This window comes from Williamsia sp. D3 (genome assembly GCF_000506245.1).
In the GTDB taxonomy this organism is placed as follows: Bacteria; Actinomycetota; Actinomycetes; order Mycobacteriales; family Mycobacteriaceae; genus Williamsia; species Williamsia muralis.
On record NZ_AYTE01000031.1, the window covers coordinates 230,132 to 287,802 of the forward strand.

Here is a 57,671-nt window from a genome sequence, read left to right on the forward strand (position 1 = left end):
TCCACTTGCAACCCCGGCGTACGCCAGGGCGGTCGTAGGTGGAAGTCTAACAGCCATGACGGAAAACGTGAATTCCGAGCCCGAGGTACGCGACCTGGCCGAGGTTCCGGCCATCGAGGTGATCACGCGTGCTGCGGTGATGTTGATGAGTGCGGCGGCGGAAAAGCTGGGGTTGTCCGAGAGCGACCCGTCGACCAGTCCGCACTTCGACCTCGACGAGGCGCGGAAACTGATCGGTGCACTGGCCGGACTCGTACAGTCGTCGGTTGCCGATCTCGGTATCCATGCCGCTCCCCTGCGCGACGGGCTCAAGAGTCTGCAGCTCGCCTTCCGCGAGGCCAGCGCGCATCCCGATGAACCGGGGAAAGGCCCGGGCGAGAAGCAGACCGGACCCGTCACCGACTAGCCCGAAGTGTGCCCCGGTGGTCGGGGCGACCTGGTGTTCACCGCCATGAGGGCACACTTTCGGGTTCGGCGGGTCAGTGGGTGACGGCTCCGACGGACGCCGAACGGACCAGCTTGGCGTACTTGGAGAGCACACCCCGCTGGTACTTGTGGTCGAGAGGCTGCCAGTCCTGTTTGCGTGACTCCAGCTCGTCGTCGTCGACGAGGAGATCCAATGTCCGCGCAGCGATGTCCACGCGAATGCGGTCGCCGTCGCGGATGAAGGCCACCGGGCCCCCGTCTGATGCCTCGGGCGCGAGGTGCCCGATGCACAGGCCGGTGGTTCCGCCGGAGAATCGACCGTCGGTCAGCAGCAGTACGTCCTTACCGAGGCCGGCCCCCTTGATGGCGCCGGTGATCGCGAGCATCTCGCGCATGCCCGGTCCGCCCTTAGGACCTTCGTATCGGATGACCACCACGTCACCGGCTTTGATGACGCCGTCGGCGAGGGCGGCCAGCGCACCCTGCTCGCGCTCGAACACTCGCGCCGGACCCTCGAAGGTGTCGGCGTCGAATCCCGCGGACTTCACCACCGCGCCCTCGGGGGCGAGTGAGCCGTGAAGCACCGTGATCCCGCCGGTCTTGTGGATGGGGTTGCTCAGCGTGCGGATGACGTCGCCGTCGAGTGGCGCGATGTCCATCGCAGCGAGGTTCTCCGACAACGTCTTTCCGGTGACGGTCAGTGCATCCCCGTTGAGGAGGCCGGCGTCGAGCAGAGCCTTCATGACCACCGGGATACCGCCGTGACGGTCGAAGTCGTTCATCACGAACCGGCCGAAGGGTTTGAGGTCGCCCAGGTGGGGGGTGCGGTCGCCGATGCGGTTGAAGTCGTCGAGATCGAGATCAACATCCGCTTCACTGGCAATGGCCAGCAGGTGCAGGACTGCATTGGTGGAACCGCCGAGGGCCATGGTGACCGTGATGGCGTTCTCCAGCGCGGGCTTGGTGATGATGTCGCGGGCGGTGATGCCGAGACGGATCAGGTTGACCACGGCCTCGCCGGAGCGGTGCGCGAAGGCATCACGCCTGCGGTCCGCTGCGGGCGGTGACGCCGATCCCGGGAGGCTCATACCCATCGCCTCGGCGATCGACGCCATCGTGTTCGCCGTGTACATACCTCCGCAGGCACCCTCACCGGGACAGATGGCGCGCTCGATGCGGCCGAGATCGTCCTCGGACATCTTCCCGGCCCGACATGCCCCGACGGCCTCGAAAGCGTCGATCAGTGTGACGTCACGTTCGCTGCCGTCGCTGAGCTTGACCCAGCCAGGCGCGATGGTGCCGGCATAGAGGAACACCGAGGCGAGGTCGAGGCGCGCCGCGGCCATCATCATCCCGGGCAGAGATTTGTCACACCCGGCGAGCAGGACCGACCCGTCGAGCCGTTCGGCCTGCATCACGGTTTCCACCGAATCGGCGATCACCTCACGCGACACCAACGAGAAGTGCATGCCCTCGTGTCCCATGGAGATCCCGTCCGACACCGAGATGGTGCCGAACTGCAGTGGATAACCACCGCCGGCGTGCACGCCCTCCTTGGCCGCCTGCGCGAGCCGATCGAGCGAGAGGTTGCACGGTGTGATCTCGTTCCACGAGCTCCCGATGCCGATCTGGGCCTTACCCCAGTCCTCGTCGCCCATTCCGACCGCCCGCAACATCCCGCGGCTGGGTGCCGCCGAGATCCCGTCGGTGACGGTGCGACTGCGCGGCTTCATGTCAACCATGGTGCTGACTCCTACTCGGTGGATGGGACAGCCGGTCGGCCGCGATCAACTCGCTGCGACCTCTTGCTTACGACCAGTCTGCTTCGCCGCAGCTTTGCGTGCGGGCGTTTTGCGCTTGGGCTTGGCCGGGACAGATGCGACCGTCTGCGGTTTGAGCATCTCCGCGAGGAACTTTCCGGTGTGGCTCTCCGGCACCGCTGCGACATCTTCGGGCGTACCTTCCGCCACGACCGTGCCGCCACCGGAACCACCTTCCGGTCCCATGTCGATGACCCAGTCCGCGGTCTTGATGACGTCGAGATTGTGCTCGATGACGATCACGGAGTTGCCCTTGTCGACGAGCCCGTTGATCACCTTGAGCAGCTTGCGGATGTCCTCGAAGTGCAGGCCGGTGGTCGGCTCGTCCAGCACGTATGCCGTGCGTCCGGTCGACCGCTTCTGGAGCTCTGCGGCCAGCTTCACACGCTGCGCCTCGCCACCGGACAGTGTCGGGGCCGGCTGTCCGAGTCGGACGTAGCCCAAGCCGACGTCGTTCAGGGTCTTGAGGTATCGGTGGATCGAGGTGATGGCCTCGAAGAAATCGACGGCCTCCTCGATCGGCATGTCCAAGACCTCGGAGATGGTCTTGCCCTTGTAGTGGACTTCCAGCGTTTCGCGGTTGTACCGCGCACCGTGGCACACCTCGCAGGGGACGTACACGTCGGGCAGGAAGTTCATCTCGATCTTGATGGTGCCCTCGCCGGTACACGCCTCACAGCGACCGCCCTTGACGTTGAACGAGAATCGTCCCGGTTGGTAGCCACGGACCTTCGCCTCGGTGGTCGCGGCGAAGAGCGTACGGATCTTGTCGAACACACCGGTGTAGGTGGCCGGGTTCGACCGCGGGGTCCGACCGATCGGCGACTGGTCGACGCGCACCAGCTTGTCGAGATTGTCCATGCCGTTGATCCGCGTGTGCCTACCCGGTACCTGGCGAGCACCGTTGAGCTTGTTGGCCATCACCGTGGCCAGGATGTCGTTGACGAGCGTGGACTTGCCCGAACCCGAGACGCCGGTGACCGCGGTGAGCACACCGAGCGGGAACACCACGTCGATGTTGTCCAAGTTGTGCTCACGTGCGCCGACAACGGTCAGCTGTCGCTTGCGGTCGATCGGACGCCGGATCTCGGGGACCTCGAGGAACTCTCGACCGGACAGATATGCACCGGTCAGGGACTCGGTGTTGGTCAGCAGATCCTTGTAGCTGCCGCTGTGCACCACACGCCCACCATGCTCGCCGGCATACGGTCCGATGTCGACGATCCAGTCGGCCGAGCGGATGGTGTCCTCGTCGTGCTCGACGACGATGAGGGTGTTGCCCAGGTTGCGCAGCCGGGTGAGGGTGTCGATGAGACGACGGTTGTCGCGCTGGTGGAGACCGATCGATGGTTCATCGAGCACGTACAGCACGCCGGCCAGACCGGAGCCGATCTGGGTGGCCAGGCGGATGCGTTGCGCCTCGCCGCCGGAGAGCGATCCGGCAGCCCGTGACAACGACAGGTACTCGAGACCGACGTCGAGCAGGAACGTGATGCGGGATTGCACCTCTTTGAGCACACGTCCGGCGATGGCCTGCTCGCGCGAGCCCAGCTTGAGGTCGGACAGGTAGTCGGCGCACTCGGCGACCGACAACGCACACACGTCCGCGATCGACTTCTCACCGAAGCGCTGGTGGTCGAGGGTGACGGCGAGGATCTCGGGGCGCAGGCGGGCGCCACCGCACTCGGGACAGGGGATGTCACGCATGTATCCCTCGTACCGGTCCTTCATCTGCTCGGACTCGGTCTGTTCCATGCGCCGGTGCAGGAACGACATCACACCTTCGAACTCGGTGTAGTACGAGCGCGTACGTCCGTAGCGGTTGCGGAAACGGACGTGAACCTGGTGGTCGCTGCCGTTCAGGATCGCCTTACGCGCCTTGAGCGGGAGCTTCTTCCACGGCGTCTTGGTGTCGAACCCCATCTCGTCGCCGAGGCCTGAGAGCAACCGGAGGAAATAGTCCGCGTTGTGGCCGCCCGACCACGGCGCGATCGCACCGTCGGCAAGCGACAGGTCCGGGTCGGGCACGACGAGTTCCTCGTCCACCTCTTTGCGGATGCCGAGCCCGTCGCACTCCGGGCACGCACCGTACGGCGAGTTGAACGAAAAGGACCGCGGCTCGAGGTCGTCGATGGCGATCGGGTGGCCGTTGGGGCAGGCCATCCGCTCGGAGAAGCGCCGTTCCCGGTGGGGGTCGTTCTCCTCCAGGTCGACGAAGTCGAGCACGACCACACCGTCGGCCAGGCCCAATGCGGTCTCGACCGAGTCGGTGAGTCGCTGTTTGGCCGAGGACTTGACGGACAACCGGTCCACCACGACCTCGATGTCGTGCTTTTCCTGCTTCTTGAGCTTTGGCGGATCGGTGAGCGAGTACACCACGCCATCGATCCGGGCACGCGAAAAGCCTTGTGTCTGAAGGGTTCCGAACAGGTCGACGAATTCACCCTTGCGGGTGCGGACCACCGGCGCCAACACCTGGAAACGGATGCCCTGTTCCATCTCGAGCACCTGGTCGACGATTTGCTGAGGGGTCTGCTTCTCGATGGCCGAACCGCACTCGGGGCAGTGGGCCTTGCCCGCACGTGCGTAGAGCAGACGGAGGTAGTCGTAGACCTCGGTGATGGTGCCGACGGTGGAACGCGGGTTCCGGTTGGTGGACTTCTGGTCGATCGAGACCGCGGGTGACAGTCCCTCGATGAAGTCGACGTCGGGCTTGTCCATCTGACCGAGGAACTGACGCGCGTATGCCGACAACGACTCGACGTAGCGGCGCTGTCCTTCGGCGAAGATCGTGTCGAACGCCAGGCTCGATTTTCCCGAGCCGGACAGCCCCGTGAAGACGATCAAGCTGTCACGCGGGAGGTCGACGTCGATGCCGCGCAGGTTGTGTTCGCGGGCTCCGCGCACGATGAGGCGATCAGCCACAGTGGTCCTTTTCGGTGTCGAATCGGGGGTACCGACCGCATGCGGGTCGGAAGGTCGGTGTCAGCCAGGGGCGTACCCGGCAATGCTAGAGGCACCCACTGACAAGATACCGGCCTCAGCAAATCGCACCCCGGCCGAGCCGACTCTCAACCACCCATTTCGCCCCGCTGATCAGCGCTTATCGTGCGCGAGCCGGTCCGATGGCACCGACGGTTGGGTGATGGCAACCGCGGGCTTCCGAATGCCCAGGGACAGCAGCGCAGCGACGACGCAGAGGCCGGCCGCGACGTAAAACGCCATGTCGTAGCTGCCGTGCTGGTCGCGCAGATGGCCCGCGCCGAACGCCGCCACCGCAGCCCCCAGTTGATGCGCGGCGAACACCCAGCCGAACACCACCGGTGTGCGGTCCGCGAAGTGGGTTCGGCACAACGCGATGGTGGGCGGGACCGTCGCTACCCAGTCCAGACCGTAGAAGATGATGAACACCCATGTGCTCGGTTCGGCATGCGGAGACAGCAGCGCGGGCAGGGCGAGCAGTGACACTCCCCTTCCCACGTAATAAACGGCAAGCAGGATCCGAGCGTCCACACGGTCGGTGAGCCAGCCGGAGAAGATCGTGCCTGCGACGTCGAACACCCCGATGGTGGCGAGTAGACCTGCAGCGACCGTTGTCGGCATTCCATGGTCGTGCGCAGCCGGGATGAAGTGGGTGCCGATCAGTCCGTTTGTCGTCGCCCCACAGATCGCGAAACTCGCCGCGAGCAACCAGAACACCCGTGTACGCGCACCGATCACCAGCCCTTCCAGAGCCATGCGAAAACTGCCCGAGCGCGCGACGGGCGGTTGCGACGGCTGCTGCTCGATCGGCGCACCGTATGCGCTGATCCCCTTGTCGCTCGGATGGTTTCGCATGAAGACCACGATCAGCGGAACCACCGCCAAGGCAGCTGCCGCGACGATCAGGGCCGCCAACCGCCACCCGTGTCGAGTGGTGACCAGGGCCACCAGCGGGAGGAAGATCAGCTGCCCCGTGGCGCTCGCAGCCGTCAGGACCCCGGTCACCAATCCGCGGCGTTCGACGAACCAGCGGGTGGCGACCGTGGCCACGAACCCCATCGAGATCGACCCGGTGCCGATACCCACCAGAACGCCCCAGAGCAGCAGCAGCTGCCACCCGGCGGTCATGAAGACGCTGAGAGCCGTGCCCAGTGCGATCAGGGTGAGTGCGCCGGCGAGGATCGGACGCACTCCGAAACGGTCCATCAGTGCCGCCGAGAAAGGCGCGGTCAGACCGAACAATGTCATGTTGATCGACATCGCCAGACCCACCGTGCCGTGGGACCAGCCGAACTCCTGGTGCAACGGGTCCATCATCACGCTGGGAACCGACCGGAAACCGGCCGCTGCGAGAAGCGTCACGAAGCTGACGGCGGCCACTGTCCACGCCCAGTGCAGACGGGGGCCGGAGCGGACGCGCGGGGTCTCGGCGATGGTCACCGGACAACTCTCGCTGTCGCCGATCGGCGCCGCCATTGGCATAGATGACAACATCTGTAAAAATGCTGCCATGGCTTCTCGCATCCCGACCCCTCATCGAATCGCTGTCCTGATGCTCGAGCCGGTGATCGGGTTCGATGCGACGATTCCGCCGATGGTGTTCGGGCAGGCCGCCGACGATGCGGGAAATCCGCTGTACGACGTCGAGTTGATCGGCCTGTCGACCGAGCCCGTGCGGACCCTGTCCGGGTTCGCGATGGTGCCCACCCGTGGTCCTGAAGCTCTCGACTCGGCGGACACGGTCGTGATCCCCGGGACCAGGCTGCACGAGGTCCGATTCAACGGCACCTGCCCCGCCGATCTGCGTCAAGCGCTGGAGCGCGTACGGACGGGCACCCGAATCGTGTCGATCTGTACCGGCGCCTTCGCGCTCGCGGCAGCAGGGTTTCTCGACGGCCGACCGGCGACCACCCATTGGGACAAGGCCGACGACCTGCGCCGGCTCTACCCGGCGGTGCACCTCGACGAGGACGTTCTGTTCGTCGACGACGGGGACGTTCTCACCTCGGCGGGCCTGGCGGCAGGAATCGACCTCTGTCTGCACATGATTCGCCGCGACCATGGTGCGCGGGTCGCGAACCGGGTGGCCAAGTACTGCGTGGTGCCACCATGGCGCGATGGCGGCCAGGCCCAATACATCGACGCTGCAGTACCCGACGTCGGCGACGCTTCTACATCGGCGGTGCGGGAGTGGGCTCGCCACAACCTGACCGAGCCACTCACCGTTGCCCAGCTCGCCCGTCAGTCCAACATGAGTGTGCGTACCTTCAACCGGCGGTTCCGCGAAGAAACCGGTGACACGCCTGCGGTCTGGGTCCGTAAACAGCGTGTGCACCACGCCCGCGAACTACTCGAGTCCCGCGACCTTCCGGTCGACGAGGTGGCCAGACTGTCGGGTCTGGCCAACGGGGCCAATCTCCGTCACCACCTCCGCAACCATCTGGGGACGTCCCCGACCCGTTATCGCCGGACCTTCCAGGGCCAGTGACCAAGTAAGGTCTTGAGCCATGAGTGCAGCGGCCCCGATTTCCGACACATACACCGGCGACTTCAGTGAATCCGAAGTCCCTCAACGCAAATCGACGCCTCGGGCGACCATCGTCAAATTGTCGGTCGGTCCGATGGACAACAACGTCTACGTCATCACCTGCAAGCAAACCAGCAAGGCGCTGCTGATCGATGCTGCGAATGACGCGGACACGCTCGTCGAGCTGATCAGGAATCACGGCAACATCGAGCTGATCTTCACCACCCATTGGCACCCGGACCATTGGATCGCACTCGAAGAGGTGGTCAAGGCGACCGGTCTTCCCACCGCCGCAGGCCGAATCGACGCCGAGCCGATTCAGGTGAAGACAGACCGGTTGATCGACGAAGGCGACGTCATCGAGGTGGGCGAACTCCGCCTGGAGGCCATCCACCTGAAGGGTCACACCGACGGCTCCATCGCGCTGGTCCTCGAAGACGACATCACCCATCTGTTCACCGGCGATTCGCTCTTTCCGGGTGGTGTCGGAAAGACGCACCGCGACGGCGACTTCGAGATCCTGCTGAACGACGTGACGACCAAACTCTTCGACCGCTTCGACGACAGCTCTGTGGTCTACCCCGGGCACGGCCTCGACACCACCCTCGGAGCTGAGCGCCCTCATCTCGACGAGTGGCGCGAGCGCGGCTGGTGATCAGCTGAGCAGGGAGTCCCACCGGGCCTCTGTCATCGCCTCGTCGGGCACCCGGTCCGCGACGAGCCGGGCGAGCACACGCGCTTCCTCGACGGTGAGATAGCTAGGATTGGACATCATCGGCGCCCGCAGCTGCTCGCACCGGTCCAGCCCCGGGGTGGCCTGCATCAACCCACGCGGCACATGGTTGTCCGCACCGAGCCGTACGCCCATGTAGTGGACCTTTCGGGGTGCGGGGACGCCGATCGAGTTCGAGCCGGTCGAGTCCACAGGGTCATCACAGTTCTCGAACACCCAGCCCACTTCATAGACTCCGGGGTTCTTCGGACCGGTCACCCACAGGGCTATGAGGTCGCCGGGCGAGACCATCCGGCTCCTGCGGGACCGCGGACTCAGGCACCAGCTGTCTGCATGAACGTTTGGGACAGGTCCCTGGGCCTCATCATCTGCAGCGATGGCCGCGAAGTAGTCGGTCCCGGTCACCGGGTTGCACTTCACCACCCAGCAGCCGACATCCCCATGTTCGATGGGCACCACTCACCTCCGTTCGGTCGGCAGATGTCTACCCAATGCGAGGGACCATCACACGGGCCCTGGTTGATCTATAGGGTCAACAGAGTCCATCCGTTAAGCAGGTTCTGTCGGACCACCTGGCGAGAGGAAGGTTTCACGCATGACTTTCCCGGGGACAGGTCCATGTAACAAGTGTCTTGAGGAGGCCCTTCTATGCTCATCCGCCGCATTGCCCGTCCCATGCTCGCGACCGCGTTCATCGCAACTGGGATCGACGCGATCCGACGCCCGGAACAGCTAGCCGAAACCGCGCAGCCGTTCGTCGACAAAGCAAAAACCCAGCTCCCACCGCAGGCCGCCGACCTGATCCCGGCTGACGCGCAGGTGGTTGTCCGTATCAACGGCGCCATCCACATCATCGGTGGCCTGGCACTGGCGACCGGCAAATTCCCGCGGCTCGCCTCGCTGACCCTTGCCGGCGTCGTCATCCCCACCACGCTGGCCGGAAACGACTTCTGGAACGAGACCGACCCGCACGAGCGGGCCGAGCAGCAAGCGCATTTCATCAAGAACGTGGGACTGCTCGGCGGGCTGCTGATCGCAACCGTCGACACCGAAGGCAAGCCGTCGCTGGCATGGCGCGGACGCAAGGCCGCGGCGATCGCCAGTGACAAGGTCAGCGGAGTACTGCCAACCGCTGCTGCGAGCGCTTCGACCGCAGGCGTCCTGGCCGATCGTGCGTCGCACATCGCCGAGGTGGTCGGCGAGCGAACCGGCGATCTGGCCGAGGTGGCCTCCGACCGCGGTGGCAAGTTCGCCGAAGTCGCGTCGGAGCGGGCCGCCGAACTGGCACAGAAGGCGTCGCAACGGGCGGCCGTCCTGGCCGATGTCGCAGGCGAACGCGGCAGCGAGATCGTCGACGTCGCGTCCAAGCGTGGCGCAGTTCTCGCCGGAGTCGCCTCCGAGCGGGCCGGAGAGCTCGCGGCCAAGGCCACCACACAGAGCGCGAAGCTCGCCGAGGTCGCCACCGAGCGCACAGCGTCGCTCAGCAAGGCCGCTGCGAAGAAGCAGGCCAAGCTGAGCAAGCAGGCCGGCAAGAAGCAGGCGAAATTGGGTAAGACCGCCGCCAAGCAGCAGGCCAAGCTGGCCAAGCAGCAGACCAAGTTCGCCAAGCAGGCCCTCACCAACGGAGCCAAGGCAAAGAGCGCCGCTGCCGATCGTCGCGCCGAGCTCGCCGCGTCTGCATCACAGACGTTGACTGCCACCAATGGGTACGCAGAGAAGACGCTCGCGACCGCTCGTGACCGGGCACCCGAGCTTGCCGAATCGGCCCGCGTCTACGCCGCGCAGCTCGCCGAGCGTGCAGCCGACGAAGGCGTCAAGCTGTCAGCCCAGGCACGCAAGCAGGCAAAGAAAGCGCAGTAAGTTCGACAGTTCGACCGCTTGATTCCTGAGTACGCGGGCAGCAGCCCATAAAACGCAGTCAGTCCAGAAGACTGCGAGCTGCTGCCCGCGCACTCATCGGATCTGCCGTCTGCGAGACCGCATCTGCTGCTCGACGGCACTGATCCAGGGTCACCGTCGCCAGCTTGGCACCGACGCCCGCAACTGCCGACGCTGCCGCCGACAGCGATGTGATCCCGAAACCGACCAGCACGCAGGCGAGCAGCGGATCGGCCGCCGCTTCCCCACACACCCCCACCGGTTTGTTCACGGCGGCGCCGGCGACTGCCGTGCGCGCCAACAGTGCCAGGACAGCGGGCTGCCAGGGATCGGTGAGCTCGGCGAGATCGGCCGACATCCGGTCAGCTGCCATCGTGTACTGCGCGAGATCGTTGGTTCCCACCGACAGGAAGTCGACGTGGTCGAGGATCCGTTCGGCGAGCAACGCCGCTGCCGGGACCTCGATCATCACCCCGGGGACAAGCCCGCGTTCGCGGACCTTCGCGGCGAACGACTGAGCTTCAGCAGCCGTCGAGATCATGGGCGCCATCACCCACGGGCGTGAAACCCCTTCGGCCGCAGCAGCGATCGCGTCCAGTTGCCGATCGAGAATGCCACTGTCACGGGCTGCGATCCGGATGCCACGCACTCCCAGAGCCGGATTGGCCTCATGGGGGTGTTCGGCGAATCGCAATGGCTTGTCCGACCCGGCATCGAGTGTGCGAACGACGACCTTTGCGTCCGGGAAGGCATCGAGCACTTCGCGGTAGATGGCGGATTGCTCGGCGACCGTGGGTTCGGTCTCTCGATCGAGGAAGCACAGTTCGGTCCGGAACAACCCGATCCCACCTGCTGAGGTCTCCGCGGCCACCCGCGCCCCGGCGCCGTCTTGTACGTTCGCGAGGACGTCCACTCGATGACCGTCGGCTGTCGCCCCGGGCCCGGTCCACGCGGCAGTGCGCTCGGCAATCAACCGGTACTGCGCCACTGCTTCGGATGCCGCGGCCGCATCGGGTGTCACGGTGATCTCGCCTTCGGCGCCGTCGAGCAGGACCGAACTCCCTGCTGCGACCTCGTCGAGGCCGGTGACCGCCACGACGCAAGGGATGCCCAGCTGGCGCGCGATGATCGCGGTATGGCTGGTCGGGCCACCGAGCGAGGTCGCCAGCCCGATGACCATTGCCGGGTCGAGGCCCGCCGTATCTGCGGGCGCCAGGTCCTCCGCGAAAAGGATCGACGGAACGTCCGGTTCCGGAACCCCCGGCTCGGGAGCCCCGATCAGCTCGGCGAGCACGCGGTCACGGACATCGCGGAGATCGGTCACGCGCTCGGCCATCAGGCCGCCGAGTTTGGTGAACATGGCCACGAACTGTTCGGTGGCCGCGGCTGTCGCTGCAGTGGCGGAAGTGCCGGCCGCGATGAGCTTCTCGGCTGCACCCAGCCAGCCCCGGTCCGTTGCCATGGCCGCATTGGCGGCGAGCACTTCGGACGCCGCTCCGCTCGACACCGCGGCCCGTGCCTGCAGTCGCGACGCAACAGCCTTGGTGCCCTCGCGGAACGCCTGCAGCTCGCGGTCGCGGTCCGCCGGGTCGATCACGGTGTCGTCGAGCGGCGGCGCGACACGTGGACCCGGAACGATCACCGGACCCGCCACCACGCCTGGCACCACCGGCGTTCCGTGCAACACCCTTCGCGGGCTTTCGATCAGCGTTGACTTCGTCATCCGTCCTCCTCTGACAAGTCTGCGGGCTTTCGTGTCTACGTCACCAACCCGACTCGATGTGATTCAGATTACTCAGAATCCTTGACAAGGCAATACGATCGGGCATAAAACAACATAAAGCAACACCAACTAGCAACGTAACCCACATGGAGGGCAGATGTACGCAGAGGAGCGGCAGCAGGCCATGGCCGCGCTGATCGCGCAGAAAGGCCGCATGTCGGTCGCTGATCTGTCCGATCTGTACGGCGTGACAACCGAGACGGTGCGTCGCGATCTGGCGGCCCTCGACAGGCTCGGGGTGGTCCGACGGGTCCATGGTGGCGCAGTACCCGCATCCGCGCTCACAGCCATCGAGGTCGGTACGGCCGAACGCGAGCACAGTCGATCCGGAGAGAAGGACCGAATCGGCAAGGCGGCCGTGGACCAGCTACCCCCGGTCGGCGGCAGCATCCTGCTCGACGCCGGGACGACCACGGCCCGAGTTGCTGCTCACCTCCCCGCCGACATGGACCTCGTCATCGTCACCAACTCCATCCCGGTCGCGGCCCGAGTGGGAGGCCTCGGTGGGTCACGCCTGCATCTGCTCGGTGGACGTGTCCGCGGGATCACCCAGGCAGTGGTCGGCGACGACGCGCTGCGAACCCTGGCGTCGATGCGGATCGACGTCGCCTTCGTCGGGACCAACGGACTCAGTCTGCGCCACGGTCTGTCCACTCCCGACAGCGATGAGGCCGCGATCAAACGGGCGATGGTCACCAGCGCGCACCGTGTCGTGGTGGTTGCTGATTCGTCAAAGGTCGGCCGAGAAGACCTGATCAGTTTCGCCCCCATCGACAGGGTCGACGTCCTCATCACCGACAGCGCCCTGCGCGAGTCGGATCGCGCCGAACTGCTTGCACACGACGTCGAGGTGGTGACGGCATGATCGTCACCCTCACCGCGAATCCGAGCATCGACCGCACGATCAATCTGACCGGGCCACTCCAGCGCGGCGCAGTACATCGCGCATCGGCAGCGACCTCCCATCCCGGAGGCAAGGGCGTCAATGTCTCCCGCGTCGTCACGGCTGCAGGCAAGCGTTCGATCGCCGTGTTGCCCGGCAACCCCGGTGAGCCGATCCTGCTGGCATTGGACGAGGCAGGAATCGACCACCGCGGTATCTCGCACCCAGGAACAGCCCGGGTCAACCTCACGGTCACCGAACCCGACGGCACGACAACAAAGATCAACGAGCCAGGGGCAGCCTTGCCACCGGAAACGCTGGCAGTCCTGACGGCTTGCCTGCAGGATCTCGCCGGCTCGGCCGTGTGGGTCGTGTTGTCCGGGTCGCTACCCCCTGGTGTTCCTGCCGATTGGTACGCCGACCTCGTCACAGCGCTCCGCGTCGGGCCGACCCAGATCGCAGTGGACACCTCCGATGAACCGCTGCTCGCCCTCGCGGCCCGGTTCCCCTCGGCCGCACCGGATCTCATCAAACCGAACGCGACAGAACTCGGTCAGCTCACCGGGCTGGACGGCGCCGAGCTCGAACTCGCCGCCGAGCACGGGGACCCCTTGCCGACCGCCCGGGCCGCGAGATCGTTGATCGAGGCCGGCGGCCCGCGTGCCGTGCTGGCAACTCTGGGCGCCGCAGGAGCCGTTCTCGTCAACGACGAAGGCGCCTGGCATGCAACAACTCCCCCGATCGCGCCGCGCAGCACGGTCGGAGCCGGCGATTCGTCGCTGGCCGGATATCTACTCGCCGATCTGCAAAATGCCGGACCGGCCGACCGCCTCGCATGGGCGGTCTCGTATGGCAGCGCCGCAGCAGCGCTACCGGGAACGGCTTTGCCGAGTCCTCACCACACCCAGCCCGGCGCCGTGACCGTCACCGCGCTCAACCCGGTCATCGGCAACCACTGATCCCGGCTCCACCACCCCTAAGGAATAGTCATGTCCCACCCGACGATCCGAGCCGGTTCCGCACCGGCGATCATCAGCCCGGAACTGATCGCGCTCGACGCCGATCTGGGCACCACCAAAGATGCTGTCATCGACGCGCTGGCCCACCGGCTCGCAGCAGACGGCCGCACGTCCGACGTGGATGCGCTCAAAGCCGCTGCCCTGGCACGTGAATCCCAGTCGGCCACCGGCCTGCCGGGCGGCATCGCCATCCCACATTGCCGGGATGCGTCGATCGCGACCGCATCTCTCGGTTTCGCCCGCCTGTCGCCGAAAGTCGATTTCGGCGCGCCGGACGGCCCTGCCGACCTCGTGTTCCTGATCGCCGCTCCCGAAGGGGCCGGTTCCGAACACATGAAGCTGCTGTCCAGTCTTGCGCGCGCTTTGGTCAAGCCGACATTCGTGGCATCGCTGCGAGCAGCAGCCACCCCCACCGACGTGGTCGCTCTTGTCGAGGAGGTACTCGCGCCCGCCACACCACCGGGTCCGACGGCGCCGGCCGCCTCGACCCCAGCCGCTTCGGCGGCCACCACCGACCCTGCCGACACGACTCCGACCGACACCGACAGCTCCGACGTGCCGAACAAGACCCTCGTCGCGGTGACGGCGTGCCCGACCGGCATCGCGCACACCTATATGGCGGCCGACTCCCTGGTCGCCGCGGGCGAGCGGGCCGGCGTGACCGTGCATGTCGAAACGCAGGGTTCGAGTGGCAGCACGCCCCTTGCGGCCCAGATCATCGCCGATGCGGGAGCTGTCATCTTCGCCACGGACGTCGGCGTGAAAGGCCGTGAGCGATTCGCGGGCAAGCCGGTGGTGGCGTCCGGGGTGAAGCGGGCGATCAATGAGCCGGACGCCATGGTCACCGAGGCGCTGCGAGCCAGCCTCGATCCGTCCGCGGCCAAGGTGGCAGGTGACGCGGCCGCCGGCAACGACGGCGCATCCGCGACCACCGGTATCGGTTGGGGTACACGTCTGCGGCAGATCCTGCTGACCGGCGTGAGCTACATGATCCCGTTCGTCGCCGCCGGAGGTCTGCTCATCGCCCTAGGGTTTCTGCTGGCGGGCTACGAGATCACCGACACCGCCGAGAAGATCACCCTCGACAACTCCCTGACACAACTGCCTGATGGTGGACTGAAGACCTACCTCGGCGCAGTGCTCTTCCAACTCGGATCGCTCGCGTTCAGTTTTCTGGTCCCGGCGCTCGCCGGGTACATCGCCTTCGCGATAGCCGACAGGCCCGGACTGGCACCCGGCTTCACCGCCGGTGCGGTCGCAGTGTTCGTCGGTGCCGGTTTCATCGGTGGCCTCGTCGGTGGCCTGATCGCGGGCTTCGCCGCTCTGTGGATCGGCCGGATCGGGGTACCCCAGTGGGCTCGCGGGTTGATGCCCGTGGTGGTCATCCCGCTCTTCGCCTCTCTGATCGTCGGCGTCCTGATGTTCGTGGTGCTCGGCAAGCCCCTCGCAGCGATCACCGACGGGTTGACCGACTGGCTCAATGGGCTCTCCGGTTCCTCTGCCATCCTGCTCGGGATCATCCTCGGTCTGATGATGTGCTTCGATCTCGGCGGCCCGGTCAACAAGGCTGCGTATGCGTTCGCCGTGGCAGGCCTGTCGGTCACCGATGACGCGTCGCTCAAGATCATGGCCGCTGTGATGGCTGCCGGCATGGTGCCACCGCTGGCGATGGCATTGGCCTCGACGGTTCGGCCCGGCTTGTTCACCGAGGCAGAACGGGAGAACGGCAAGGCGGCATGGCTCTTGGGTGCCTCGTTCATCTCCGAGGGCGCAATCCCGTTTGCGGCAGCCGACCCGCTGCGTGTCATCCCCTCGATGATGGCCGGCGGAGCAGTCACCGGCGGACTGATCATGGCCACCGGTGCCACGTTGAGCGCGCCGCACGGCGGCATCTTCGTGTCGTTCGCGATCGGTGGAATTGGATGGTTCTTCCTGTCGCTGGCCATCGGCACCGCGGTCTCGGCCGCGTGCGTCGTCGGGGCCAAGCAGCTGATCAAGCCGCGTAAGCCACAGGCTGCGAAGTCGAAGGTTCTCGCGACCGCCTGATCCACCAGATATCAGAACTCACGAAACCAATTGTCAACAAAGGAGAAATCATGCCCAGCACCAACGTCCCAGTCGGTTCGTCAGTCGGCCTGCACGCCCGCCCCGCTGCGGTCATCGCCGAAGCAGTAGCCGAAGCCGGTGTCCCGGTGACTCTTTCGGTTGCGGGCGGCGAACCGGTGGATGCCGGATCGGCCCTGCTCATCATGACCCTCGGCGCCACCGCCGGCACCGAGGTCACCGTCGAGAGCGAAGACCAGGCTGCGCTGGACACCATTGCCAAACTGGTGGCGTCCGACCTCGACGCCTGATCGGCGGGCGGCGCACTCGACTCTCGGTTCGCCGCCCGAACGCCCGACCCGGTTGCGACGGCCGGTGCGGCCCCCTCGATGATGGACATCTGACGACGCGGTGGTCCGGGAACGATCTCCCGGGCCACCGCGTTATCCTTTGGCACTATTTTGCTCCACCACAACGAGGAGGATCGTGTTCGAGGCTGAACAGCGTCATCTCGACCGGGTGTACGGCCGATTGGACCGGATGCGCCGCAACACCCAGTCGCGGTTGGCGTCTGCCCTCCGCGATACCGGCGGAACGCCGCAGGCCCGGTCCGAGCGTGAGTCCTACGAGCGCCTCTACACCGATGATCTGACGAAGTTCGATGCCGCCGAACACAACCTCTACTTCGGTCGTCTCGATCTCGAGACCGGGGAGTTTCGCCGTATCGGCCGTATCGGCATCCTGGACGACGACGAGCAGGACAGCACCCTGCTACTCGACTGGCGCGCACCGATGAGCCGGCCGTTCTACCTGGCCACCCCAGCCTCTCCAGAGGGCGTGCAAGTCCGTCGCCACATCCGAACCCGCAACCGCAAGATCACCGCCGTCAACGACGAGCGGCTCGACATGACCGAACTCGAGGATGCCGACACCACCGGTCACGGCGACGTGGTGAACGAATCCGCCCTGATCAATGCCTTGAATGCCGCCCGCACCGGGCACATGACCGACATCGTCGAGACCATCCAGCGTGAGCAGGACGAGATCATCCGTGCCTCGCACCGCGGCGTCCTGGTGGTGCAGGGCGGTCCGGGAACCGGGAAGACGGCGGTGGCCCTGCACCGTGCGGCGTATCTGCTCTACACCTACCGCGACACCCTCGCGCGCAGCGGTGTGCTCATCGTGGGCCCCAACACCACCTTCTTGAACTACATCGGCCAGGTGCTCCCCTCCCTCGGCGAGAGCGGTGTATTGCTGTCCACCGTCGGCGACCTCTACCCGGGCGTACGGGCATCGTTGACGGACAACCCCGTCGCCACCACTCTCAAAGGCGACCTCGCGATCGTCGATGTACTGAGGCAGGCCGTACGTGATCGGCAGGAATTGCCGAAGTCGCCCATCGAGCTGAGGTTCGACGGCTACCCACTCACGATCAGCAGCAAGGTGATCCAGCGCGCCAGGGGCCGGGCACGATCGTCTCGGCGCCCACACAATCACGCTCGATCGGTCTTCCTGCGGTCGGCGTTCGACTCGCTGGCGCAGCAGCACGCCGAGCGGATCGGCGCAAGCCTGATCGACGGATCGCAGTTGCTGAGCAACATGGACATCGCCGACATCCGCGACGAGATGCGGGCCGATCCCGACATCAATGCCGCCCTGGCGCACTTCTGGCCGCAGCTCTCACCACAGGTGGTCCTGGCGGACCTGTTGACCTCACCCGAACGCATTGCCTCCGCGACCCCGACATGGTCCGACAACGAGCGTCAATCCATCCTGCGAACGCAGCGCGGCGGATTCAGCGCGGCCGACGCGCCGTTGCTCGACGAGCTCGCGGAGATCATCGGCGTCGACGACGACGGTGACGAAGAACGTGAGCGAGCCCAGTGGCGACAGAAACTGTCTGAGGCACAGGACGCCCTCGACATCCTGACCGGTTCGGCACCGCAAGACCTCGAAGACGAGCTGGACCCCGAGATCTTGATGGCCTACGACCTGATCGACGCCGAACAGCTCGCTGCGCGACAGACCACCAGGGTTGCCCTGACAACCGCCGAGCGCGCCTACAACGACCGGACGTGGGCCTTCGGTCACGTGATCGTCGACGAAGCCCAGGAACTGTCGGCAATGGCCTGGCGAATGATCATGCGCCGCATACCCAACCGCTGGATGACGGTCATCGGCGACACCGCGCAGACCGGAGATCCGGCGGGCACCACGTCATGGGACGAAGTCCTCAGTCCCTACGTGGCACGGCGCTGGCGTAAGTACGACCTGACGGTGAACTACCGGACGCCCAGCGAGATCATGGCGGTGGCTGCCCCGATCCTCGAACGCATCGACCCCGACATGGCCGCCCCGAACTCGATCCGGTCGAGCGGCAAGGCCCCGACGTTCGAGCGGACGTCGGTCGACGACCTTCCGGCCACCGCGGCCAAGTTGGCCACGGCATCACTCGACGGCATAGCAGCGATCATTGCGCCGGACGGACTGGTGGACCAGATCAGGGCGGTGACCGGAGAGATCGAGAACTCACCCGAACTGTCGGTACTGACCGTGGCGCAGTGCAAGGGATTGGAGTTCGACCGCACAGTGGTGGTCGAACCGGCCATGATCGTCGGCCAGTCGGCACGCGGGTGGGGCGACCTCTACGTGGCGCTGACCCGGGCAACTCAGCAGTTGGCGATTGTGCACAACGCCGAGTTGCCCGAACCGCTCCGGGCGCCTGCTCAGACCGTGTGAACGATCAGGACGTCACACTTCGACTTGCGCGCAACATCGGCGGGCACCGAACCCAGCAGCCGTCCTGCAATCGAGTTCAGACCCTTGTTACCGACGACAAGCAGATCGGCCTTGCTGTCGGCAACGAGGTTCAGCAATGCGTCGACAGGTGATCCGACCACGGGCCGGGTGGAGATGTTGCCGCCCCCGGCGTTGGCCGCACGCTCGCGCGCCGTTCGCAGGATCTCTTCGGTGGGCGCAGATCCGTGGACCTGGTACGCCTCTTCCTTGAGCACATCCGAGACTGCGGAAACGTCACGATCGTCGGTCGGAAAGTAGGCGCAAGCGATGATCAGTTGCGCTTTGTCACCACTGATCGCGCCTGCCCGCTCAACCGCCTTCATCGACGATTCAGAACCATCGGTTCCCACAACGACGGTCTGGTATGCGCTCATCCATCCTCCATCAATGTTCTGTGTAGATCACGGGCGCCGACGATTGTCCGTGCCCCTGCCACCCCGGGCGGCATCTTCCGTGGAGAGGGTATCCCGTAACGGCCGTGCGATTACGTGGTATCGGCCGACGGGACCGTCAGACGTACCGTTGACCAGGAAGAACAGCCCATCGTCATGACGATCACAGTCGGCCGGGTTCAGCGGATTCCGGCTGCATCCATGCCACGCAGCTCCTTCTTGAGGTCTGCGATCTCGTCTCGCAATCGGCCCGCGAGCTCGAACTGCAGATCCCGAGCCGCATTCATCATCTGGTCCGTGAGTGCAGCGATGAGGTCGGCAAGCTCGGCACGAGGCATGGCCGAGACGTCGCGCGAGTCGAGGACACCCGAAGACGACGACGACCGGCCGGGCTCGCCCTGGGCCCTGCGACCGCGACTCGAGTTGCGCCCCGACCCGCCGATCGCGACAGCGTTGTCCTCGGCTTCCTCGTACACCTGGTCGAGGATGTCGGCAATCTTCTTGCGCAGTGGCTGCGGGTCGACGCCCATCTTCTTGTTGTAGGCGATCTGCTTCTCGCGACGGCGGTCGGTTTCGTCGATGGCGTTGCGCATCGAGTCGGTGATCTTGTCGGCGTACATGTGAACTTCACCGGACACGTTTCGCGCCGCACGCCCGATCGTCTGGATGAGGCTGGTGGTGCTGCGCAGGAACCCCTCCTTGTCGGCGTCGAGGATGGCCACGAGCGACACCTCGGGAAGGTCGAGCCCCTCGCGGAGCAGGTTGATACCGACCAGGACGTCGTATTCACCGGTGCGCAGCTGCCGGAGGAGTTCCACACGGCGAAGGGTGTCGACCTCCGAGTGGAGATACCGCACCCGGATGCCCAGCTCCAGCAGGTAGTCGGTGAGGTCCTCGGACATCTTCTTGGTCAGTGTGGTCACCAAGACGCGTTCGTCCTTGTCGGTGCGCAGCTTGATCTCGTGCACCAGGTCGTCGATCTGGCCCTTGGTGGGTTTGACCACCACCTGCGGATCGACCAGGCCGGTAGGCCGGATCACCTGTTCGACGAACTCACCGTTTGCCTGGCCCAGCTCATACGGGCCGGGCGTGGCCGACAAGTACACCGTCTGCCCGATCCGGTCGACGAACTCGCTCCACGTGAGTGGCCGGTTGTCCACGGCTGATGGCAGACGGAAACCGAAGTCCACCAGGTTGCGTTTACGCGACATGTCCCCCTCGTACATGGCGCCGATCTGCGGAACCGTGACATGCGACTCGTCGATGACAAGCAAGAAGTCCTCGGGGAAGTAGTCGATGAGTGTTGCCGGTGCGGTACCCGGACCGCGACCGTCGATGTGCCGCGAGTAGTTCTCGATACCCGAACAGAACCCGACCTGCCGCATCATCTCGACGTCGTAGTTGGTGCGCATCCGCAGGCGCTGTGCCTCGAGCAGCTTGCCCTTGCCCTCGAGTTCGGCGAGCCGCTCCTCGAGTTCGGCCTCGATCGAGGCGATGGCCCGCTCCATCCGGTCGGGCCCCGCGACGTAGTGCGTGGCCGGGAAGATGCGGAGGTTCTTGACCTGACGCACCACGTCACCGGTCAAGGGGTGCAGGTAGTACAAGGCCTCGATCTCGTCGCCGAAGAACTCGATCCTCACCGCCAATTCCTCGTACGACGGGATGATCTCGACGGTGTCGCCGCGTACCCGGAAGCTGCCGCGGGTGAAACTCACGTCGTTGCGGGTGTACTGCACGTCGACGAGCAGGCGCAGCAACGCATCCCGGTCGACCTCCTGGCCGACGTCCAGATGAACCGAACGGTCGAGATACGACTGCGGGGTACCGAGACCGTAGATGCACGACACCGAGGCGACCACCACAACATCCCGCCGCGACAGCAGGTTGAACGTGGCCGAGTGCCGCAACCGTTCGACGTCGTCGTTGATCGAGCTGTCCTTCTCGATGTAGGTGTCGGTCTGAGCGATGTACGCCTCGGGCTGATAGTAGTCGTAGTACGAGACGAAGTACTCGACTGCGTTGTGCGGCAACATGTCTCGCAGCTCGTTGGCGAGCTGCGCGGCAAGCGTCTTGTTGGGTGCCATCACCAGGGTCGGGCGTTGTACCTTCTCGATCAGCCAGGCCGTGGTCGCGGATTTACCGGTACCGGTGGCACCGAGCAGCACCACGTCCTTCTCTCCAGCACGCAGACGCCGCTCGAGTTCTTTGATCGCGGTCGGCTGGTCACCGGCCGGCTTGTGGTCACTGACCACCTGAAAAGGTGCGTGTGACCGCTCGATCTCCCCTACCGGCCGGAATTCCGAGTGCGCAACGACCGGATGTTCTGCTGCAAAAGCCATGTATCCAGAGTAAACGCGACGTCCGACATGCGGCGCCCTCCGAATGCGCCGTGCGCGAACACAGGAGACGCACCGGCTCGGCGTCGATCTCGTCGCGCCGCGGTGGGTTAGCGTGCTGCATGGCCGCGTTGCATCCACCCAAACACGAGGTTTTCGACGTCGCGGCGGGCACGAACACCGATCCGAAGGGCTTCCGGCGCCAGGTGGACACCTACCGGACCACCGACTTCGGGCTCTACATGGACCGCCCTGCCGACCACGCCGAGTTCCACCGCCTGCAGTCCTGGTTGCTCCCAGGATTCGGTCTACGCGTCAGCATCTTCCACTACCGAGCCGGCTTCGAGCGTGACCAGCGGCTCTACATCGACGTCGGGATGTTCACCGGTCCCGACGCACACGGCCGCTGGCATTCCGAGGACTGGTACCTCGACCTGGTCGACCGCCCCGGACGGCCGCTCGAGCTCGAGGACGTCGACGAGCTGTTCGACGCGCACGCGGCGTGGCTGTTGCCGCACGACCGGGCCGAGGCAGCAGTGCGCATCGCTGCACGCACGATGGCTGGTGCCGCCGAGCACAACCACGACGTCGAGTCCTGGCTGGCAGCGCAAGGCGCCGAACTGAGCTGGGACTGACGCGGGAAGCCCGGGTCGTTCAGGTCGGGGCAATCAGCTCGGTGGCAGCTCAGCTCGGGGTGGTCAGACGGATGGTGACCGCGCGGCCGGGATCGGCGTTGGCGTGCAGTCCGGGCGTCAGCGCCGGGAAACCCCCGTCGGCGAGGGCATCGTCGAGATCGGCCGGATCGACATCCGGGGCGAGCTGCACTTCGAAGTCGAGAACGTCGGCGGCCCTTTCCCCGGCGGATGCCGTTGGTCCGACATGGCTGACGCCCACGATCTTCTCCGCACCCAGAAGACGTAACCGATTGCTCAACCGGGTGGCCTGGAGCGACCACTCCGGGCGGTGATCCACCAGGTTCTCCGGCCGCCGGGCGCACGTCCGGCTGCGCACGTTGCGTTCGTAGGGAACAAGTCTCTCGTCCCACAGATGGTGGGCCAAGGCCGCCAGATCGTCGGGGCCACCACTGTTGTCGAGCCAGACGTCGGCGACGGCGCGGCGGTCCGCCTCGGAGGCCTGCGCCTTGATCCGCGCCCGGGCATCGGCTTCGGGCACACCGCGCTGGCCGGTCAACCGCGCCACCCTGTCCTCTTCGTCAGCATGGACGATGACCACGAGATGGAAGAAGGGAGCGCTGCCGTTCTCGACCAGTAGGGGTATGTCCTGGACCACCACGCGTCATCCGGGGCAGCCTCGAGGAGCTCGAACGCGCGGGCACCGACCAAGGGATGCGTGATGGCGTTGAGCTTTTTGCGTTGCTCGTCATCGACAAAGGCCTTGGCGGCCAAGGCTGCCCGGTCAAGACTCCCGTCCGCCGCCAGGATGTCGTCTCCGAAGGCCGCGACCAGCTGGGCCAGTCCGTCGGTGCCGGGAGCCACCACCTCGCGCGCGATCACGTCGGCGTCGATGATGTATGCGCCGCGATCGACGAGAGTGCGCGCCACCGTTGACTTGCCGGCTCCGATACCGCCGGTCAGACCTACTCGAATCACGTGGTCAGTGTCACAGATCGGCGAGTGCGCGTGCGCAGCAGGGTTGCGATCTGTGGCGCCGGCGGATCGTGGTCGAGTCCGTCAGGTCCTTGTTCGACGAGCGTGTCACGTATCGGAGCCGAACCATCAAGCGGTAGCGGTCACGTCGATATCAGCCACTGACACCCGACAACTCGTTCGGGGTGTTGTCCAGCTGGGTCTCCGCGATCTTGGTTCCGTTGGTGAGGTCGACCGCCACCAGCTTGTTGGCACTCGGATCGGTCACGTAGGCCACCGAATCCATGACAAAGAGCGTCGGGCGCGGGTCTTGCCACTCGACAGGTTCGGTCCAGTCCCCCACGGCTTCGATCTTTCGCGTGACCGCGGCGGTCTGCGGGTCGATCACGTGGATGTCTCCGTCGGTTCCGAGCACGAGCGCCTCCCCGTTGGGGCCGCGACCCAGTGAACGGAAGCTGTAGCTGGTGCCGAGTTCCACCAATTTCAGCTCACCTGACTCGGTGTTGGCCAAGGTGACCCGAGTGGGCCGTTCGAGCTCGGCATCTTTGTCCACCTTGTAGTCACCCAGTACCACCGGTGACGATTCCGACCCAGCCTGATTTCCGATTCGGCCGTAGGGATCAGGGCTGGTGACCTTCCGAATGTCGTTGCCCCGCACGACAAGCAGGCCATCCTGGCATCCGAAAGCGAGTGTTCCGGCGGCGGCCATCGCCTCACCGTGGACGCCTGGGCACTGGTCGTTGGTGGCCAGCACCGCGTTGTCCGGTCCCAGGATCTGGATGCCGTTACGCGACTCCTCGGTGCCGACAGTGGTCACCAACGTGCCGTCTTCACGGGCGACCGCAACACCGTGATGCGGAGGAACCTGGTGCTTTTCCGACTCGGCGTTGCCGCGGGACAGCTCCGCGGGGGGTACGACGTCGATCTCGCCGGTACCGTCAGAGAACAAGGTGATCCGGCCATCGTGCGGCACCACGTGGCCCGGCTCTTCGCCGCCGAACTTCAGGTCCGTCATCGCCGGCGGAGCAGTGTAGTAATGGCCGTGGTCGCCGTGCTGGCGCGTCCACGTTCCCATGTCGAAGACGGTGAAACCGTCTGACTGCGAGACGAACAGGTGCCGTCCGTCATCGGCCGGGTTGAGGCGGATGAAACCTTCGGTCTCCACCTCACCCACCGGCTCGAGCGACTCGGCATCGAGTACCTCGATGCCGTTCTCGTGTGTGTATGCCAACCGAGGAGTGGCCGATTGTTGTTCGACGGCAGACGAGGCCGCCACCGAACTCTGGGTTGAAGTCGAATCACTGGAACCGCCATCACTTCCACATGCGGCAAGCAAGCCAACCACCGAGAGGAGCGACACGATCTGTGGAGCACGAGTAGATTTCACGATTTGATGATCCTTGGTAATGATAATCATTGTCAAAACGCGATACGTGCATGTGCAGACACAAAAAAGCCCCCGGCCAGAAAGGCCGGGGGCGTTCTTGTCAGTGCTCTATCAGGCGTTGCCGGACAGCTTCTCGCGCAGAGCAGCGAGCTGCTCGTCGCTGGCAAGCGATCCACCACTCTTCGGCGCCGACGACGACGAGGAGGACGTCGCGGATGCGGCGTCACCACCGACCTTGTCAGCGGAATCCGACGAGTAGTCGGTCGGAGCGTTGGCAGCGGCCTCGGCGGCAGCGGCGAACTTCTCCATCTGAGCGGTGTGCATCTTGTGACGACGCTCGGCCTCGGCGTAGCGCGACTCCCACGCTTCCCGCTGCTTCTCGAAACCTTCGAGCCATTCGTTGGTCTCGGAGTCGAAGCCCTCGGGGAAGATGTAGTTGCCCTGCTCGTCGTAGCTGTCGGCCATGCCGTACTTCGACGGGTCGAACTCTTCGGTGTAGTCCTCGTTGGCCTGCTTGAGGCTCAACGAGATCCGGCGACGTTCGAGGTCGATGTCGATGACCTTGACCATCGCGTCGTCGCCGACTGCGACAACCTGATCCGGCACCTCGACGTGGCGCTCGGCCAGCTCCGAGATGTGGACGAGGCCTTCGATGCCCTCTTCGACGCGCACGAACGCACCGAACGGAACCAGCTTGGTGACCTTACCCGGCACGATCTGCCCGATGGCATGCGTGCGGGCGAACTGACGCCACGGATCTTCCTGAGTTGCCTTGAGCGACAACGAGACACGCTCGCGGTCGAGATCGACGTCGAGAACCTCGACGGTGACCTCGTCGCCCACTGCGACAACCTCGGACGGATGATCGATGTGCTTCCAAGACAGCTCGGAGACGTGCACCAGGCCGTCGACGCCGCCGAGATCGACGAATGCGCCGAAGTTGACGATCGAGGACACGACGCCCTTGCGGACCTGGCCCTTCTGGAGCTGGTGCAGGAACTCGCTGCGCACCTCGGACTGCGTCTGCTCCAGCCACGCGCGGCGCGACAGGACGACGTTGTTCCGGTTCTTGTCCAGCTCGATGATCTTGGCTTCGATCTCCTTGCCGATGTACGGCTGCAGATCGCGCACGCGACGCATCTCCACCAGCGATGCGGGGAGGAATCCGCGCAGACCGATGTCCAGGATCAGGCCGCCCTTGACGACCTCGATGACGGTGCCCTTGACGGCCTCGTCCTTTTCCTTGAGCTCTTCGATGGTGCCCCACGCACGCTCGTACTGAGCGCGCTTCTTGGACAGGATCAACCGACCCTCTTTGTCCTCCTTGGTGAGGACGAGTGCTTCCACCTCATCGCCGACGCTGACAACCTCGCTGGGGTCGACGTCGTGCTTGATGGACAGTTCGCGGGACGGGATCACTCCCTCGGTCTTGTAACCGATGTCGAGCAGCACTTCGTCGCGGTCAACCTTGACGATGGTGCCCTCGACGATGTCGCCATCATTGAAGTACTTGATAGTGGCATCGATGGCGGCAAGAAAATCCTCAGCCGAGCCGATATCGTTAACGGCTACTTGTGGTGAGGTAATGGTCGTGGACGGCATATGTTAGATGGCTCCGGACAGGTTGGGTTGTAGGGACAGTAATGCGGGATCAACAGTGGCCACAGATGAGTGACCGGCATGAAGAACCACGCGGGCTCAGGCACGCGCGTGTCTGAGGATACGCCAGGCCCGCTGGGCTGGGCAAATACCCCGAAACCACAACACCTGATGCGCACCAGAATCGACTCGCGAACCAGCGTATCGGCGAATCGCCGCTGGTGGGACGCCGATGCGGAGAATTACCACGAGGAGCACGGGGCTTTCCTCGGTGCCGAAAGCGCCGACGGAGACTTCGTCTGGTGCCCCGAAGGGCTGCGCGAAGAGGACGTCCGACTGCTCGGGGAGGTCGCCGACCGTGACGTTCTCGAGGTGGGTTGTGGTTCCGCGCCGTGCAGTCGTTGGCTTGCCGCGCAGGGCGCGCGGGTGATCGGCCTGGACCTCTCCCGAGAGATGCTGCGGCGCGGGCAGGTGGCCATGGCCCGGGGCGGTCCACAGCCAGGGCTCGTCCAAGCCGGCGCCGAGCAGCTGCCGTTTGCCGACAACGTCTTCGACATCGTCTGCTCGGCGTTCGGCGCCGTCCCGTTCGTGGCCGATTCGGCCGGGGTGATGGCGGAGGTGGCGCGGGTGCTCAAACCGGGTGGCCGGTGGGTTTTCTCGGTCAACCACCCGATGCGGTGGGCCTTTCCGGACGACCCAGGGCCTGCCGGCCTGACCGTGATGCTCCCCTATTTCGACCGGACCCCGTATGTCGAGACCGAGAGCGATGGCACCGTCAGTTACGTCGAGCACCATCGGACGTTGGGCGACCGCATCCGGGAGATCCGCGACGCCGGCCTGCTTCTCGTCGATCTGATCGAGCCGGAGTGGCCGGAGGGTTTCGACCAGGAGTGGGGCCAGTGGAGTCCACTGCGCGGTCACTACTTCCCGGGCACCGCGATCTTCTGTTGCGACAAACCGGGTTAGAAGCGCTCCAGGACGGCGGCTGTGAACTCCTCGGTCGTGGCCGCCCCTCCCAGATCGGGAGTACTGACACCACCGGCGATCACGGACTCGACCGCATCGCGAATCGCGCCCGCCGCGTCGGCCGCTGCGCCGTCCCTGGTTCGCGCGGCCTGCCAGTCCAGCAGCAGCGCCGCCGAACCGATGATGCCCACCGGGTTGGCCAGGCCTCGTCCGGCGATGTCGGGGGCAGCCCCATGCGCGGCCTGCGCCATCGCCTTGTCGGCCGAGCTGTTCACCGACGCGGCTGTACCGAGCGAACCGGCCAGCTCCGCGGCGAGGTCGGACAGGATGTCGCCGAAGAGGTTCTCGGTGACCACCACATCGAACTCGTGTCCTCGACGGACGAGGTGCGCAGCCATGGCATCGACGTGTTGCTCGTCGACCTCGACCTCCGGGTACTGCCTGCCGACGTCACGACACACGTCCCGGAACAATCCGGTTGTCATCGTCAGCACATTCGCCTTGTGCACGATGGTCACCCGTTTTCGACGGGTCATCGCGAGTTCGAACGCGGACACCGCAATTCGTGTCGACGCCTCTCGGGTGACCACCCCGACCGCCAACGCCACATCCGGTGTCGGCATGAACTCCCCCGTGCCCCGCGCCATGTTTCGGTCTGCGTACAGCCCTTCGCTGTTTTCGCGCACGATGATCAGATCCATCCGCGGGTTCACCGCCGGTATCCCCGAATAGGCCTTTGCCGGACGGATGTTGGCGAACAGATCGAAGCGTTTGCGGATGACGGCGCCTGGCGTCAATCCGGTGCGGTGCTCCGGCGGATACCCCGCCGAATCGTGCGGCCCGAGTATCCACATCTCCAATTCGTCCAGGGCAGCCAGCGTTTTCTGCGGGATCGCATCCCCGTACGACTCGATGGCGGCGCGTCCGATGTCGAGCGGTACCCACTCGACTGCGCGACCGGCGGCACCGACCGCCGCTTCCACGATCCGGGCCGCTGCAGGCACCACTTCCGGCCCGATTCCGTCGCCGTCGATCAGGCCGATCCGATACGGGTGTGTCATGGCACCGATGCTCCCAGACCTGCCTGCTGCGACACTTGGCCACATGCCGAACGAAGCACTGGGCAACAGCTCTCACTGGGGTTTGTTCACTGCATCCGTCGAATCCGACGGATTGCGTGTTATCCCGGACACCGACGATCCCGACCCTTCGGCCCTGCTCGGCAACATCCCGGCATCACTCGACACCCGTGCACGCATCCTGCATCCGTACGTCCGCCGCGGATGGCTAAACGACGGACCGGGTGCAGGCGCACGGGGCGACGATGAGTTCGTGGAGGTGACCTGGGACCACGCGCTCGACCTGGCCGCACGCGAATTGGAGCGTGTGCGTTCCACATTCGGCAACACCGCGATCTTCGGTGGCTCGTACGGCTGGGCAAGCGCGGGCCGCTTCCACCATGCACAGAGCCAACTGCACCGGTTCCTCAACTGCCTCGGCGGATATACCAGGTCACGGCACACGTACAGCCACGGAGCGTCGGAGACATTGCTCCCCCATGTGGTCGGCGGCCTGGAGCCGTTGTACGAGCCGACCACCTGGCAGGTGATGAGTGAACACACCGAGTTGTTCGTGTGTTTCGGCGGGATCCCCGCCAAGAACTTCCAGATCAACGCCGGCGGGGTCAGCAAACACATCGTCCGAGGTGCCATCGACGTCGCACGTGAGGGCGGTGCCGAGTTCGTCTTGATCAGCCCGCTGGCGGACGACCTCGAATTACAACCGCGGGACCAGTGGATACCCGTCACCCCGGCGAGCGACACCGCCCTGATGCTGGCGCTGTGCTGGGTGCTTCTCGACGAGAAGCTGTGGGACAAAGAGTTTCTCGACGACCATTGCGCGGGTACCGAACGATTCGCCGACTACCTCTGCGGTCGGTCGGACGGCGTGGTCAAAGACGCACGCTGGGCAGCGCAGATCTGCGGTATCGACGCCGCGACCATCACGGCACTGGCACGACGGATGGCGTCGTCGAGGACCATGGTGACCACGTCGTGGTCGCTGCAGCGGGCATCATTCGGCGAACAGCCCCTGTGGGCCTCCATCGCACTGGCCGCGTTCCTCGGTCAGATCGGACTGCCCGGTGGGGGTTTCGGGCACGGTTACGGCTCGACGGGAGGGATGGGCGCCGCCAAACTCCCGTACGACCTGCCCACGTTTCGTCAGGGCTACAACCCGGTGCGTGAGTTCATCCCGGTCGCCCGCATCGCAGACATGCTGTTGCACCCCGGTGAGAGCTACGAATTCAACGGCACGACTCTGAACTACCCGGACGCCCGCCTGATCTATTGGGCCGGCGGCAACCCGTTCCACCATCACCAAGATCTCGGGCGCCTCCGACGCGCGTTCGGGCGACCCGAGACCGTCATCGTGCACGAACCGTTCTGGACGGCGACCGCACGCCACGCCGACATCGTGTTTCCGGTGACCACCACACTCGAACGAAACGACATCGGCTGCGGGCGTTTCGACGAGGCGATGGTTGCCATGCGACAGATCGCCTCTCCCGTCGGTGAGTCGATGAACGACTACGACGTGTTCTCCCACCTGAGCAAACAACTCGGAGTCCACGAAGAGTTCACCGAGAATCTGGACGAACTCGGCTGGCTGGAGAAGATGTACGAGCAGTGGCGTGCGGTGACTCCCGACCAGTACCGGCCCCGAGAAGACTTCGCGCAATTCTGGGAGAAGGGTCGCCTTGATCTTGGCGGCGCGATGGCCGGCCACGTGATGTACCAGGACTTCCGCAACGACCCCATCGCCCACCCGTTGGCGACCCCGAGCGGCCTGATCGAGATCGTCTCGGACACCATCGACGATTTCGGGTACGACGACTGCCCGCCGCATCCGGCCTGGCTTGCGCCGCCAGAAGTGGCCGGGCTCGGCTCGGGTCGGTACCCGCTGTGCCTTGTCGCCAACAACCCGAAGACGAGGCTGCACAGCCAGCTCGACCACGGCGCGTACAGCGCGGCCTCGAAAGTGCAGGGGCGAGAACCGATTCGCCTCCACCCCGACGATGCCGCAACGCGCTCGATCAACGAAGGCGATGTTGTGCTGGTCCGCAGCGAGACTGCGCAGATGCTGGCCGGAGCGGTGCTCGACGACAACGTTGCACGGCATGTCGCACAGATTTCCACGGGAGCCTGGTACGACTACAGCGCACCGAACGTCGCCGACTGTGTGCACGGTAATCCGAACGTACTCGCTCCTGACGTGGGCACCTCACGGCTCGCGCAGGGCTCGACCGGACAATTGGTGAGGGTCCAGATAGAGAGATACGACGGCGACCGTGCACCTGTTGTCGTGCATGACCACCACGCGTGGTCGAGGCAGCAATGACGCGGCGACAATCCACCCGTCGGGCCGTTTCTGCTGCGCCGCTCAGCTTTTGGACAAAACCCGGACGAGGTGAGCGCTGATGGCACATTCGATAGAGCTGATCTTCGACGAGAACACCGACACCGTCATCGGTGAACAGTGGGCCGCGCTGACCGAAGCGGGTCTTCCCAGTCAGGGCAACATCCGGTCGACGTCCAATCGCCCGCACGTCACCCTTGTAGCCGCGGAGTCGATCGACCCCGCCATCGACTCGACTCTCGTAGCGATGACGGATGTGGTGGGGATGTCCGTAGACATCGGCGCCCTGCTGATCTTCAGGGGGCGACGCGCCACTGCGGCGCGTCTCGTGGTGCCGTCACTGCCGTTGCTGCACCTGCATGCGGCCGTCTATCGCGCGGCCGCCGTGCACATGACGGGTGAACCCCTGCAGCATGTGACGCCGGGGAGTTGGACCCCACATGTGACGCTCGCGCGTCGACTCGACCATGGGCAGATCGCCGAGGTCGCTGCAACACTCAACAATTCGCCCGATACCTTCACCGCCACCGTGGCCGGGTTGCGACGGTGGAACGGTGACAGCCGCGAGGAGTTCCACCTACTCCCCAGAGCCTGAGTGGTGGCCGCCGGGCGCGCAGGTCAGTGCGCGACGAGCCTGGCGATCGCACTCAAAGGCAACGGCAGCCACGAAGGCCGGTGCCGCGCCTCGTACACCGCTTCGTACACGGCCTTGTCCAGTTCGTACGCCCGCAACAGCGCCGACGATGCGCGCGGATCTGTCCCGGTGACCGCTGCGTAGCCGTCACAGAATGCCGACGAGTTACGTTCGACCCACTCACTGGCGCGGAACTCACGCTGGTGAGTTCGATTGGGCGACTTCTCTCCCAGCAGGTGGTGTCCTGCGTAGTCGAACGACCGCAGCATTCCCGCAACATCGCGTAGCGGGCTGTCAGGTTTGCGACGATCCGCAACCGACTTCACCGGCTCGCCCTCGAAGTCGATGAGCAGCCACTTCCAGGGCGTCCGCAAGACCTGGCCGAGATGGAGGTCACCGTGCACCCGCTGGATCGTGGTCGGGCCGGCCTGTGCGGCCTCGTCGTACACGCGGAGCACGCCATCGCGGTACTCGGCAATGTCAGGGATGGCTTCGGCGGCCGCATCGAGCCGAGCGCGCATCTCATCGATCGCGAGGTCGGAAGCCTGGCGCTCTTCGGTTCCGAGACTCGCTGCGAGGTCGGCATGTACGTGTGCCACCGCGGCACCGAGACGTTCTGCGTCACCCGCGAAGTCGCTGCCGAGTTCTGCTGCGTGCAGATCGGCTTCGGCGAAGAGATCCCGCACACTGACCAGCGCCATACTCCAGCCGTCGGCGGCGTTCTCGACGAATTCTTGAGCCATGCCCAACGTCGTGGTCTCACCGTCGATCTTGGTCTCGACCCAGCCACGCAGAGCGGCGACGTGCTCACACCCCACCTCGCTGAGCGCCCGATGGAGTTCCACATCGGGATTGATCCCGACTTCAACCTGGCGAAAGGCCTTGAACAGCAGGGACTCTCCGTACACCACCGACGTGTTCGACTGTTCCACACCCAGACTTCGGCCCGTATCGGCGAGGTCGATGGTGACGTCGGGCAACGTCCGGAACGCCAGCGGTCCGAGGTCTTCCTGACCGGCCAGCGCGGTGAGGTACCGGGCGAGGATCTCCGGGTCGTGCAATCCGTCGTACCCCGCAGCGACATCCGACGGTGGTTCGGGCAGCGACCAGGTCAGCAGTGGGTCGGACAAATGTGTCCGGAACCCGAGCGGGATCTGATAACGCTGCTGCGGACCCGCATCAAAATCTACTTCGACCAGTACATGCTCAGCGGCGAAACCCTCCTCGTCGAGGAGTGGAACGCGCAACACCACCCGAACCTGGGCAATCGTTCGGTCCTTGCCGGAGAACCAGCGCTGACTCGGTAGCCAGCTCCGGAGATCGACGGCGAGCTGTTCATCGCTGGGTACGGGGGTGGTCATGGCTGCACCGCCGCCTCTGCTTCGCTGCTGAGTGGATACCCCGGGGCGACATTGGCGTCAGCCGGATCGGGCTGCAGGGCAAACCAATAGAACCCGTGACCCGGCAAGGTGACCATGTAGTCGTGGCCCTCGATCTTCGGGAACGGGATCGATCCCGTCAGTTCCACCGGTATCCGGCCGTCGAACGGCGAGAGATCGAGGATGACCGCCTGCGGGAAACGAGACAGGTTGTTCACACACAAGATCACGTCGCTGGAACGACGTTCCTCGTTCGACGGGGCGAGTTCACGCAGATACGTCAGCACGGACGGGTTGTTGTTACCGAGTTCGGTGAACGTCCCGAGGCCGAATGCCGGGTGCTGCTTGCGTACCTCGATCATCCGCCTGGTCCAGTGCAGCAGGGTATTCGTGGAATTCATCTGCGCTTCCACGTTCACCGACTGGAAGCCGTAGGTGGGATCCATGATCACCGGCAGATACATCCGGGCCGGATCGGTACGGGAGAACCCAGCGTTGCGGTCCGGCGTCCACTGCATGGGGGTACGAACCGAATCCCGGTCGCCGAGCCAGATGTTGTCGCCCATGCCGATCTCGTCGCCGTAATACAACATCGGCGAACCCGGCAGACTCAGTAGCAGCGCCGTGAACAGCTCGAGCTGATTTCGGTCGTTGTCGAGCAGCGGCGCGAGGCGACGGCGGATCCCGATGTTCGCCTTCATCCGAGGGTCTTTCGCATACTCGGAGTACATGTAGTCGCGCTCCTCGTCGGTGACCATCTCGAGGGTCAACTCGTCGTGGTTGCGCAGGAAGATCGCCCACTGGGCCGATTTCGGGATCGCAGGTGTCTGAGCCAGGATCTCCGAGATGGGGAACCTGTTCTGTCGCCGAACGGCCATGAATATGCGTGGCATCAACGGGAAATGGAATGCCATGTGGCATTCGTCGCCCTCCTCGGGTTCACCGAAGTAATCCACCACATCTGCAGGCCACTGGTTGGCCTCGGCCAGCAACACGCGGCCGGGGTACTCGTCGTCGACGACCTTGCGGCAACGCCGCAAGAACTCGTGCGTCTCCGAGAGGTTCTCGCAGTTGGTGTCCTCGCGCTCGAACAGGTACGGCACAGCGTCGAGGCGGAAGCCGTCGATGCCCAGGTCGAGCCAGAACCGCATCACGTCGATCATCGCGGTCGCGACTTCGGGGTTGTCGTAGTTGAGATCGGGCTGATGGGAGAAGAATCGATGCCAATAGTATTGGCCGCGAACAGGATCCCACGTCCAGTTGGAGATCTCGGTGTCGACGAAGATGATCCGGGCGTCGGAGTAGCCCGAGTCGTCGTCGGCCCACACGTAGTAGTCGCCGTACGGACCATCGGGGTCGGTGCGTGATTCCTGAAACCACTGGTGGGTGTCCGACGTGTGGTTCATGACCAGGTCGGTGATGATCCGGATCCCCCGGCGATGAGCCTGCTCGAGGAGCTCGACGAAGTCGTCCACCGTGCCGAATTCGGGCAGCACCGTACGGAAATCCCGGATGTCGTAGCCACCGTCACGCAACGGGGAGTCGTAGAACGGCGGCAACCACAAGCAATCGACGCCCAGCCACGAAATGTAGTCGAGTTGCTCGATCAGGCCGCGAAGATCGCCGACGCCGTCGTTGTTGGAGTCATTGAAGGCTCGAACCAGCACCTCATAGAACACCGCTTTCTTGAACCAGTCGTTGTCGACGCGCAACGGCTTCGCATGAGCGAAGTCGTCGGACTGCGCTTCGACCAGATGGCCGTCGGCAGTGTGCTCGGCGTCGCCCGTGTCCGGTGGCGGCACCGGCGGTTCGAGCGGGTTCAGGGAGTTCTCCAGCGGCATGCACACCTCGTCGATCGGCTCGGCGGTTGACGTGACCAACCCTACGTGCTGAACGCAGTGTTGGTTCGGGTCGCACATACCCGGATTCCGCCGAACCCACACATCCGCTACCGCAAAGCCGATATGCGCTGGCCGACGGCCGCCCCGGGCGGCATCTCACCCGGCGAACACCGACCTCGAGCCGAACACCAACGGCTCAGCGCCGAAAGAGCTTGTTACCCAACCAGACCAGAGGATCGTATTTGCGGTCCACAACGCGTTCCTTCATCGGGATCAGTGCATTGTCGGTGATCTTGATGTGCTCCGGGCATACCTCGGAACAACACTTGGTGATGTTGCACAGCCCCAGTCCGTGCTCGTCCTGGGCCGAATCGCGACGTTCGGCGACGTCGAGCGGGTGCATGTCCAGTTCGGCGATCCTCATCAGGTAGCGGGGGCCTGCGAACTGCTCCTTGTTCTCCTCGTGATCGCGGACCACGTGGCAGGTGTCCTGGCAGAGAAAACACTCGATGCACTTGCGGAACTCCTGGGAGCGCTGGACGTCCACCTGCTTCATCCGGTACTCCCCCGCCTTGAGGCCCGGCGGCGGCGTGAACGACGGGATCTCACGGGCCTTCTGGTAGTTGAACGACACGTCGGTGACGAGGTCCCGGATCACCGGGAACGTGCGCAACGGGGTGACGGTGATGACGTCCGCTTCGGTGAAGGTCGACATCCTGGTCATGCACAACAGCTTTGGCCGACCGTTCACCTCAGCCGAGCACGAGCCACACTTGCCTGCCTTGCAATTCCAGCGCACGGCCAGATCGGGCGTCTGGGTGGCCTGGAGCCGGTGGATGATGTCGAGTACCACCTCGCCCTCGTTCACGTTGACGGTGAAGTCCTGCAGCTCTCCGCCCTCGATGTCCCCCCGCCAGATCCGGAAGTTGGCGTCATACCCCATGTCGAATCTCCTGCCTCGTCGGAGCTGAGTGCACGGTCATGCCCCGGCGCCGGCATTCGGATGCCCCGAGATCTCGTCGGCCGTGTAGTACTTCTCGATCTCGTCGAAGTCGAAGAGTTCGAGTAGTTCTGGCCGAATCTGGGTCTGCTCTTTCTTGCGGACCGAGACCTCCGGAACCGGATCGTCGCCTGACCCGTCGGCGGTACAGACCAGCAGTGTGTTGCGCCAGGACGAGTCCATCCCCGGGTAGTCGTCGCGGGTATGGCCGCCGCGGCTCTCGGTACGCATCAGCGCGGCCTTCGCCACGCATTCGCAGACGATCAGCATGTTGCGCAGGTCGACTGCCAGATGCCACCCAGGATTGAACTGGCGATGACCCTCCACCTGCATGCCGGGGAGCCGACCGCGGATCTCGGCGAGGACTTCGATGGCCTGCTCGACCTCGTCGGCCTTGCGAATGATGCCGACGAGGTCGTTCATCGCCTGCTGGAGGTCGGTCTGCAGCGTGTACGGATTCTCGGGCTTGCCCTCGGCGGGTGGATCAAAAGGCGCGAGCGCGAATTTGGCTGCCCGGTCGATGTCGTCGTCGAACACCTTCGGGTGTGACTCGAGCGACTCCACGTACGCCGCGGCCCCGAGTCCGGCCCGACGACCGAACACGAGGAGATCGGACAACGAGTTGCCGCCGAGTCGATTCGACCCGTGCATCCCGCCCGAGCACTCGCCTGCCGCGAACAGACCCCGAACCGCAGCCGCACCGGTATCGGGGTCCACCTCGATACCGCCCATCACGTAATGACACGTGGGTCCCACTTCCATCGGCTCGGCGGTGATGTCCACGTCGGCCAGTTCCTTGAACTGATGATGCATCGACGGCAGGCGCCGGATGATCTCGTCTGCCGGCATCCGCGAGGCGATGTCGAGGAACACCCCTCCGTGTGGCGTGCCGCGTCCGGCCTTGACCTCTTCATTGATGGCCCGGGCGACTTCATCTCGAGGCAAGAGGTCGGGAGTCCTGCGGGCACTGTCGTTGTCGGCCAGCCACTCGTCGGCCTCTTCCTCGGTCTCGGCGTACTGGCCCTTGAACACCGGCGGGATGTAGTCGAACATGAACCGCTTGCCGTCGGTGTTCTTGAGAACACCGCCATCGCCGCGCACACCCTCGGTCACCAGGATTCCCTTGACGCTGGGAGGCCAGACCATCCCCGTCGGGTGGAACTGGATGAACTCCATGTTGATCAAGCTCGCGCCTGCCCGCAGTGCCAGGGCATGCCCGTCACCGGTGTACTCCCATGAATTGGAGGTGACCTTGAACGACTTCCCGATCCCGCCGGTCGCCAGCACCACCGCCGGCGACTCGAACAGGATGAACCTGCCCGACTCCCGCCAATACCCGAAGGCCCCCGATATGGCGTCGCCGTCCTTGAGCAGTTCGGTGATCGTGCACTCGGCGAACACTTTGATACGAGACTCGTAGTCGCCGGTGGCCGCGAAGTCTTCCTGCTGCAAGGAGACGATCTTCTGCTGCATGGTGCGGATCAGCTCCAGCCCCGTGCGGTCGCCGACATGCGCCAGGCGGGGATAGGTGTGCCCTCCGAAATTGCGCTGGGAGATCCGGCCGTCCTCGGTCCGGTCGAACAGCGCACCGTAGGTCTCCAGTTCCCAGACCCGGTCCGGCGCCTCTTTGGCGTGCAACTCGGCCATCCGCCAGTTGTTGAGGAACTTGCCCCCGCGCATGGTGTCCTTGAAGTGCGTCTGCCAGTTGTCCTTCGAGTTGGCGTTACCCATCGACGCCGCGCAACCGCCTTCGGCCATCACGGTGTGCGCCTTGCCGAACAGCGATTTGCAGACCACCGCCACCGAATGGCCTCGTTCTCGGGCCTCGATGACCGCACGCAGGCCTGCGCCACCGGCGCCGATGACCACGACGTCGTACTGATGGCGTTCTGTTTCGGTCATCTACAGCTGACTCCTCCGGGCTGACGACAGGGACGTATGTGGATCGATCGCTCGAAAGGTGCTGTGTGGCAAGGGATCAACCCACGAAACGCAGATCGGAGATCGTGCCACTGGCAACGAGCATCACGTAGAAATCGGTGAGGACAAGCGTGCCCAGGGTGATCCAGGCGAACTGCATGTGCCGGGTGTTGAGCTTGGACACCTGTGTCCACACCCGGTATCGGATGGGGTGGGCGGAAAAGTGTTTCAGGCGGCCACCGGTGACATGACGGCAGGAATGGCACGAGATCGTGTAGATCCAAAGCAGAACCACGTTGACGATCAGGATCACGTTGCCGAGACCGAAACCGAAACCCCCACCTTTGCCATGGAATGCCGTGAGAGCGTCGTAGGTGTTAATCACCGAGACGATGACCGCCGCGTAGAAGAAATACCGATGCGCGTTCTGGATGATCAGCGGAAGCCGCGTCTCCCCCGTGTAGCGACTGTGTGGCTCGGCAACCGCGCACGCCGGCGGCGAGAACCAAATCGAGCGGTAGTAGGCCTTGCGGTAGTAATAGCAGGTCAATCGGAAACCGAGCAGGAACGGCAACACCACGAACCCCAGCGGAATCCAGATGGGTAGTTCAGGGAACGGGGTGCCGAAGTGACTCGAACCGGGCACGCACGACTCGCTGAGACAGGGTGAATAGAACGGCGTGAGGTAGTGATAGTCCTCGACCCAGTACGCACTGCGGACGAACGACCGCACCGTGGCGTAGATGATGAACGCGGAGAGTCCCAGCACCGTCAGCAGGGGCGGAACCCACCACCGGTCCTCGCGGAGGGTGCGCACCAAGATGCGTGCCCGGCCCGGCGAAAAGACTCCCGTTGTGCCCCGCTCAGTCGCGGGGGCGCTCACATCGTCCGCTCACGCGAGTGGAAACCCAGCCCTTCGTCTTGTGCGCCCAGCCATGCCGACTCGTCGGACTTGCTGTCGGGTACGTACACCACGTCGGACTTGTTGACCGGTGGCCGCAGCATGCGCGGGGGCGACTGCTCGAAATCGTGCAGGTCGATCTCGAGCCGGTCGAGATCATTGGTCAGCCGGCGCACCGCGTCGGCGTCCCCGTACTGCAATTTCAGCGCGACGATGTGGTGCCGCAGAGCTCCGATGCTGTGATGGAGTTCGTTCATACCGGCTGATGCCATGTCCATACCTCCAAGCGATGTGTGACTTCAACCACACTACTGGGGGTACCGCTGGATTCTCGGCTTTTTCCCAATGTGTCCGGCTACGCGTCGAATGCGCGGGCCTTCGCGAGGAGAACGTCTCGCTCCCTTCGGTTTCCGGTCATCCCCGCAGCGGTCAGCAATTCGGTGCGTGCCTCATCAACCCGCCCGAGTTGCCCCAGGAGCTCGCCGCGCACCGCCGGAAGCAGGTGCGAGCGCGCCAACGTACCGTCTGCGACGAGTCCGTCGACGATGTCGAGTGCTGCCGCCGGGCCAGAGGCCATCGACACCGCGACAGCTCGATTGAGCTCGATGACGGGAGACGGTGACAGGCGACCGAGCGCCTCGTAGAGCAGGACAATGCGTGACCAGTCGGTGTCGTCGGCGGTCGGCGCACTGGCATGGCATTCGGCCAGCGCCGCCTGCAGACCGTAGGGACCGCGTCCGCGACCGCATGCGTCTGCGCGAGCCAGCGCCGCGACGCCGCGACGGATCTGAGTACGATCCCACCGACTGCGGTCTTGGTCGGCCAGCAGGATCGGCGAACCGTCCCGTGCAGCGCGAGCGGCAAAACGGGATGCCTGGAACTCCATCAACGCCACGAGCGAGTGCACCTCGGGTTCGTCGGGAACAAGTCCTGCCAGGATCCGGCCGAGCCGCAACGCCTCGTCGCACAACTCGGTTCGGATCCACCGATCGCCGGACGACGCCGCGTAACCCTCGTTGAACACCAGGTAGATCACACTGAGCACGGCGGAGAGCCGGCGCGGATAGTCCTCGCGGGGCGGCACCTCGAACGGCACCCGAGCCGCGCTGAGCGTCTTCTTCGCGCGCACGATGCGCTGCTGAACGGTGGACGTGGACACGAGGAACGCCTTGGCGATCTCTTCGGCGGTGAGACCACCGACGACTCTCAACGTCAGAGCGATCTGGCCCTCCCGCGACAGCACCGGGTGGGCGGAGACGAAGACCAGTCGCAACACGTCGTCGTCGATGTGGTCGGGGTCCCACTCGAGGTCGGCATCTGGCCTGGAGTCCAGGTCGCGGGCCATCTCCACATACTTCGCGTCGAGACGTTCCTGCCGACGCCAGCCATCAACTGCCCTGCGCTTGGCCACGGTGGTGAGCCAGGCGCCCGGATTTCGCGGGACACCCGACTCCGACCACTGCGTCAGCGCCTGGATCAGCGCTTCCTGCGCAAGGTCCTCGGCGACACCGACATCACCCACCAACCGTGCCAGGGTGGCGATGATCTTGGCTGCCTCCATACGCCACACCGCGTCGACGGTGCGGTGGATGGCTTCCGGCGAACTCACCTGCGCTCAGATCAGCTGGTGCGCTGATCGAGCTCCTCGCGCCACTTCTCTTCCTTCTGAATCCACTCGTTGTCGGCCGGGAAGTCCTCGACCTCGGTGACGCGGCGCACCTCGAGCTTCACACCCGGACCCAGCGGGCAGCGCGAAGCCCATTGCGCCGCTTCCTCTTTGCTCGCGACCTGCAGGATCCAGAAGCCGCTGAAGAGTTCTTTCGCCTCGGCGTACGGGCCGTCGGTGACCACGGGCGGGTCGGAGTCGAAGTCCACCACGAAGCCTTCTTCAGCGCCCGAGAGGCCTTCACCGGCGAGCAGTACCCCCGCCTTCATCAGCGACTCGTTGTACGCCCCCATGGCGGCGATGATCTCCTCGAAGTCCATCGACTTGCTCGCCTCGATGGCTTCTTCAGTGGTCCGCATGATCAGCATGTAGCGCATTGTGTTCTCCCTGTTCCGTGTGATCGCAGGGTGTCCCTGCGAGAGTTCCGTTTGAGGTTCTCAGCCATACGTCGAACGACGATCCGTCAGATCGACACGGATCCGAAAAAACTTCGGGCGGTCCACTGACCGTCAGTGCGCGGCCTCGTCCCATGACCGGCCGTAGCCGATCGACACGTCCAACGGCACCGACAACTCGATCGCCCCACCCATCTTTGCGCGGACGAGCGACTCCAGTTGCTCTTTCTCACCCGGCGCGACCTCGAACACCAACTCGTCGTGCACCTGCAGCAACATGCGCGACGTCAGGTTCTGTTCTGCGAGCGCCCGTTGAACGTCGATCATGGCGACCTTGATGATGTCGGCCGCCGTGCCCTGGATGGGCGCGTTGAGCGCCGCACGCTCGGCGACGTCGCGCCGTTGCCGGTTGTCGCTGTTGAGGTCGGGCAGGTAGCGACGGCGACCGAACAAGGTGGACGTGTACTCGTTGCGGCGGGCCTCTTCGACGGTTTCGTGCAGGTAGTCGCGCACACCGCCGAACCGGGTGAAGTAGGCCTCCATCTGTTCTTTGGCTTCGCTCGTGCTGATCTTGAGCTGTGCCGACAAGCCGAAGGCACTCAGGCCGTACGCGAGCCCGTAGCTCATCGCCTTGACCCGTCGGCGCATGTCGGGGGTCACCTCGTCGATCGGCACGCCGAAAGCACGAGATCCGACGAAGCTGTGGAGGTCCTCACCGGTGTTGAAGGCCTCGATCAATCCGGCGTCGCCGGACAGATGTGCCATGATCCGCATCTCGATCTGGCTGTAGTCGGCGGTCATCAACGTCTCGAAACCCGAACCCACGACAAACCCCTGGCGAATCTGACGGCCGGCATCGGTACGGACCGGGATGTTCTGGAGGTTCGGCTCGGTGGACGACAACCGTCCGGTCGCCGCGATGGTCTGGTTGAAGGTGGTGTGCACCCGTCCGTCGTCCGAGACGGACTTCAGCAGTCCGTCAACCGTGACCTTGAGCCGTGTGGCGTCCCGGTGCGCCAGAAGATGTTCCAGGAACGGGTGCCCCGTCTTCTCGAACATCGCGAGCAGCGCATCGGCGTCGGTGGTGTACCCGGTCTTGGTCTTCTTGGTCTTGGGCATCTCGAGTTTGTCGAACAGTACAACCTGCAACTGCTTGGGCGATCCCAGGTTGATCTGCTCGCCGATCACCTCGTAGGCCGCTTCCGCGGATTGGCGCACCCGCGCAGCGAATCCTGACTCGAGATCCTCGAGATGTGCTGAATCGATGGCGATGCCGGCTGCTTCGAGTTCGGCCAGGACAAAGAGCAGTGGCAGCTCCATGTCCGTCAGGAGTGAGGCCGAGTCGATCTTCGCCAACTCCTCGTCGAAGCGGTCGGCCAGCTCACCGACGGCTTGGGCCTGCAGCATCGCCTGGTCGGCCGCGGCCTGTGCGCCGGAATCCTCGTCGAGCAACGAGAGCTGACCGTCGTCGGGGGCGGCGTCGGCGCGCAGTTCACGCCGGAGGTACCGCAGGGCGAGGTCGTCGAGGTTGAACGATCGCTGGCCAGGACGTACCAGGTAGGCGGCGAGCGACGTATCACTGGTGACCCCGCCGAGACGCCACCCGCGGCCGCGAAGTGCGTGGAACGCCCACTTGGCCTCGTGGATGGCTTTGGCGGCGTTGGTATCGGCCAGCCAGTCGGCGATCGCGTCCTCGTCTGCCGGCCCGATCTCTGCAGGATCGAGGTAGGCCGACTCGCCATCGGCCGCAGCGATCGCGATGCCCGTGACGTCCGACCCGTAGACCTGCCGGGGCCCGACAATCGTCAGGCCTGCCCGGCCGGTGCCGGGCGCCGCGTGCGCGGCGAGCCACTCCGCAACCTGGCCCGCGCCGAGCTGGCTGCCCCGTAGATCGAAGCCCGACTCGGCTTCTGGCTCGGCCGAGGTGAGGGTGGTGAACAACCGGTCCCGCAGCACCCGGAACTCGAGGTCGTCGAACAGCTGGTGAATCTGGTTGCGGTCCCAGGGCGCCAGTTGCAGGTCGTCGGGACCGATCGGCAGGTCCATGTCACGGACCAGCTCGGTGAGCTGGCGGTTCATCTGAACACTGGCCACGTGGGCGCGAAAGGCGTCGCCCACTTTGCCTTTCACCTTGTCTGCGTTCTCCACCAGACCTGACAACGATCCGTACTCCCGGATCCATTTCGATGCGGTCTTCTCCCCCACACCGGGAATGCCGGGGAGATTGTCCGATGGGTCTCCGCGCAGCGCGGCGAAGTCCGGGTACTGCGACGGCGTCAGCCCGTACTTCTTCTCCACCTCCTCCGGGGTGAACCGCGTCAATTCCGAGACGCCGCGTTTGGGGTAGAGGACGGTGACGTTGTCGGTCACCAACTGCAGCGCGTCGCGGTCACCGGTGACCACCAGAACGCGGAAACCCTGCTCCGCTGCCTGGGTGGTCAACGTGGCGATGATGTCGTCGGCTTCGTACCCCTCCCGGGCCAGAACCGGGATGCCCATCGCCCCCAGAACGTCCTTGGTGAGGTCGATCTGGCCACGGAATTCGTCAGGCGCTGAGCTGCGCTGCGCCTTGTACTCGGGGAACACCTCGGCACGGAAAGTCTGCCGCGACACGTCGAAGGCGGCCGCGATGTGGCTCGGGTTCTCGTCGCGCAACAGGTTGATCAACATCGAGGTGAACCCGTACACGGCGTTGGTGGTCTGACCTGATGCGGTCTTGAAGTTCTCGGCGGGCAGCGCGAAGAATGCGCGGAACGCCAACGAGTGACCATCGAGCAGCATCAAGGTCGGCTGCTGCGCCTTGGACGCTGATTTCGCCGATGTACGGCCGGGTTTGCTGATCTGGGCGGGACTCACGACGCAAGTGTATGGAGCTTCGCCGACAGTCCCGGCAAGACGCCTCGCCAAAACCAATTTTCTCGGCGTCGGACCAGCTCACAAAGGCGAGTTACTCAACAGTAACTCGGGGGAAACATAGAAACCCTGCCGCGAGTCCTCCGTGGTTATAGGGTCGCCAAACGAGATGTTCGCGCGGCAAAAGTGCCGCGCGCCGACCACCTTCGGGAGGATTCACGCGTGATGCCCCGTCATGCTCAGCGAGCACGGGTCTTGGGAGCCAAGTTAGGGGCAGGCGCTCTCCTGACCTTGCTGGCATCGCTTCTACTTGCCGGGATAGTCGGCACCGGAAGCGCTGTCGCAACCCCAGCTCCATCCTCAGACGACACCGTCCGAGTGTTCGGAACGCTGCGAAATGGTTCCGATCCCGTCGCAGAAGTGAAAGTCGACGCCAAAGACCAGGCCGGCGCCGTGGTCCAATCGTCCACCTCCTCGGAAACCGGGGCATGGACGATGAACCTGCCTCCCGGCACCTATTCGGTGGTGATCGACAAGACGACCATCCCGAGTGGGGTCGAGGTACAGAAAGACACCGTCGCGGTCACGGTCACCGCCGGGTCTCCACGGCCGGTGATCTTCCTCTTCGGTGAAGAGCGCACCGCCACGGAGATCGGGGCCGCCGAGGAACTCACGCGGCTGGCGATCGACGGTCTGAGATTCGGTCTCATCATCGCGATCACCGGTGTCGGCCTGAGCCTCATCTTCGGCACCACCGGGCTGACCAACTTCGCCCACGGCGAGCTGGTGACCCTGGGTGCTGTGGTGGCCTGGGCGATCAACGTCAAACTAGGTGTCCAGCTGATACCGGCGACCATCCTGGCGATCATCGTCGGCATAGGTGTCGGCATCCTCAACGAACTCGGCATCTGGCGACCGCTGCGGCGTCGCCGATCCGGGCTCATCGCGATGCTGGTGGTGTCGATCGGATTGGCGCTCATCATGCGCTACGGGATCCTGATCTTCTTCTCTGACCGCGCCGAACCGTTCGACGACTACCAGGTGCAGACACAGATCGGTTCCGGTGCCTTCGCGATCACCCCGGTCAACCTGTGGTGCATCATCATCAGCCTCGTCGTGCTGCTGCTGGTGGCGCTGATGCTGCAGAAGACGCGGATCGGCAAGGCCATGCGAGCCGTTGCCGACAACCGCGACCTCGCCGCATCGTCCGGCATCAACGTGGACCGCGTCATCTTGTTCGTCTGGGCCTTGTCAGGCGGTCTCGCAACCCTCGGCGGCGTTCTCTTCGCGATGTCCGAACTCGGTGGCCGTGTCCAATGGGAGATGGGTTTCAAATTGCTTCTGCTCATGTTCGCCGGCATCACCCTCGGCGGACTCGGAACGGCCTACGGCGCCCTGCTGGGCTGTGTGATCGTGGGCCTTCTGGTCCAGGTTTCCACCTACTGGATCAACCCCGACCTCAAGTACATCGGTGGCCTTCTCGTTCTCATCGTCATTCTCACCATCAGACCCCAGGGCATCCTCGGGTCCAGAGCGAGGATCGGCTGACTCATGGATCTCATCTCTGCACTTCAGACCTCGTTTGCCCAATTGATCGGTCCCTCAGCGGTTTTCTATGCGCTGTTGGCGATCGGGCTGAACCTGCACTTCGGCTACGCCGGGTTGCTCAACTTCGGTCAGATCGGTTTCGCCCTGCTCGGCGCCTACGGCGTCGGCATCATGGCCGACAACTACGACCAGCCTCTGTGGGTGGGTGCGATCGTCGGCATCGTCGCGGCTGCGATCTTGGCCCTTGTGCTCGGTTTGCCCACGCTTCGATTACGGGCCGACTATCTGGCCATCGTGACGATCGCGGCGTCGGAGATCTTGCGACTGGTCTTCCGGTCCACCGCCTCCGACGACCTGACGCACTCGACCAACGGCATCTTCGGATACGCGGACGGGTTCTTCGACTACAGCCCGTTCGACAACGGCAAGCAGTACTCGTTCTTCGGCGTCAAGTTCCAGGGCACCGACCTCTGGGCGATGGTGGTCGGCTGGGCGATCGTGCTGTTGCTCTGTCTCCTGGTGTGGCTGCTCGTGCGCAGTCCCTGGGGTCGCGTCCTCAAGGCTGTTCGTGAGGACGAGGACGCCGCCCGGTCGCTGGGTAAGAACGCCTACTTCTACAAGATGCAGGCCCTGGTGCTCGGTGGTTGCATCGGTGGCGTTGCGGGTGTGTACAACGCGCTGCAGACCCAGTCGATCAACCCCGACTTCTACTCCACGGCGCAGACTTTCTTCGCCTACGGAGCTTTGATTCTCGGCGGCGCCGCCACGGTATTCGGGCCGGTTGTCGGCGCGATGCTGTTCTGGTTCCTGCTGGCCATACCCGACGCCTTGCTGCGTCAGGTCACGTCCGGCCCCGACCCCTGGTTCGAGATGACACAGCAGCAGGTCGGCGCCACCCGTTACGTCTTGTTGGGATTGGCGATAGCCCTGATGATGGTCTTCAGACCGCAAGGAATCCTCGGTAACAAGCGAGAGGTCCAGCTCGATGCCTGACGGACGTCACACACAGCCCCCCGGTCCCGACGGCACGGGGTCGGCCTCCGAACCCGGCATCGGGGTGGACGCCTCGACGCTGGTCACCGAGGCGGCCCCGGCCACTCTTGCCGAGTTGAAGGCGTTCAGCGCGGCCGAGCGTGCCGAACTCTTCGCTGGTGTCACCGCCGAACCGGGTTCGGCCAAACCCGACCCGATCATCTCGGTGGACAACATCACCCGGACATTCGGTGGCCTCAAAGCTGTCGATGTGAAGCATCTGGAGATCCAACGCGGATGCATCACGGGATTGATCGGCCCCAACGGGGCGGGCAAGACCACGTTCTTCAACTTGATCACCGGGTTCGACAAGCCCGACACGGGTAGCTGGTCGCTCAACGGCAAGCACATGGGAAGGGTTGTGCCGCACCGGGTTGCCCGCAACGGCATGGTGCGTACCTTCCAGCTCACCAAGGCGCTGTCGAAGTTGTCGGTACTCGACAATGTGCGGCTCGGTGCTCGTCACCAGAGCGGCGAGCACATGCTGCAGGCGTTGGCTCCGTGGACGTGGCGCAAGCAGGAGGCCGAAACCACCGAGCGCGCATACGAATTGCTCAAGCGATTCAAGCTCGATGCCAAGGCGGACGACTACGCCGGTTCGCTGTCGGGTGGTCAGCGCAAGTTGCTGGAGATGGCACGCGCGTTGATGACCAATCCCGAGGTGGTCATGCTCGACGAGCCGATGGCCGGGGTGAACCCGGCGTTGACCCAGAGCCTGCTCGAACACATCAAGGCGTTGCGCGATGAGGGTATGACCGTGGTGTTCGTCGAACATGACATGGACGTCATCCGCGACATCAGCGACTGGGTGGTGGTGATGGCACAGGGCAAGGTGATCGCCGAGTCACTCCCCGGCCGCCTCGGCGACAACCCCGCGGTGGTCGATGCGTATCTGGGCGGCCACCACGATCAAGCGCTCGAGTTCGACGAGGACGGTAACCCGGTCGGCGAAACCGCCGTGCTGGCAGAGCAGGTCGAGGCCGCGATCGAAGAGACCCTCCAGGCCGGCGGGGACCTGTCGCAGCCCGACCCGATCACTCCGTCCACCTCGCACGGAAAGAAGGACAAACCATGAGTGGACCGGACCTCTCGAAATCGCCCACCTCATCGGGCGCAACCGCGGCGCCAGGCGGGCTCAGCCATGCTGAATTGGCCGCCACGCCTGAGGAACACCGCAAGCTGGCGGCCAACGCACTGCTGCGCGCCGATGACATCACCGCCGGCTATCTACCGGGTATCAACATCCTCGAGGAATGCAACTTCTACCTCGACGACGGTGAGATCGTCGGGATCATCGGGCCCAACGGCGCCGGTAAATCGACGTTGCTCAAGACCCTGTTCGGGCTGATCCCGGTGCGGGTCGGAGCGGTGACGCTCCGCGGAGACAACATCACCTCGGCCAAGGCGCACGTGCTGGTCACCAAGGGTGTGGGCTACGTCCCGCAGACCCAGAACGTCTTCCCTGCCCTCACCATCGAAGAGAACCTCGAGATGGGAATTTATCTGCGTCCCAAGAAGTTCAACGAGCGCTTCGCCTTCGTGTCCGAACTGTTCCCCTTGCTCTCCGAACGCCGCAAGGTGAAGGCCGGAGCGCTGTCCGGTGGCGAACGTCAGATGGTGGCAATGGGCCGGGCTCTGATGATGGAGCCGTCGGTGCTGCTGCTCGACGAGCCGTCGGCAGGGTTGTCCCCGATGTTCCAGGACGAGGTGTTCATCCGGATCAAGAAGATCAACGCCACCGGCGTCTCGGTGATCCTCGTGGAGCAGAACGCCCGACGTTGCCTGCAGATCTGCGATCGTGGCTACGTGCTCGATCAGGGACGCAACGCCTACACCGACACCGGCACCAACCTCGCGAACGATCCGAAGATCATCGAGCTGTATCTCGGGACGCTGGCGGGAAGTGCCGAGAAGAAGTAGCTCGACTCAGAGGCTTCACAAAACGATCCGCTCTGGTTGACCGGGGCGGATCGTTCTGGTTTCGGCTAACTGTGTTGTCTGCAACGCGATGCGGGCTGGGTTCCATCAATCAGCGCAGCAGAAAGGCCCGGGTCTCGCGACCCGGGCCTTTCTCAGTGTTGTGCATTCACCTCTGCGAGGTGATCAGTTGCCCTTGACGACCTTGTAGTCGGCGACAGGGGTGATCAACTTGTTGCTGCCATCGAATTCGAGTACACCGTACGAACCAACCGACGGCTCACCGGCGGTGACGAAGGCCAATTCGCCTGTGACACCGTCGTAGTCGAGGTCGGTGCCGGCCTTGGCCAGCGGCAGGCATTCCTGGTACGTCTTGCACTTGGTGCCACCCTCGGTCACAGCGTTGATGTTCGCTGCGATCGAACGACCGTTGGTCGACTTCGCCACCTCGGCGGCGAGCGCGGAGATGACCACGGCGTCGTAACTCTCGCCGGCGTAGTTGAAGTCGATCAGTGCCGGGTCGGCGGTCTTCAGACGGGCCTCGAACTGCGGGCCGACGTTGGTCAGCGGCGTGGTGCCCTTCATCCCCTCGAGGATGCCCGGACCCACCGACTCACCCAGGGCGTTGCCCATGTTGCCGTCGACACCGAAGACGAGCTTGTCCTTCGGTCCGATCTTCACCTCGTTCATACGGGTGATGATCTTGGCACTCTCCTCGAATCCGATGACGGCGATGCCGTCGGGATTGAAGTTCTTGACCTGGTCGACCTCGGCGTTGAACGACTGCGCGTTGGGGTCGTAGATGATCGTCTTGATCTGGTCGGCCGGGATGCCCGCGGCCTCGAGATCGGAGACGGTGTTCTTGGCCAGACCGGTGCCGTACGGGTCGTTCATCGCCAGGATGGCGACACGCTGCACGCCGCCCTCGGCCATGACCTGTGCAAGCGCCTGGGCCTGCAGGGTGTCGGCAGGAGCGGTGCGGAAGTACTGGCCCTTGTCTGCGTAGCAGGTGAACTCGTCAGAGGTGTTGGCCGGCGAGAACATCACTGCCCCGGCATTGCTGATCTTGTCGATGACCTTCAGCGACACCGACGAGGATGCGGCGCCGACGATCACCTGGGTACCGGCTGCGAGCTCGCGGTCCACGGTGGCGTTGGCGGTGTCGGTCGTGGTGTCTCCGGAGTCACCGTCGATCTGCTGAACCGGCTGGTCGAGCACGCCGCCTGCCGCATTCACATCCTGAACGGCGAGCTTGACGCCTGCGAACTCAGGCGGTCCGAGGAACGCCAGGCTTCCCGTGGCGGGAAGCAGCGTGCCGATCTTCAGGGGGGCCGTGCTGACCGGTCCTGGCGTCGCCTTGTCGGCGTTCTCACCACAGTCGGTGTTGGTTGTCGCCTCCGTGGACGAAGACGCGGATGCACCGGTCGCGCCTCCGGTCGTCGCCGTGTCGTCAGAATCGTCTGAACTACAGCCGGCAATTGCCATGACGGAAACCGCCGCGGCAATCGTTCCCCTCAAGAGATATCTGTGGGACATCAACATTCTCCTCGCGGTAAACCACCGAGCGCGGCGCGTCTTCTACGACGCATACGACCGCCACTCGCTTGGGTAAAGCTAGCGCCATCGTGTTGCCCGCGAGTAACGTTCGTGAAACTGGAGAGCACCTGCAGCCTGGCCGTGACCGATTTGAAACACGGTTGTCCGGTCGGCGCTTCGGCGCGTCTGCACCGGCCGGGCCCCGAAACGTCCCGGCGGCGACGGAAACGCCTGGCAGAGCGCTTATTTGGCCTTGTTACCGAGGGTCTCGATGACCACTTCGGCCACTGCTTTCATCGTGGTACGGCGATCCATGGCCGCACGCTGAATCCACTTGAATGCATCGGGCTCGCTGAACGAATGCGACTCCATCAAGATGCCCTTTGCGCGTTCCACCAATTTGCGGATCTCAAGACGTTCGGTGAGGTCGGCGACATCGCGTTCGAGAACGTTGAGTTCGGTGTACCGGCTCACCGCGACCTCGATAGTCGGCACCAGGTCCGCTTTGGTGAAGGGTTTCACCAGATACGCCATCGCGCCGGCATCCCGGGCTTTCTCCACAAAATCGCGCTGGCTGAAGGCGGTCAGCATGACGACGGCTGCAAGCCTTTTGCTGGCGATCTCCGCTGCCGCGTCGATACCGTCGCGGATGGGCATCTTCACATCCATGATGACGAGGTCGGGCCGCAACTCCTCGGTGAGCTCTACGGCCACCTGACCGTTGGGAGCCTCCCCCACCACGTCGTAGCCCTCTTCGCGCAACATCTCGATGAGGTCCATTCGGATCAAGGAATCGTCTTCGGCGACCAGGACACGGCGGACCGTTGCTGCCGGCTCCTTGGCCTGAGCTGCACTTGCGTCCGTCGTTGCCATCGGTCCCACCTCCACATTGAAATCGCCGTCCCGTGCGCAGTCGAGCGCCGTGATGTGGTGCAACAGTACCGGTTGGATCGGCGCCCGGCCCGTCATCTAAAGTGTGGTCTGCGACGCGCCCCCGTAGCCCAATTGGCAGAGGCAACGGATTCAAAACCCGTCCAGTGTCAGTTCGAGTCTGACCGGGGGCACCACGTAGCAAGGTTTTCGGCTACATTCGCAGTCGCCGTACTACCCCCGTCCTACCCAAGGCGCGGCGTGTGTATCCGCTCTGTTTGACCGCAGTGAGAAACTTTCGCAGTGAACAAGCAGCAGTTGGTGACAGCCACTCGCGGCGTTCGACTCCTGGTAGGCCACCTAAGAGGTGAGGGCGAGTCACTTGACGCGGCCATCGCGAAGAGGGACGACAAGGCTGTCGCAGAGATGGCCGACCCGCTGGTCAACGTGGCCATCATCTTGGTTCGACACCTCAAGACCGAGCTTCAGTGTGAGATGGCGGGCGCTTTAGAGCGCGCGCGTTCTCACGCCCGAGCCGAGCTAGACGAGTACTGGTTGATTGCAGCGCGCCTAATCGAAACTGTTATTGCCGGTGAGGCTCCTGGACCAATCGAAGAGGGTCCTGTTGCCGTCGCAATCGGAGCCCAAGAGGTCGCAACCGGTGCCGCAATCGCGCTCGGTGAAGCATTTGGGGTACATCCGAACGCCGCCGTAGCGAAGATTCGAAAGCTGCTACGCGAGCAGGGAGAGGCAGTCCAGTTGTCGGATAAGGCCGGAGTTGATGCTAACGCGGCGCGGTACGCGAGCGACCCCGAGATGAGGGAAAGCCGCCGGGAGAACGCTCAAGGCATCGTAGTGGCGATCAACGGAGCAGCCATAGCGCTGCACAACCGTGGCGTCGACCTATGCGACGGTGGACACGTCGACGCGGCTGACAGTTATGAGGGAGTAGCTCGGATCGCAGTCACCGCTGCTGCACTGGGTGGCGGAGTATGCCAATTAGTCGAGTGTGGCAATCATTATCCCGCCTATGCGCTCATCCGTCAGATCGTTGAAACCGAGTTTGTCCTATGGAAGTTCCAACAGAATGTCGACCTGATTCCTGAGTGGCTCAACTCGGACCGCGAGCGGCGCGAGCAAGCGTGGAAACCGTCACGGATCTACCGAGACGATGACAACGAGTACCGCCAGAAGGACTATTCGGGACATTGCGAACTCGGCGGTCATCCAACACCTTTGGGGACACAACTCGCCGCTGGCGAACGTAGTGACATCGCCGAGGCCAGTGTTCTCGGCGACCTCATTGGTCACTTGCGTGACTCCTGGAGACACATCCTGCAGGCAGCGGATGATCTCGACACCATGTATTCGCAATCCCCGCCCTCCGTAGCAGCTGACACCAGAGCGTCACTCGACGAATCGCTGCTGACTTGGGCGAAATTGGACAAGTACAGTTTTACGGTTTCGTACTTCTCTGATCCGATCGACTAGTCCTAGCGCCCGAATAGCCGGATCACGTTCGATAATTCCGCCTGCAGTGGCGCAACGTACGTTGAGGTCGGCTCAGGAAGGTTCTTGGCCTCGCGCGACGGATTACTCACCTACTTTCCGCAGTTGGGCAAGAACCCCCTTCTGGTGGACGAAGTACTCGGCATGGCCGAGTACGCGGTGCAGTTCGGCTACTTCGACGACGGCCGCGACGTGCGCTGGAGCAGAAACATTGATCCCGCCGTCTTGAGCTGGGATCGATTTCTGAGCGCCACCAAGTGGCGTGGTGGTCGGGTGTCCTCCGCCGGCTGAGTGGTCCGGTTTCAGGCGCCGAGGACGGGCGCTCAGCATTCACCGTCGGTGATCTCCTCAGGGAGTTCGCCGATCATGTCGATGCCGGACCCGTTCCACCGGTAGGCGACGTTCACCTCGCCCTGCGGGGCGGCATTGGGTTCGTCGGCAACGATGTAGCGGTACCGAACGTCGATCTGATCGTCGGAGGCACCAGTGATCATCTGGTAGCTGAGGTTGCAGGCGGTGCCGGTACCAAGGAACTCACCGCCACGGAAGAGCAACAGCTGATTCGGCGACGAGCCCGTACCGCCCTGGGTATGGAGGGCCACGAAGATCAGCAACGAACAAGTGCCGGCGTTGCTCTCGCCCCTCACCCAATTCACACCAGGCATCGGAGGCGCGATCTGCGCGATCGCATCTTCGATCGTCGTCGCATCGACCTGTGACCCGCACGGCGCTTCCTCCCCCACCGGCTCGGAGGCAGGCACGTCGATTGCGGCCGGCGACGGAGAGGTGAGGGCGGGATCTGCGGTGCGTGTCTCGGTCAACGTGGTCGTGACGGAGGCAGAGCTGTCCGCAGTGCTGTCTGCACATCCCGTCATGAGCGCCACAGCCGCGAAGGCGGTGAGCGCCGTACCGGCTGCTGACTTCGAAATCCGAGCACTGACAATACTTTTCATTGAGCAGATCCTTTCGTTGCCGACCCACTCCTACCGTCGCTAACAACGTCGAAAGAGTTAGTCACGGAAAGGTGTCGATGACGGGCGGCCGGAGTCGTCGCAGGTCGGCGGACGCGGGGGTCGACCGGCCGAACGACAGTCAGACGGGGCTGTTTTCGAGGTCAGAACCGAGATACGCCGGGGCCGAGATCGGGACCCGATTACCGCAATCACATCGGGATCACGCGTCTGCGCCGAAAACGCTTGACCTTGACGCTAGGGCAACCATTCATCCTTGCTTCCACGATCTGTTGCCCGGTCAGCGGGACAAGAACTGGAGAGGTAGGAAATGAGGAGAGACGTAAATAGCAACGACCGAGGTGGGTCATCCGCGACCCGTGCCGCTGTGGTCTCGACGCGCGATACCGTGGCGGCACTTACTTTGTGGACATACCCGTGAATCAACCACGTGATGGTGAGCCGGCCGTTCGCGTCGAGGGCCTTAGAAAGTCGTTCGGTGAGCTCGAAGTGCTACGCGGCGTAGATTTCGACGTGGCGCGAGGCAGTATCTTCGCGCTTCTCGGCTCGAACGGGGCGGGCAAGACCACCGCCGTGAAGATCTTGTCGACGTTGCTGCGACCCGACGGAGGTTCGGCCATCGTCAATGGTTTCGACGTCGCCACACGTCCCGGCGAGGTGCGGGAGTCGATCAGCCTCACCGGGCAATTCGCCGCGGTGGATGAGATCTTGACCGCGCGGGAGAACCTGGTCCTCATTGCCAAGCTCCGGCACCTACCAGACCCTTCGGGCACCGCAGATGCCCTCCTGGAGCAGTTTTCGCTGTCCGGCGCGGCTTCTCGAAGAGTGTCGACGTACTCAGGTGGGATGCGCCGTCGTCTGGACATTGCCGTGAGTCTCATCGGAGATGCGCCGGTGATCTTCTTGGACGAGCCGACGACCGGGCTTGACCCTGAGGCGCGCGTCGAGGTGTGGCAGACCGTGAAAGAGCTCGCCGGGCGCGGTACAACCGTTTTGCTGACCACGCAGTATCTGGAGGAGGCGGAGCATCTCGCGGACAGGATCGCCATACTCCATCGTGGTCGGATCATCGTGAACGGTTCACTCGATGACCTCAGACAGCACCTTCCTCCCACAAAGGTTGAGTACGTGGAGAAGCAGCCGACACTCGAAGACGTGTTCTTCGCCATCGTCGGTGACAAGTCAGACATGACAAGGGCCGCCGAGCCTCGACCGACGACCAAGGATTGACTCATGGCCATTCGATCTCTAGGGGACACCGCTGTCCTCACCGGACGCACGTTGCGTCACGTCACACGCAGTGTGGACACCATCATCACCACCGCGCTCATGCCGATTGCCATGATGCTCATGTTTGTCTACGTGTTCGGAGGTGCAATCGACACCGGCGCAGTCGAATACATCGACTACATGCTGCCCGGAATTCTGCTCATCACGATCGCCTCTGGCACCTCCTACACTGCATTCCGACTCTTTCAGGACGTGCAGGGCGGAATCTTCGAGCGTTTCCGTTCGATGCCGATCGGGCGATCAGGGGTGCTGTGGGCACACGTGCTGACCTCACTGGTCTCCAACATCATCTCGTTGGTGATCGTCGTTGTGGTGGCTCTGCTCATGGGATTTCGTTCCGCCGCGGGGATGCTGGCCTGGCTCGGAGTTGTCGCGATCCTGCTGTTCTTCACGCTTGCGCTGACCTGGATCGCGGTGATTCCCGGGCTTACCGCGTCATCGGTGGAAGGGGCGAGCGTGTTCGCCTACCCGCTCATCTTCCTGCCCTTCGTCAGCTCAGCATTCGTTCCCACCGAGACCATGCCCGGCCCGGTGCGATGGTTTGCGGAGAATCAGCCTGCGACGTCGATCGTCAACGCGATCCGAGAACTTCTGACCGGTCAGGCTGCGGCCTCGGACACATGGATCGCGGTGGCGTGGTGTGCCGGTATCTTCGTCATCGCATACGGTTTCGCCGCAATCACCTACCGGCGGAAGATTGGCTGAGGCAGTCTGAGACCCATGCTCACCATCAGTCAATTGGCCACCTACGCGGGTGTGACTGTGCGGGCCATCCGGCACTATCACAAGATCGGGCTGCTGGCCGAGCCCGCGCGCGACCACTCCGGGTATCGAAGCTATGACGCAGCGGCGGTTGTCAGGCTGATCCGAATCCGAACTCTGGCCGACGCAGGTGTGCCACTTGCCCGGGTGGAAGAGTTACTCGACGCAGAGCCCGACGAGTTCGCCGAGGGACTTGGCGAGATCGATATAGAGCTACGCGCCGAGATCCGCCGACTACAGGACACTCGTAAACGGCTGGCCCGACTCGCCGCAGGGGATCACTTGGCCCTCCCGCAGAGCGTGGTCGATTATCTGGATCGGCTGCGCGGTCTCGACGTCGAGGAACGCTACATCGAGATGGAACGCGACGCGTGGATCATGATCGCAGCCCAAGTACCAGACCAGATCGACGAGGTAATCGTGTCGAAGCACAGGCAGCTGGACGATCCGGATACCTTGCGGCTCTACAGCCTGCTGAGCAATGCGTTCGACTGGCCTGTCGATGATCCGCGAGTCGATGAGGCGGCCGAGATCATAGAGCGCCAGATGATCGCGGCTGTGCAGGCAGGCGAGATCGACGTCGACGGGCTCGACGACCCCTTCATCAATCTGTTGGACGCCACCACTTTTGATGCTGCGCCGGTCATGAAAGCCATTTTCGCGAATCTCGAGAAACGAGGATGGAAAGGGTGGACGCGCATCGAACGTATTCCAGCGCACGGTGCGCCTCAACCAAAAACGTTCGGCAACCCTCCCGACACCGCCTGCGGAAAGTCAGGTACCCGCTTCTCGAGGAACGCTGCGACACCCTCGCGAACATCGGCTGACGTTCCCCTCACGTAAATTGCCTCGGACTCTGCGCGATGCGCCACTTCTGGGCTGTCGGCACCGAGCATTCGCCACAACAGCTGCCGGGTCATCGCCACCGACACCGGGGACGTACCAGAAACGAGGTCGGATGCCACCGCGATCGCCCGCTCGAGAACATCCTCGGCCGGCACCACCTCACGCACCAGACCCCGCTCGAGAGCCTCGGCAGCCGACACCATCTTGCCGCCCATCGTCCATTCCAGCGCCGTCGAGATCCCGACAATCCGCGGAAGGAACCACGTAGAGCATGCCTCCGGCACCAGCCCCCGGCGGGTGAAAACGAATCCGAACTTCGCGGTCTCCGAGGCGATCCTGATATCGGCAGGCAGACTCATCGTCACACCGGCACCTGCTGCCGGGCCGTTGACCGCAGCCACGACGGGCTTGTTCGACCGGTACAGACGCAAGGCCACTTCGCCACCCGAGTCCGCGGGAGCACCTCCGGTTTCCGGGTCGTCGTCGAGAACAAAGGTGTCGCCGCCGGCCGCCAGGTCGGCTCCCGCACAAAACGCCCGCCCCTTACCGGTCAGGACGATGGCCCGGATCGAATCATCGGCGTCACATTCGTCGAACACCTCGATGATGCGCGTGCGCATGTCAAAGGTGAAGGCATTGAGTCGATCTGGGCGGTTGAGCCACACGACCGCCACCACGCCCCGCCGTTCCAGTTCGACAGCGTTCTCGGTACTCATCTCGTCGGTCACAACGCTCTTTCTCTCAGTATTCGTATTTACGGCTACAGGTCGATGACCAATGTGGGATCGAGGCTGCGCGAGACACAGATCATCATCGCGTCACCGGCATCCTGTTCGTCTTTGTCCAACACCGAATCCCGGTGGTCGGGCCTACCCCGGAGAACAGCGACTTCGCAGGTTCCACAGGTGCCCTCGCGACAGGAGAAGTCAGCCTCGACGCCGGCGTCCAGCACCGCATCCAGGATGGTCTCATCAGCTCCGACGGTGATGGTCATCCCCGATCTGCTCAACTCGACCTCGAACGCGCCGTTCACGACCTCGGAAGACTGCGCCTTGGGCGAGAAACGTTCAACATGCAACGCTACGTCAGAGCGGGCGGCGCACGCCGTCTCGATCGCCTGCAGCAGGGGTTCGGGACCACAGCAGTAGACCGCCGTGCCCGGTTGCGCTTGCTCGAGTTCGGACACCAGGTTCAGCAACCCGAATTCATCTTGCGGCCACAGCTGCACCCGGTCGCCATACTGCTCGGCCAGTTCGCCCGCAAACGCCATGCTGCCGCGGGCCCGTCCGCCGTACAGCAGTTTCCACGGCACGCCGGAGGACTCGACCTCGCGCATCATCGGAATGATCGGGGTGATTCCGATCCCTCCTGCGACGAACAAGTACGACTCGGCCTTCACCAGTTCGAAATGGTTGCGAGGTCCCTTGACCTCGATGAGGTCACCGACCTCGACCTTGTCGTGTACGCGGATCGAACCTCCGCGACCATTGGCCTCGCGTAGGACGGCGACGGTGAGCGACGACGCGTCCGACTGGTCTCCACACAGGGAGTACTGGCGCACCAGGTCGTCGTCGAGCAGCAGGTCGATATGCGACCCGGGTGTCCAGCCCGGCGCCTGCGCGCCCTGTGCGTCGGCGAGCTGAATGGTCACCACCCCGTCGGCCACTTCGCGCTTGCCGATGACTTTCATCGGACGCATGGTGTTCACTTCGTCGACCACCGGCTCACCCCACTTTCCCTGCGTCTGGTATTAAAACTTATGCCATTAGTTTAATGGTAGCGCAGTCGATGGGAAGGTCGCCACAGTGCACAATTCAGGCAGCAGTTCGATTCTCGACCTCTTCCGGCTCGACGGATCGGTCGCTGTGATCACCGGGGCCGGCAGCGGACTCGGTGCGGGATTCGCTCGCGCCCTCGCAGATGCCGGCGCCGATATCGTGGTCGCGGCCCGGCGCAAAGATCTCCTCGAAGAAGTAGCAAAATCGGTTGCCGAACGGGGACGCCGGTGCCTGATTGTCCCGACCGACGTCACCGACCCGGCTCAGTGTGACGCCCTCGCCGCTGCGGCGATATCCGAATTCGGCCGGGTAGACATCCTGATCAACAACGCCGGTGTCACGCACGCCGCCCCGGCTACTAGAGAAGACCCCGACGACTACCGAAATGTGATGGAAGTCAACCTTTTCGGAGCGTATTGGATGGCG

Annotated in this window: 49 protein-coding genes and 1 tRNA gene (1 of these 50 cut by a window edge); 24 read left to right on the forward strand and 26 right to left on the reverse strand. The window is 64.2% G+C overall.

All coding sequences use genetic code 11. From position 1 onward, the window contains the following. The first annotated feature begins 55 nt into the window (after positions 1-55). Positions 56-406: a DUF1844 domain-containing protein gene (locus tag W823_RS49200; RefSeq protein WP_023960690.1), complete on the forward strand. Its 351-nt coding sequence runs from the start codon at positions 56-58 to the stop codon at positions 404-406. A gap of 73 nt (positions 407-479) precedes the next feature. Here W823_RS49200 and ilvD read toward each other — a convergent pair whose 3' ends face one another. From ilvD to W823_RS49215, 3 genes are all read right to left on the reverse strand, one after another. Beyond that, positions 480-2,168 carry a dihydroxy-acid dehydratase gene (ilvD, locus tag W823_RS49205; protein ID WP_023960692.1) on the reverse strand — a complete coding sequence of 563 codons (1,689 nt, stop codon included), beginning with the start codon at positions 2,166-2,168 and terminating at the stop codon, positions 480-482. A 45-nt stretch (positions 2,169-2,213) separates the two neighbouring features. Next, positions 2,214-5,171: an excinuclease ABC subunit UvrA gene (gene uvrA, locus W823_RS49210; RefSeq protein WP_023960694.1), complete on the reverse strand. Its 2,958-nt coding sequence runs from the start codon at positions 5,169-5,171 to the stop codon at positions 2,214-2,216. A gap of 171 nt (positions 5,172-5,342) precedes the next feature. Then, positions 5,343-6,710, reverse strand: a complete 1,368-nt coding sequence (locus W823_RS49215; RefSeq protein ID WP_081729853.1) for an MFS transporter — start codon at positions 6,708-6,710, stop codon at positions 5,343-5,345. 28 nt (positions 6,711-6,738) lie between these two features. Between W823_RS49215 and W823_RS49220 the strand changes: the two genes are divergently transcribed. Further along, a complete protein-coding gene (locus tag W823_RS49220) occupies positions 6,739-7,716 on the forward strand; it encodes a GlxA family transcriptional regulator (RefSeq protein WP_023960698.1) in 978 nt (325 codons plus the stop codon). Positions 7,717-7,735: 19 nt separating this feature from the next. Continuing rightward, entirely contained in the window at positions 7,736-8,410 is a 675-nt protein-coding gene (locus W823_RS49225) for an MBL fold metallo-hydrolase (protein WP_023960700.1), read from the forward strand. Here the strand turns inward: W823_RS49225 and W823_RS49230 are convergent, their stop codons facing one another. Continuing rightward, entirely contained in the window at positions 8,411-8,944 is a 534-nt protein-coding gene (locus W823_RS49230; RefSeq protein ID WP_152538126.1) for a hypothetical protein, read from the reverse strand. A 192-nt stretch (positions 8,945-9,136) separates the two neighbouring features. Here W823_RS49230 and W823_RS58985 point away from each other — a divergent pair, with 192 nt between their 5' ends. Further along, positions 9,137-10,348, forward strand: coding sequence for a DoxX family protein (locus W823_RS58985; RefSeq protein ID WP_023960703.1), 1,212 nt, complete (start codon positions 9,137-9,139; stop codon positions 10,346-10,348). Between the two features lie 58 nt (positions 10,349-10,406). Here the strand turns inward: W823_RS58985 and W823_RS49240 are convergent, their stop codons facing one another. Beyond that, positions 10,407-12,089, reverse strand: coding sequence for a phosphoenolpyruvate--protein phosphotransferase (locus tag W823_RS49240; protein WP_031332875.1), 1,683 nt, complete (start codon positions 12,087-12,089; stop codon positions 10,407-10,409). 157 nt (positions 12,090-12,246) lie between these two features. On the opposite strand from W823_RS49240, the gene W823_RS49245 reads away from it, so the two are divergent. The 5 genes from W823_RS49245 to W823_RS49265 all read left to right on the forward strand — a co-directional run bounded on the left by W823_RS49245 (position 12,247) and on the right by W823_RS49265 (position 18,833). Then, complete coding sequence (locus W823_RS49245; protein ID WP_023960707.1) at positions 12,247-13,014, forward strand: DeoR/GlpR family DNA-binding transcription regulator; 768 nt, start codon at positions 12,247-12,249, stop codon at positions 13,012-13,014. Continuing rightward, positions 13,011-13,991 carry a 1-phosphofructokinase family hexose kinase gene (locus tag W823_RS49250; protein ID WP_023960709.1) on the forward strand — a complete coding sequence of 327 codons (981 nt, stop codon included), beginning with the start codon at positions 13,011-13,013 and terminating at the stop codon, positions 13,989-13,991. The genes W823_RS49245 and W823_RS49250 overlap by 4 nt, the downstream gene beginning before the upstream one ends. A 30-nt stretch (positions 13,992-14,021) precedes the next feature. Beyond that, a complete protein-coding gene (locus W823_RS49255) occupies positions 14,022-16,097 on the forward strand; it encodes a fructose-specific PTS transporter subunit EIIC (RefSeq protein WP_023960711.1) in 2,076 nt (691 codons plus the stop codon). 50 nt (positions 16,098-16,147) lie between these two features. Then, entirely contained in the window at positions 16,148-16,405 is a 258-nt protein-coding gene (locus W823_RS49260) for an HPr family phosphocarrier protein (RefSeq protein WP_023960713.1), read from the forward strand. A 229-nt stretch (positions 16,406-16,634) separates the two neighbouring features. Continuing rightward, positions 16,635-18,833: an AAA family ATPase gene (locus tag W823_RS49265; RefSeq protein ID WP_081729871.1), complete on the forward strand. Its 2,199-nt coding sequence runs from the start codon at positions 16,635-16,637 to the stop codon at positions 18,831-18,833. Here the strand turns inward: W823_RS49265 and W823_RS49270 are convergent. Beyond that, positions 18,821-19,267 (reverse strand): universal stress protein, encoded by a 447-nt coding sequence (locus tag W823_RS49270; RefSeq protein WP_023960716.1) that lies wholly within the window; start codon positions 19,265-19,267, stop codon positions 18,821-18,823. The genes W823_RS49265 and W823_RS49270 overlap by 13 nt on opposite strands. A 197-nt stretch (positions 19,268-19,464) precedes the next feature. Then, positions 19,465-21,624 carry an excinuclease ABC subunit UvrB gene (uvrB, locus tag W823_RS49275; RefSeq protein ID WP_023960718.1) on the reverse strand — a complete coding sequence of 720 codons (2,160 nt, stop codon included), beginning with the start codon at positions 21,622-21,624 and terminating at the stop codon, positions 19,465-19,467. Positions 21,625-21,743: 119 nt separating this feature from the next. Between uvrB and W823_RS49280 the strand changes: the two genes are divergently transcribed. After that, positions 21,744-22,256: a DUF402 domain-containing protein gene (locus tag W823_RS49280; protein ID WP_023960720.1), complete on the forward strand. Its 513-nt coding sequence runs from the start codon at positions 21,744-21,746 to the stop codon at positions 22,254-22,256. Between the two features lie 49 nt (positions 22,257-22,305). On the opposite strand, the gene W823_RS49285 is transcribed toward W823_RS49280, so the two are convergent. The 4 genes from W823_RS49285 to rpsA all read right to left on the reverse strand — a co-directional run bounded on the left by W823_RS49285 (position 22,306) and on the right by rpsA (position 26,217). After that, complete coding sequence (locus W823_RS49285; protein ID WP_369792642.1) at positions 22,306-22,914, reverse strand: dephospho-CoA kinase; 609 nt, start codon at positions 22,912-22,914, stop codon at positions 22,306-22,308. Next, positions 22,809-23,231 (reverse strand): dephospho-CoA kinase, encoded by a 423-nt coding sequence (coaE, locus tag W823_RS59695; protein WP_369792643.1) that lies wholly within the window; start codon positions 23,229-23,231, stop codon positions 22,809-22,811. The genes W823_RS49285 and coaE overlap by 106 nt, the downstream gene beginning before the upstream one ends. A gap of 151 nt (positions 23,232-23,382) precedes the next feature. Then, positions 23,383-24,645 carry a zinc metallochaperone AztD gene (aztD, locus tag W823_RS49290; RefSeq protein WP_051406620.1) on the reverse strand — a complete coding sequence of 421 codons (1,263 nt, stop codon included), beginning with the start codon at positions 24,643-24,645 and terminating at the stop codon, positions 23,383-23,385. Between the two features lie 81 nt (positions 24,646-24,726). Next, positions 24,727-26,217, reverse strand: coding sequence for a 30S ribosomal protein S1 (rpsA, locus tag W823_RS49295; RefSeq protein WP_023960724.1), 1,491 nt, complete (start codon positions 26,215-26,217; stop codon positions 24,727-24,729). 168 nt (positions 26,218-26,385) lie between these two features. Between rpsA and W823_RS49300 the strand changes: the two genes are divergently transcribed. Further along, positions 26,386-27,180 carry a class I SAM-dependent methyltransferase gene (locus W823_RS49300; RefSeq protein WP_023960726.1) on the forward strand — a complete coding sequence of 265 codons (795 nt, stop codon included), beginning with the start codon at positions 26,386-26,388 and terminating at the stop codon, positions 27,178-27,180. Here W823_RS49300 and W823_RS49305 read toward each other — a convergent pair. After that, positions 27,177-28,241 carry an isocitrate/isopropylmalate dehydrogenase family protein gene (locus W823_RS49305; protein WP_023960728.1) on the reverse strand — a complete coding sequence of 355 codons (1,065 nt, stop codon included), beginning with the start codon at positions 28,239-28,241 and terminating at the stop codon, positions 27,177-27,179. The two genes, W823_RS49300 and W823_RS49305, sit on opposite strands and share 4 nt — an antisense overlap. 43 nt (positions 28,242-28,284) lie before the next feature. On the opposite strand from W823_RS49305, the gene W823_RS49310 reads away from it, so the two are divergent. Continuing rightward, the gene (locus tag W823_RS49310; RefSeq protein ID WP_031332883.1) at positions 28,285-30,579 is read left to right on the forward strand and encodes a molybdopterin-dependent oxidoreductase; all 2,295 of its coding nucleotides are present in this window, start codon (positions 28,285-28,287) and stop codon (positions 30,577-30,579) included. A gap of 79 nt (positions 30,580-30,658) precedes the next feature. Continuing rightward, entirely contained in the window at positions 30,659-31,192 is a 534-nt protein-coding gene (locus tag W823_RS49315) for a 2'-5' RNA ligase family protein (RefSeq protein WP_023960732.1), read from the forward strand. Positions 31,193-31,215: 23 nt separating this feature from the next. On the opposite strand, the gene W823_RS49320 is transcribed toward W823_RS49315, so the two are convergent. From W823_RS49320 to polA, 9 genes are all read right to left on the reverse strand, one after another. Beyond that, positions 31,216-32,592, reverse strand: coding sequence for a maltokinase (locus tag W823_RS49320; protein ID WP_023960734.1), 1,377 nt, complete (start codon positions 32,590-32,592; stop codon positions 31,216-31,218). After that, positions 32,589-34,451: a maltose alpha-D-glucosyltransferase gene (gene treS / locus W823_RS49325; protein WP_031332885.1), complete on the reverse strand. Its 1,863-nt coding sequence runs from the start codon at positions 34,449-34,451 to the stop codon at positions 32,589-32,591. Before treS ends, W823_RS49320 begins: the two co-directional genes overlap by 4 nt. Positions 34,452-34,647: 196 nt before the next feature. Then, entirely contained in the window at positions 34,648-35,394 is a 747-nt protein-coding gene (locus W823_RS49330; RefSeq protein ID WP_023960738.1) for a succinate dehydrogenase/fumarate reductase iron-sulfur subunit, read from the reverse strand. Between the two features lie 36 nt (positions 35,395-35,430). Beyond that, positions 35,431-37,353 carry a fumarate reductase/succinate dehydrogenase flavoprotein subunit gene (locus tag W823_RS49335; RefSeq protein WP_023960740.1) on the reverse strand — a complete coding sequence of 641 codons (1,923 nt, stop codon included), beginning with the start codon at positions 37,351-37,353 and terminating at the stop codon, positions 35,431-35,433. Between the two features lie 76 nt (positions 37,354-37,429). Further along, positions 37,430-38,254 (reverse strand): hypothetical protein, encoded by an 825-nt coding sequence (locus W823_RS49340; protein ID WP_030173119.1) that lies wholly within the window; start codon positions 38,252-38,254, stop codon positions 37,430-37,432. After that, entirely contained in the window at positions 38,251-38,544 is a 294-nt protein-coding gene (locus W823_RS49345) for a hypothetical protein (protein WP_030173116.1), read from the reverse strand. Before W823_RS49345 ends, W823_RS49340 begins: the two co-directional genes overlap by 4 nt. Before the next feature lie 83 nt (positions 38,545-38,627). Next, on the reverse strand, positions 38,628-39,833 hold the full coding sequence (locus W823_RS49350) for an RNA polymerase sigma factor (RefSeq protein ID WP_051406635.1): 1,206 nt from the start codon (positions 39,831-39,833) through the stop codon (positions 38,628-38,630). A gap of 59 nt (positions 39,834-39,892) precedes the next feature. Then, positions 39,893-40,315 carry a YciI family protein gene (locus tag W823_RS49355; RefSeq protein WP_023960748.1) on the reverse strand — a complete coding sequence of 141 codons (423 nt, stop codon included), beginning with the start codon at positions 40,313-40,315 and terminating at the stop codon, positions 39,893-39,895. Positions 40,316-40,447: 132 nt separating this feature from the next. Further along, positions 40,448-43,189, reverse strand: coding sequence for a DNA polymerase I (gene polA, locus W823_RS49360; RefSeq protein WP_023960750.1), 2,742 nt, complete (start codon positions 43,187-43,189; stop codon positions 40,448-40,450). Between the two features lie 222 nt (positions 43,190-43,411). On the opposite strand from polA, the gene W823_RS49365 reads away from it, so the two are divergent. The 4 genes from W823_RS49365 to W823_RS49380 are packed head-to-tail and all read left to right on the forward strand — an operon-like array spanning position 43,412 to position 47,686. Next, complete coding sequence (locus W823_RS49365) at positions 43,412-44,734, forward strand: branched-chain amino acid ABC transporter permease (protein WP_051406621.1); 1,323 nt, start codon at positions 43,412-43,414, stop codon at positions 44,732-44,734. Between the two features lie 3 nt (positions 44,735-44,737). Beyond that, positions 44,738-45,727 (forward strand): branched-chain amino acid ABC transporter permease, encoded by a 990-nt coding sequence (locus W823_RS49370; protein WP_023960754.1) that lies wholly within the window; start codon positions 44,738-44,740, stop codon positions 45,725-45,727. Further along, positions 45,720-46,841, forward strand: coding sequence for an ABC transporter ATP-binding protein (locus W823_RS49375; RefSeq protein ID WP_023960756.1), 1,122 nt, complete (start codon positions 45,720-45,722; stop codon positions 46,839-46,841). Before W823_RS49370 ends, W823_RS49375 begins: the two co-directional genes overlap by 8 nt. Further along, entirely contained in the window at positions 46,838-47,686 is an 849-nt protein-coding gene (locus tag W823_RS49380; RefSeq protein ID WP_023960758.1) for an ABC transporter ATP-binding protein, read from the forward strand. Before W823_RS49375 ends, W823_RS49380 begins: the two co-directional genes overlap by 4 nt. A gap of 183 nt (positions 47,687-47,869) precedes the next feature. Here the strand turns inward: W823_RS49380 and W823_RS49385 are convergent, their stop codons facing one another. Together W823_RS49385 and W823_RS49390 are read right to left on the reverse strand one after the other, a co-directional pair. Continuing rightward, positions 47,870-49,219, reverse strand: coding sequence for an ABC transporter substrate-binding protein (locus tag W823_RS49385; RefSeq protein ID WP_031332891.1), 1,350 nt, complete (start codon positions 49,217-49,219; stop codon positions 47,870-47,872). 243 nt (positions 49,220-49,462) lie between these two features. Next, positions 49,463-50,092: an ANTAR domain-containing response regulator gene (locus W823_RS49390; protein ID WP_031332893.1), complete on the reverse strand. Its 630-nt coding sequence runs from the start codon at positions 50,090-50,092 to the stop codon at positions 49,463-49,465. Positions 50,093-50,209: 117 nt separating this feature from the next. On the opposite strand from W823_RS49390, the gene W823_RS49395 reads away from it, so the two are divergent. The 3 genes from W823_RS49395 (at position 50,210) to W823_RS49405 (ending at position 51,889) form a co-directional block, all read left to right on the forward strand. Further along, positions 50,210-50,286 (forward strand) — tRNA-Leu (locus W823_RS49395). Between the two features lie 106 nt (positions 50,287-50,392). Continuing rightward, entirely contained in the window at positions 50,393-51,580 is a 1,188-nt protein-coding gene (locus tag W823_RS49400; protein WP_023960764.1) for a hypothetical protein, read from the forward strand. A gap of 84 nt (positions 51,581-51,664) precedes the next feature. Then, positions 51,665-51,889 carry a hypothetical protein gene (locus W823_RS49405; protein WP_023960766.1) on the forward strand — a complete coding sequence of 75 codons (225 nt, stop codon included), beginning with the start codon at positions 51,665-51,667 and terminating at the stop codon, positions 51,887-51,889. A gap of 32 nt (positions 51,890-51,921) precedes the next feature. Here the strand turns inward: W823_RS49405 and W823_RS56775 are convergent, their stop codons facing one another. Then, positions 51,922-52,551, reverse strand: coding sequence for an LppP/LprE family lipoprotein (locus tag W823_RS56775; protein ID WP_081729854.1), 630 nt, complete (start codon positions 52,549-52,551; stop codon positions 51,922-51,924). A gap of 435 nt (positions 52,552-52,986) precedes the next feature. Between W823_RS56775 and W823_RS49420 the strand changes: the two genes are divergently transcribed. The 3 genes from W823_RS49420 to W823_RS57430 are packed head-to-tail and all read left to right on the forward strand — an operon-like array spanning position 52,987 to position 55,464. After that, positions 52,987-53,799, forward strand: coding sequence for an ABC transporter ATP-binding protein (locus W823_RS49420; RefSeq protein ID WP_023960772.1), 813 nt, complete (start codon positions 52,987-52,989; stop codon positions 53,797-53,799). 3 nt (positions 53,800-53,802) lie between these two features. Continuing rightward, positions 53,803-54,564 (forward strand): ABC transporter permease, encoded by a 762-nt coding sequence (locus tag W823_RS49425; RefSeq protein ID WP_023960774.1) that lies wholly within the window; start codon positions 53,803-53,805, stop codon positions 54,562-54,564. 15 nt (positions 54,565-54,579) lie between these two features. Continuing rightward, entirely contained in the window at positions 54,580-55,464 is an 885-nt protein-coding gene (locus W823_RS57430; protein WP_023960776.1) for a MerR family transcriptional regulator, read from the forward strand. On the opposite strand, the gene W823_RS49430 is transcribed toward W823_RS57430, so the two are convergent. Together W823_RS49430 and W823_RS49435 are read right to left on the reverse strand one after the other, a co-directional pair. Continuing rightward, complete coding sequence (locus W823_RS49430; protein ID WP_031332896.1) at positions 55,350-56,183, reverse strand: enoyl-CoA hydratase-related protein; 834 nt, start codon at positions 56,181-56,183, stop codon at positions 55,350-55,352. The two genes, W823_RS57430 and W823_RS49430, sit on opposite strands and share 115 nt — an antisense overlap. A gap of 44 nt (positions 56,184-56,227) precedes the next feature. After that, on the reverse strand, positions 56,228-57,157 hold the full coding sequence (locus W823_RS49435) for a PDR/VanB family oxidoreductase (RefSeq protein ID WP_031332897.1): 930 nt from the start codon (positions 57,155-57,157) through the stop codon (positions 56,228-56,230). Between the two features lie 115 nt (positions 57,158-57,272). On the opposite strand from W823_RS49435, the gene W823_RS49440 reads away from it, so the two are divergent. Then, positions 57,273-57,671 carry the 5' portion of an SDR family NAD(P)-dependent oxidoreductase gene (locus W823_RS49440; protein ID WP_023960782.1) on the forward strand. Its footprint extends 381 nt past the window's final position, so 399 of the gene's 780 nt are visible here — the first part of the coding sequence; its start codon is at positions 57,273-57,275; its stop codon lies off the right edge, out of view.

What these genes read in the sequence shown, in the direction of transcription:
- W823_RS49200 (WP_023960690.1), top strand. Translation starts at nt 56, where the DNA reads ATGACGGAAAACGTGAATTCCGAGCCCGAGGTACGCGACCTGGCCGAG.
- ilvD (WP_023960692.1), bottom strand. Translation starts at nt 2,168, where the DNA reads ATGGTTGACATGAAGCCGCGCAGTCGCACCGTCACCGACGGGATCTCG.
- W823_RS49215 (WP_081729853.1), bottom strand. Translation starts at nt 6,710, where the DNA reads ATGCCAATGGCGGCGCCGATCGGCGACAGCGAGAGTTGTCCGGTGACC.
- W823_RS49220 (WP_023960698.1), top strand. Translation starts at nt 6,739, where the DNA reads ATGGCTTCTCGCATCCCGACCCCTCATCGAATCGCTGTCCTGATGCTC.
- W823_RS49225 (WP_023960700.1), top strand. Translation starts at nt 7,736, where the DNA reads ATGAGTGCAGCGGCCCCGATTTCCGACACATACACCGGCGACTTCAGT.
- W823_RS58985 (WP_023960703.1), top strand. Translation starts at nt 9,137, where the DNA reads ATGCTCATCCGCCGCATTGCCCGTCCCATGCTCGCGACCGCGTTCATC.
- W823_RS49240 (WP_031332875.1), bottom strand. Translation starts at nt 12,089, where the DNA reads ATGACGAAGTCAACGCTGATCGAAAGCCCGCGAAGGGTGTTGCACGGA.
- W823_RS49245 (WP_023960707.1), top strand. Translation starts at nt 12,247, where the DNA reads ATGTACGCAGAGGAGCGGCAGCAGGCCATGGCCGCGCTGATCGCGCAG.
- W823_RS49250 (WP_023960709.1), top strand. Translation starts at nt 13,011, where the DNA reads ATGATCGTCACCCTCACCGCGAATCCGAGCATCGACCGCACGATCAAT.
- W823_RS49255 (WP_023960711.1), top strand. Translation starts at nt 14,022, where the DNA reads ATGTCCCACCCGACGATCCGAGCCGGTTCCGCACCGGCGATCATCAGC.
- W823_RS49260 (WP_023960713.1), top strand. Translation starts at nt 16,148, where the DNA reads ATGCCCAGCACCAACGTCCCAGTCGGTTCGTCAGTCGGCCTGCACGCC.
- W823_RS49265 (WP_081729871.1), top strand. Translation starts at nt 16,635, where the DNA reads ATGCGCCGCAACACCCAGTCGCGGTTGGCGTCTGCCCTCCGCGATACC.
- W823_RS49270 (WP_023960716.1), bottom strand. Translation starts at nt 19,267, where the DNA reads ATGAGCGCATACCAGACCGTCGTTGTGGGAACCGATGGTTCTGAATCG.
- uvrB (WP_023960718.1), bottom strand. Translation starts at nt 21,624, where the DNA reads ATGGCTTTTGCAGCAGAACATCCGGTCGTTGCGCACTCGGAATTCCGG.
- W823_RS49280 (WP_023960720.1), top strand. Translation starts at nt 21,744, where the DNA reads ATGGCCGCGTTGCATCCACCCAAACACGAGGTTTTCGACGTCGCGGCG.
- aztD (WP_051406620.1), bottom strand. Translation starts at nt 24,645, where the DNA reads ATGATTATCATTACCAAGGATCATCAAATCGTGAAATCTACTCGTGCT.
- rpsA (WP_023960724.1), bottom strand. Translation starts at nt 26,217, where the DNA reads ATGCCGTCCACGACCATTACCTCACCACAAGTAGCCGTTAACGATATC.
- W823_RS49300 (WP_023960726.1), top strand. Translation starts at nt 26,386, where the DNA reads ATGCGCACCAGAATCGACTCGCGAACCAGCGTATCGGCGAATCGCCGC.
- W823_RS49305 (WP_023960728.1), bottom strand. Translation starts at nt 28,241, where the DNA reads ATGACACACCCGTATCGGATCGGCCTGATCGACGGCGACGGAATCGGG.
- W823_RS49310 (WP_031332883.1), top strand. Translation starts at nt 28,285, where the DNA reads ATGCCGAACGAAGCACTGGGCAACAGCTCTCACTGGGGTTTGTTCACT.
- W823_RS49315 (WP_023960732.1), top strand. Translation starts at nt 30,659, where the DNA reads ATGGCACATTCGATAGAGCTGATCTTCGACGAGAACACCGACACCGTC.
- W823_RS49320 (WP_023960734.1), bottom strand. Translation starts at nt 32,592, where the DNA reads ATGACCACCCCCGTACCCAGCGATGAACAGCTCGCCGTCGATCTCCGG.
- treS (WP_031332885.1), bottom strand. Translation starts at nt 34,451, where the DNA reads ATGCCGCTGGAGAACTCCCTGAACCCGCTCGAACCGCCGGTGCCGCCA.
- W823_RS49330 (WP_023960738.1), bottom strand. Translation starts at nt 35,394, where the DNA reads ATGGGGTATGACGCCAACTTCCGGATCTGGCGGGGGGACATCGAGGGC.
- W823_RS49335 (WP_023960740.1), bottom strand. Translation starts at nt 37,353, where the DNA reads ATGACCGAAACAGAACGCCATCAGTACGACGTCGTGGTCATCGGCGCC.
- W823_RS49345 (WP_030173116.1), bottom strand. Translation starts at nt 38,544, where the DNA reads ATGGCATCAGCCGGTATGAACGAACTCCATCACAGCATCGGAGCTCTG.
- W823_RS49350 (WP_051406635.1), bottom strand. Translation starts at nt 39,833, where the DNA reads ATGGAGGCAGCCAAGATCATCGCCACCCTGGCACGGTTGGTGGGTGAT.
- W823_RS49355 (WP_023960748.1), bottom strand. Translation starts at nt 40,315, where the DNA reads ATGCGCTACATGCTGATCATGCGGACCACTGAAGAAGCCATCGAGGCG.
- W823_RS49365 (WP_051406621.1), top strand. Translation starts at nt 43,412, where the DNA reads ATGCCCCGTCATGCTCAGCGAGCACGGGTCTTGGGAGCCAAGTTAGGG.
- W823_RS49370 (WP_023960754.1), top strand. Translation starts at nt 44,738, where the DNA reads ATGGATCTCATCTCTGCACTTCAGACCTCGTTTGCCCAATTGATCGGT.
- W823_RS49375 (WP_023960756.1), top strand. Translation starts at nt 45,720, where the DNA reads ATGCCTGACGGACGTCACACACAGCCCCCCGGTCCCGACGGCACGGGG.
- W823_RS49380 (WP_023960758.1), top strand. Translation starts at nt 46,838, where the DNA reads ATGAGTGGACCGGACCTCTCGAAATCGCCCACCTCATCGGGCGCAACC.
- W823_RS49385 (WP_031332891.1), bottom strand. Translation starts at nt 49,219, where the DNA reads ATGTCCCACAGATATCTCTTGAGGGGAACGATTGCCGCGGCGGTTTCC.
- W823_RS49390 (WP_031332893.1), bottom strand. Translation starts at nt 50,092, where the DNA reads ATGGCAACGACGGACGCAAGTGCAGCTCAGGCCAAGGAGCCGGCAGCA.
- W823_RS56775 (WP_081729854.1), bottom strand. Translation starts at nt 52,551, where the DNA reads ATGAAAAGTATTGTCAGTGCTCGGATTTCGAAGTCAGCAGCCGGTACG.
- W823_RS49425 (WP_023960774.1), top strand. Translation starts at nt 53,803, where the DNA reads ATGGCCATTCGATCTCTAGGGGACACCGCTGTCCTCACCGGACGCACG.
- W823_RS57430 (WP_023960776.1), top strand. Translation starts at nt 54,580, where the DNA reads ATGCTCACCATCAGTCAATTGGCCACCTACGCGGGTGTGACTGTGCGG.
- W823_RS49430 (WP_031332896.1), bottom strand. Translation starts at nt 56,183, where the DNA reads ATGAGTACCGAGAACGCTGTCGAACTGGAACGGCGGGGCGTGGTGGCG.
- W823_RS49435 (WP_031332897.1), bottom strand. Translation starts at nt 57,157, where the DNA reads ATGAAAGTCATCGGCAAGCGCGAAGTGGCCGACGGGGTGGTGACCATT.